Raw genomic sequence first — 56,621 nt, 5'->3', positions numbered from 1 at the left:
GGGCGCCCATCCGGCGATTCATCGGGAGATTCCCGCGTTTGGTCGGCCGCCCGCCGCCAGCGCGCCCGACATGCGGCAGCATGCGCGCCATGCTGAACATCCGCGACCTCACCCACGTCTACCCCAACGGCACACGCGCGCTCGATGGGGTCTCGCTCGACATCCCGGCCGGCATGTTCGGCCTGCTCGGGCCCAACGGCGCCGGCAAGAGCAGCCTGATGCGCTGCCTGGCCACGCTGCAGATTCCCAGCCAGGGTCAGATCCGCTTCGGCGACATCGATGTGCTGGCCCGGCCCGAGGCGCTGCGCGCCACGCTGGGCTACCTGCCGCAGGATTTCGGCGTCTACCCGCGCGTGTCGGCCGAGGACCTGCTGGACCACCTGGCGGTGCTCAAGGGCGTGGCCGGCCGCGGTGAGCGGCGCGACACGGTCGAGTCGCTGCTGCGCCAGGTCAACCTGTGGGAGGCGCGCAAGAAGGCCGTGGCCGGCTACTCAGGGGGCATGCGCCAGCGCTTCGGCATTGCGCAGGCGCTGATCGGCCAGCCGCGGCTGATCATCGTCGACGAGCCCACCGCCGGCCTCGACCCCGAGGAGCGCAACCGCTTCAACAACCTGCTGGCCGAGATCGGCGAGCAGGTGGTGGTGATCCTGTCCACCCACATCGTTGACGACGTCACCGACCTGTGCCCGCGCACCGCCATCCTGGTGGGCGGGCGCATCGTCGAGAGCGGCACGCCGTCGGCGCTGATCGCGTCGCTGGCCGGCCGCATCTGGCAGGCCGACATCGACAAGGCCGAGCTGCCGGCGGCGCGTGAGCGCCACGCGGTGATCGCCACCCGGCTGCGCGCCGGGCGCACCGTGATCCGCGCGCTGGCCGAGCCGGGCGCGGGCGCGCCGGGCCCCGGCTTCGCGCCCGCCGAGCCCACGCTGGAAGACGTCTACTTCGCCACGCTGCACCGCCACCGCGCCAGCGTTGCCGCTGCCGCCGCGCAAGGAGCCTGAGATGGGCGGCTCCTTCTTCAGCGCGGTGGCGCGCTTCGAGTGGCGCTACCAGCTGCGCAGCCCGGTGCTCTGGGTCGGCTTCGCGCTGTTCTTCCTGCTGGCCTTCGGCGCCACCACGGTGGACCAGATCCAGATCGGCAGCAAGGGCAACGTCAACCTGAACTCGCCCTTCGCGATCGTGCAGACGCTGGCGGTGATGAGCCTGTTCGCGATCTTCGTTGTCGTGGCCATGGTGGCCGGCACGGTGCTGCGCGACGACGAGACCGGCTTCGCCCCCATCCTGCGCAGCACCCGCCTGGGCAAGGGCGCCTACCTCGGTGGGCGCTTCAGCGGCGCGCTGGCCGCGGCGCTGCTGGTGCTGGCCGCGGTGCCGCTGGGCATCGGCGTGGGCGCGCTGATGCCCTGGCTCGACCCCGAGAAGGTCGGCCCCTTCCGCCCGGGCGACTACCTCTGGGCGCTGTTCGTCTTCGCGCTGCCCACGCTGGTGATCATCGGCAGCGCCTTCTTCGCGCTGGCCACCAGCACCCGCTCGATGATGTGGTCCTATGTGGGGGCGGTGGCGCTGCTGGTGCTGTACTTCGTCTCGCGTGGGCTGCTGCGCAACATGGAGCGCGATGTGGTCTCGGCGCTGTCCGATCCCTTCGGCCTGTCGGCGCTCGGCATCGCCACCAAGTACTGGACCGCGGCCGACCGCAACACGCGCCTGCCCGAGCTGTCGGGCCTGTTCCTGGCCAACCGGCTGCTCTGGCTGGGCCTGGGCAGCGCGCTGTTCGCCTGGACGGCCTGGCGCTTCCGCTTCGAGCAGCGCGCCGCCAAGGTCGCAGCGGCGGCCCCTGAGGCGCCCACCGCCACACCGGCGGCCGCGCCGCGGGCCCTGCCACAGCCGCACGATGACGCCGCCACCCGCCGCGCCCAGTTCCTGGCGCTGGCGCGCTTCGACATGGCCTTCGTGTTCCGCAGCCCGGCCTTCTTCGTGCTGCTGTTCATCGGCGTGCTCAACGCCGGTGGCGGCGCCTGGTTCAGCAACGAGTGGTACGGCAGCGGCAGCTACCCGGTGACGCGGCTGATGGTGGAAGCGCTGCAGGGGGCGTTCACGCTGATGCCCATCATCATCGCCATCTACTACGGTGGCGAGCTGGTCTGGCGCGACCGCGAGCGCCGCATGCACGAGATCGTCGACGCCACCGCCGCGCCCGGCTGGGCCCACCTGGTGCCCAAGATCGCCGCGATCGCGCTGGTGCTGCTGGCCACCTCGCTGGTGGCCGCGCTGACCGGCATGGCGGTGCAGCTGGCCAAGGGCTTCACGCAGCTGCAGCCGCTGTCCTACCTGTGGTGGTTCGTGCTGCCCACGGTGCTGCTGTCGCTGCAGCTGGCGGTGCTGTCGGTGTTCGTGCAGGTGCTGGTGCCACAGAAATACATCGGCTGGGGGCTGATGCTGCTGCAGGTGGTGGCGGCCATCGCGCTGGCCTCAGCCGGCTTCGAGCACAACCTCTACAACTACAGCAGCACCTCGCCGGTGCCGCTGTCGGACATGGGCGGCATGTCGCGCTTCTGGATCGGCATGCTCTGGTACCAGCTGTACTGGAGCGCCTGCGCGCTGCTGCTGGCGGTGGGGGCCTACGCCTTCTGGCAGCGCGGCGCCGGCAGCACGCTGCGCCAGCGCTGGCCGCAGGCGCGCGCCCGGCTGCGCGGGCCGGCCGGCTGGCTGGGCGCGGCCGCTGCACTGGCCTGGGTGGGCCTGGGCGGCTGGATCTTCTGGAACACCAACCTCCTCAACCGCTACCAGCCGGTCCCTGAGCAGGAGCGGATCCTGGCCGAGGCCGAGCGCGCGATGCTGCCGCTGGAGAAGCTGCCCCAGCCGCGCATCACCGCGGTCACGCTGGATGTGCAGCTCTACCCGCGCGAGGCGCGCGCGGTCACCACCGGCCGCTACCGCCTCGAGAACCGCAGCGGCGGCCCGATCGCCGAGCTGATCGTCGCCTGGGCGCCCCGGCTGGTGATCGACCGCCTGGACATCCCCGGCGCCACCGTCGGCGCCGACTACCCGGAATGGGGCTTCCGGCGCTACCGCCTGGACACGCCGATGCAGCCGGGCGAGGTGCGCGAGCTGGGCTTTGCCACCACGCTGCAGGAGCGCGGCTTCGTCAACAGCGCGCCGCTGACGCGCATCGTCGAAAACGGCAGCTTCGTCGACAACGGCGACATCGCGCCGGGCCTGGGCGTCTCGCGCGAGGGCTTCCTGAAGGACCGCGCCAAGCGCCGCAAGCAGGGCCTGCCGGCCGACCTGCGGCCCCCCACGCTGGAGGACGACTCGGCCCGCGCCTTCAACGGCCTGCGCGGCGACAGCGACTGGGTGCAGGCCGAGATCACGGTGGGCACCGACGCCGACCAGACCCCGATCGCCCCCGGCTACACCGTCAGCGATGTGACGAAGGACGGCCGCCGCACCGTGCGCTTCAGGACCGACGCGCCGATCAACCATTTCTTCAGCATCCAGTCGGCGCGCTACGCGGTGAAGACCGACCGGCTGGGCCCGATCGAGCTGGCCGTCTACCACCACCCGGGGCACGACTACAACGTGCCGCGCATGCTGGCGGCGATGAAGGCCTCGCTGCAGCTGTTCGGCCAGCAGTTCTCGCCCTACCAGTTCCGCCAGGCGCGGATCCTGGAGTTCCCCAGCTACGCCAACTTCGCGCAGAGCTTTGCCAACACCATTCCCTACAGCGAGAACATCGGCTTCCTGACCAAGCTGGATGACCCCGAGAAGATCGACGTGGTGACCTACGTCACCGCGCACGAGATCGCCCACCAGTGGTGGGGCCACCAGCTGGCCCCCAGCCCGCAGCAGGGCAGCACGCTGCTGGTGGAGAGCTTCGCGCAGTACTCGGCGCTGCTGGTGATGGAGCAGCTCTACGGCCCCGAGCAGATGCGCCGCTTCCTGAAGTACGAGCTCGACCGCTACCTGCGCTCGCGCGGCGGCGAGGTGGTCGAGGAGATGCCGCTGGCCCGGGTGGAGAACCAGCCCTACATCCACTACCAGAAGGGCTCGCTGGCGATGTGGTGGGCCAAGGAGGCGCTGGGCGTGGAGGTGGTCAACCGCACGCTGGCCAAGCTGCTGCAGCAGTTCGCCCTGAAGCCCGCGCCCTACGCCAACAGCACCGATTTCCTGCGCCTGCTGCGCGCCGAGGCCGGCCCCGACAACGCCGCCCACCAGGCCCTGATCACCGACCTCTTCGAGAAGATCACGCTGCTCGACCTGAAGGCCCGCGACGCCAGCGCCACGCGCCGCCCCGACGGCCGATGGGACGTGCGCTTCACGGTGGACGCGCGCAAGCTGTATGCCGACGGCAAGGGTGTCGAGACCGAAGCGCCGCTGGACGAGGCCTGCGACATCGGCGCTTTCACCGCCGAGCCCGGCAAGAAAGGCTACACCGCCCAGTCGGTGCTGGCGATGCAGCGCCAGCGCCTGACCAGCGGCAGCCAGCAGATCACGCTGACGGTGGCCGAGAAGCCGGCCTACGTGGGGGTCGATCCGTACAACAAGCGCATCGACCGCAACTCGGAGGACAACCTCAGCGCGGTGAAGGAGTAAGGCGCAAGGACACCGGCGTGCCGGCGGCCGCCGACGGCGCCAGCCAGAGGTCGAACCAGCCAGGCTCCACGCGCTCGCGACCCTGGGCATCGCGGTGCGCCAGGTCGTGGCGGCTCAGCGTGAAGGCCACACTGGCCGCCTCACCGGCGGCCAGCTCCACCGCCTGCACGCCGCGCAGCTCGCGCACCGGCCGCACCGGGCTGGCCACGCGCTGGTGGATGTAGAGCTGCACCACCTCGCGCATCGCGCGCGGCCCCACATTGCGCACGCGCACACGCACCTGGCAACGGCCGTCCCAGGCCAGGGTGTCGGTGTCCAGGCTCACCGCCTCGTAGACGATCTCGCCGTAGCCCAGGCCGTGGCCGAAGGGGTAGAGCGCCTCGTTCGTCACCTCCAGGTAGCGCGACCTGAAGCGCGTCTCGTCGGCACGTTCCTGCGGCCGGCCGGTGTTGCGGTGGTTGTAGAAGAAGGGTTGCTGGCCCGAGGCCTGCGGAAAGCTCACCGGCAGTCGGCCTGAGGGCGCGTGCCGGCCCAACAGCAGGTCGGCCAGCGCATGGCCGGACTGCTGGCCCAGGTACCAGCCGGCCAGGATCGCGGGGGCCGCGCGCACCGCGCCGCTCAGGGCCAGCGCACGGCCGTGCTGCAGCACCACCACCATCGGCGTGCCGGTGGCGGCCACCGCCTCGGCCAGCGCCTGCTGCACCGGCGGCAGACCAATGTCGGTGCGCGAGGCCGACTCACCCGACAGCGCGTCGCTCTCGCCCACCGACAGGATCACCACGTCGGCCGCACGCGCCGCGGCCACGGCGGCCGCGATGCCACCGTCCAGCGCTGTCTCGATGCCGCAGCCTGGCACCACCTGCAGCGTGGCCGGGTCGGCCAGGGCGGCGCGCAGGCCGTCTTCCAGGCTCACGCCCTGCGCCGGCTCGTTCCACAGCGCCCAGGGCCCCATCAGGTGCACACGGTCCTGCGCGAAGGGCCCGATCAGCGCGATGCGCTGTCCCTGCGCCGGCAGCGGCAGCAGGCGGCCCTCGTTCTTCAGCAGCACCACCGAGCGGCGCGCCGCTTCGCGCGCCAGCGCCACCGTCTGCGGGCGGCGCAGCGCGCCGCGTTCACGCGCCGGGTCGAGCGAGCGGTAGGGTCGCTCGAACAGGCCCAGCGCCTGCTTCACCCGCAGCACGCGCCGCACCGAGCGGTCCAGCACCGCCATCGGCACCGCACCCTCGCGCACCAGCGCCGGCAGGTGGCGGTTGTAGAGCGCGCTGGCCATCGACATGTCGCAGCCGGCCAGAATCGCGCGCCGCGCCGCATCCTTGTCGTCGGCCGCCAGGCCATGGGTCACCAGTTCGACATCGGACGCGAAGTCCGACACCACCAGGCCCTCGAAGCCCCATTGCCGGCGCAGCACGCCGGTCAGCAGCCCGTGGTGGGCGGTGGCGGGGATGCCGTTCAGGTCGTGGAAGGCCGTCATCACCGCTAGCGCGCCCGCCTCCAGGCCGGCGCGAAACGGCGGCAGGTGCACGTCGTGCAGCGTGGCGTCGGACAGCTCCACGCTGTTGTAGTCCATGCCGCCGGCCACGGCGCCGTAGCCGGCGAAGTGCTTGACGGTGGCCAGCAGGCTGTCGTCGTCGCGCAGCGAGCGCCCCTGGAAGCCGCGCACCCGCGCCGCAGCCAGCTGCTGTCCCCACCAGGTGTCCTCGCCGGCGCCCTCGACGACCCGGCCCCAGCGCTGGTCGCGGGCCACGTCCACCATCGGCGCGAAGGTCCAGTGGATGCCCACGGCCGTGGCCTCTTCGGCGGCGGCGCGGGCGGTGCGCTCGGCCAGGTCGGCATCAAAGGCGGCGGCCTCGCCCAGCGGCACCGGGAAGACGGTGCGCAGGCCATGGATCACATCCGCCGCGAACAGCAGCGGGATGCCCAGCCGCGAGCGTTCCACCGCGATGCGCTGCAGCGCCCGCCCGCTGGCCACGCCGATGCCGTTGAACAGACCACCGACGCGCCCGGCGGCGATCTCGGCGCCGATGTCGGCCATGGCCCGCTCGACCTGCGCCGGGTTCGCGTTGACCGCATCCTCGCGCGCGTCGTCGAAGAACAGGCTCAGCTGGCCGGCCTTCTCCTCCAGCGTCATGCGGCGCAGCAGGCGCTCGATCGCGGCGTCGTCCTTCGCGGTGGGGCGCGCCGCGGCACTGCGCGCCGTCAGCAGCGCGGCCGCGGCCTGCAGAAAGCGGCGGCGCAGCGGCAGACGGGGTGGGCTCATGGGGACGCGGCAGGCAGCAAAGGGGCGCGCCGACTGTAGCCCGCGCCCCCGCGGGCCCGGACCCGGGTCTGCCCCGACAATCCAGCCCGATGGATCAACGACTTCCCCTGGATGGCCGCGCCAGCGGCCTGATGCTGCTGCTGTGCCTGACCTGGGGCCTGCAGCAGATCTCGCTGAAGGCCGCGGCGCCGCTGGTCAGCCCGGCCACGATGATCGGCCTGCGCTCGGGCATCGCGCTCGTGCTGATCATGGCGCTGGGCGGCGGCTGGGCCGCGTGGCGGCAATCGGGCCTGACGCGCTGGCGCCCCGGGGTGCTGGCCGGCGCGCTGTTCGCCATCGAGTACCTGATGGTGGCGCAGGCACTGAAGCTCACGCACGCCTCGCACGTGGTGGTGCTGCTCTACACCTCGCCGATCTTCGCCGCCGTGGGCCTGCACTGGCGGCTGCCGGCCGAGCGCCTGGTGCGCCGCCAGTGGCTGGGCATCGGCCTGGCCTTCGTGGGCATCGCGCTGGCCTTCCTGGGCCGCGCGCCGCAGGGCGCGATGCCCGAGGCGCCGGCGGTGCTGCTGGGCGACCTGCTGGCCCTGCTGGCGGGGGCCTCGTGGGGCGCGACGACGGTGTGCATCCGTTGCTCCAGCCTGTCCTCCGCCCCGCCGGCCGAGACCCTGATGTGGCAGCTGGGCCTGGCCTGCGCGCTGCTGCTGCCGGCGGCGCTGCTGCTGGGCGAGGCGCGCTTCACGCCGGTGCCGCTGGCCTGGGCCCACCTGGCCTTCCAGAGCCTGGTGGTGTCTAGCGCCAGCTTCCTGGTCTGGTTCTGGCTGCTGCGCCACTACCAGGCCGCGCCGCTGGGGGCATTCAGCTTCCTGACGCCGGTATTCGGCGTGGTGCTGGGCCTGTTCCTGCTGGGCGAGCCCATCGAGGCGCGCTTCCTGGCCGGCAGCGTGCTGGTGCTGGGTGGCGTGTGGCTGGCCAGCCGGCGCTGATCGGCAGGACGCTCAGATCCGCGGCGTGATGCGGATCTGCGCCAGCGGCTTGAGCGCGCCGCTTTCCAGCGACAGGCCGCTGTCCGGCCCCAGCTGGGCCAGCTGGTTCAGCACGGCCATGAACTCGCCGGCCAGCGCGCGTTGCGGCGCGTCGTAGCGCAGGTCCTTCAGCAGCGGGGTCCACTCGCCCGAGGCCAGTGACGGCGCCAGCGCTGCGCTGCCCGGCTGCACCGTGCCCAGGAAGGTGCCCAGGCGCACCTGCTCGTGGTTGTGCCAGCCGGCGCCACCCTCGGCACCGGCCGGGTGGAAGCGGTCGATCAGGCGGGCCGCGGCCATCGCGCCGGCGCGCGACAGCGCCTCAATGTTCTTCGGCGGCATGTCCAGGTTCAGGCCGCCCTCGTCGGGGCGCTGGCTGATCTGCACGATGCGGTCGCGAAAGCCCGGGTAGGGGAACTGGATCTCGTCGCGCCAGTTCTGCATGGTGTCGACGATCGAGGCCAGGAAGCCGACCAGCCCGCCCAGCGGCGCGGCATCGTCCGGTGCGTTCCAGAAGCGCTGGCTGCCGCCGCGGTTGTCCACCGGCAGGTAGACCCGCCCGCCCTCGTTGCCCGGCACCTGGTCATGGATCGGGTAGTCGGGGTGGGCGGTCTTGAGGTTGACCGCAAAGGTGGGGTGGCCGGGCAGCAGCGCGTCGAACAGGTGCAGCGGCATGTTGCTGCCGATGCCGCCGTCCGAGAACCAGATGCGCTTGGCCTGCAGCGGGTGGGCGGCGCGCTGCTCGGGCGTGGCGGCGGCGTCGATCGCCTGGCGGCACTGCGCATTGGTCTTCAGGCTCCAGTCGATCGCGTACAGCGGCACCGCCGACAGCAGCACCGGAAAGCTCAGGCTCATGCGCACCGCCACCACCACCGGCCAGTCGGCGCGCCGTGGCAGCGGGCGCAGCGGCCGGCCCTCGGGGCCCAGCACGCGGCTGCCTTCGCGCAGCGGCTCGCTGCCATCGCCTTCGGGGTGGGCGCGCAGCGCCTCGTCCAGCGCCTGCATCACCGACGGCGGAAACAGCCGCGCCCACTCCACCGGGTCGTAGAAGAAGCGCGGTGTGCCGGGGCGCAGCGGAATGCCATAGACCATCTGCTGGCTCACCGCGCTGGTCATCACCTCGAGGTTGATGTCGCGCGGCAGCTCGGGGTCGTCATGGCCCCAGAGTTCACCGAAGCGCAGCGGCGGCCCGTCGGGCGCCTTGCCGGCCAGGGTGTTGAAGTAGCCGGTGAGCCAGTCGGTCAGCGCCGGCTGGTCCGGCGGCGTGTGTGCGTCGCCCTGGCCGCTGCACAGGCCGTAGCCATTGGCATGCAGCCCGGCCAGCAGGCCGCGGCCGAAGCGCCAGGTCACCAGCGCCACCACCGGCAGCATCCACAGCAGCGCCACCACCCACACGGCCAGGCCGTGGCCCAGCGCGGTCGGCCAGTCGGTGGCAGGCGCCAGCAAGCGCAGGAAGACCGCCAGCGCGCCCACCGCCAGCGCGGCCACGCCGGCCGCGCGCAGTGCATGACCGTGCAGCAGCGCGCGACTGGCCAGCGCGGCCGCCAGAGCGCAGAGGGCCATGGCCGTGGCACCGCCGGTGGCCATCGCGGCGGTGGGCAGGGCCGGCGCCACCGCCTGCAGCAGCGGCCACAGCAGCACGCTGCCCAGGGCCAGCGCCAGCAGCGCCAGACCCGCCTGCATCTTCACCAGACCCCACAGCACCGCGCGGGCGGCGTCGCGCGGGCCGGCGTTGAGCGCACCCACCATCACCGCGAAATGCCGGCGCAGCGCCGGCGTCGGCCGGAACAGCGTGAACAGCCGCGTGCGGCCCTCGGGCGTGATGGGCTCGCCCAGCTGCTGCGGCAGCTCGCCCAGGCGCTCGAAGGCCTGCGCATGGCCGTGGCGGCGGCCGTACTCCGCGGCGGCGCAGGCGCCGGCGGCAATCGCCCCGGCCGAGGTGCCGCCGATGTTCTTGAAGCGGTAGCGCGTGGCCAGCTCGGCCACCAGCCGCGGGTAGACCACGCCGCTGGTGATGCCGCCCTTCATCACGAGGTCGCAGTGCTCGTCCATCGCCGTCTCCCTGTGCTTGTGTGGGCGGATTCTGCGCGCCGCACGCGGCGTTCACATCCCCAGGCTGTCAGGTTGGCATCGCTGGACCGGGAACGCGCCGCCACTCGGGCAGACGTGCGGCGGGCAGCAGCTCCTGCACCGCGCGCGTGGCCTGGTCGATCGCGCTGTGTGCATAGGCGTAGGCGCCGGCATCGCTGTTGGCAATCGCCACCCGGCCCCAGCCGCGGCGCGCGGTCTCGCAGGGCAGCGGGCCGCGCGGCCAGTAGGCGTCCCAGGGCCGCATGTACTCGTAGGCGTAGCCGTGCGCCCAGCGGTTGACGGTAATGGCCTCGATGTCGCGCCCACTGTCAAAGCCATGCGCGCCCAGCGCCTCGTCCAGCAGCGTGCGTACCTGGCCTTCAATGAAGCCGAAGTCCCAGCCCAGCAGCTGCGCACGGCCCGCGGCGGCCTGTGCCCGCGCCGAGGCGCCACCACCGGGCACCACCACCTTGCCCAGGTGCAGCAGGATCGGCTCGTCGGGTGAGGCGGGCGGGCGCTGACGGCCCAGCGCCACCGGAAAGTCCAGCGCCACATCGCCCCAGAAGCCGTCGACCACGCGCAGGCCCGACACCCCCGCAGCCTGGAAGGCGCGCCAGTTGGACAGCAGCACGTTGGTGTAGAGCAGCGGCACCTTGACCTGGTCGTCCAGCGCGCGGCGCTGGGCGGCGGGCAACTCGTCGGTCAGGCGCGCGATCACGCGGTGCCAGCAGGCCAGCAGTACCTGGCGTGCGCGCACGCTGCGCAGCCGGCCCTGCGGGTCCAGGTAGCGCAGCTCCACCCGCTGCGCCGCGCCCGGCGGGCCCAGGTGGCGCAGGCCCACCACCGTGTGGCGCAGGCCGATGCGCACCGGCTGGCCAGGCTCGTCCAGGCGATCGTGCAGCAGCGGCGCATCGACCAGGCCATCCATGCCCTCGGCGCCGGGCAGCGCGGCGGGCAGCAGCGCGCGCAGCAGTGCCCGCACCACACCGGCATTGCCGTCGGGGAAGTGGTGGATGTAGTCGTCGGTGCTGAGCTTCAGCTGCCGGCCGCTGGGCGAGTTGGCGGCAAAGGGCCGCTCGCCCAGGTCCAGCGCCTGGAAGCCGGGCAGGCCGGCGGCCCAGGCGTCCAGCGCGGTGGTGGCGTCGATGCCCACACCGAAGTAGCCCTGGGTCGAGACCTGGAACCAGCGCAGGGCCTCGTCGTCGGCGCCCCAGCCGCGGCGCAGGAACTGCGCGTAGGTCTGCGCCGCCAGCACGCCGGCACGTGCGGCCCGGGTGCGCAGGCCGGGCAGCGGATCATGGGTCGAGGCCTCGTCCAGCAGGCGCGCCAGCACCCGCTGCGCGGTGGCGCCCAGCGGCGTGCGCGCCAGCCAGGCGGCCGGCGCCTCGTTCGCGGCACGCAGCACGGTGCGCGCCTGGCCCCAGTCGGCGCGGCCGAAGTGCAGCGCATGACTGGTCAGGCCGTGGCGCTGGTGCCAGCCCTGGTCGAAGGCGGTATCAAAGCGCTGCAGGTCAATGCCCACGCCACGCAGCAGCGCATGCACCGCGGGCGAGAACAGCGAGGGCGAATCCAGCGACTGCGAGCCGCCATAGCCGATCAGCGTGGCGCCGCTGCGGCTGGTGAAGCTGTTGCGGCGCGCATGACCGCCCAGTTCGCCAGCGGCCTCCAGCACGCGGATCGTCACCGGCCGCCCGGCGTGCTCGCGAAACCACCAGGCCCCCGCCAGGCCGCTGATGCCCGCGCCCACCACCAGCAGGTCGGGCTCGTCCTCGTCGCGCAGCGCGGCCTGGTCGTTCCAGCGGCCGGGCTGATCGCGCCAGGTGTGGGCGGTGGCGTTGTCGGCGTCGGTCTGGCCGGCCAGACCCTGGGCCTGGGCAGCACCGCCCAGCGCCGCCAGGGCAGCACCATGAACCAGATCGCGGCGGGTGATGGGGTGGGCGCCGTCCATGACAATGCACAGTCCGTGTTGGAAACCAGCGTGCATGCTGCCCGAGACCGTGCCACCGACCCATCCCTTGTCCGAGTCGTCGCCATTGCTGGCGCGGTTGGACCAGGCGCTGGCCGATCGCGCCGCCTCGCCGTCGGCACCGGGCTTCGCACTGTCCTGGCTGCAGCACGGCCGAGTGCTGCGCCGCCACGTTCAGGGCTGCGCGCACCTGGAGTGGGACGCCCCGCTGACCGAACACACCCGCTGCTACCTGGCGTCCGAGGCCAAGCCCTGGGTTTCGGCGCTGGTCCTGCAGGCCGTGGTTGACGGCCAGTTGGACCTGATGGACGACTTGCGCGCGCACCTGCCGGCCCTGGCCGAGGTGGAGCACCCCATCCGCATCGGCCATGCGCTGCGCCATACCAGTGGCCTGCCCGACTACCTGTCGCTGTGGCATGCGCAGCTGGCGCACCACGAGAACGACCTGGTCGATCAGGCCCAGGCGCTGGCGCTGATCGCCCGCAGCGGCGGCCTGCGCTTCGTGCCCGGTGAGCGCTACGAGTACAGCAACAGCAACTACGTGCTGCTGGCCGAGCGCCTGCAGCAGATCAGCGGGCTGGGCCTGGCCGAGCTGGCGCAGCAACGCTTGTTCGGCCCCTGGGGCCTGCGCGACACCGGCTTCGAGCGCGACCCCTGGCGCGTGTTGCCGCGGCGCGCGCGCAGCTACGCCCGCGATCCGTCGGGCGCCTGGCGCGACCAGCCGGTGCCACTGGCCAGCTGGGGCGACGGCGGCCTGTGGTCCACGCTGGCCGACCTGGAACGCGCCGAGGCCGCCTGGCTGGCCGACTGGCAGGCCCGCGGCCTGCACAGCCTGCTGGCACGGGCCATGGCCGACGATGGCCGCTTTGCCCCGCCCGGCCAGAGCTACCGCTTCGGCGTGGAGGTGCTGTCGCGGGGCGGGCACGACGTGGTCTTCCACGGCGGCGCCTATGCCGGCTTTCGCGCGCTGTGCCTGCGCCGCCCCGCCACCGGCGAGGCCCTGCTGGTGCTGAGCAACCGCGACGAGGACGCCGATACCTCGGCGCCCGACTGGATGAACCTGCTCTGGCCCTGAGCGCCGGAGCCCCGACAACATCACCTTGGAGCCGCGCATGCTGCCCTGTCCCACCGCCGCCCGCGTCGACGCCATCGACCCCTTCCACGCGATGGCGCTGTTTCGCCGCGCCGACGCGCTGGCCGCCGAAGGCCGGCCGATCATCCAGATGAGCGTGGGCGAGCCCGACTTCACCGCGCCGCCCGCGGTGGTCGAGGCGCTGAACCGTGCGGTGGCCGAGGGCCGCACGCGCTACACCTCGTACAGCGGCATCACGCCGCTGCGCGAGGCGATCTCGGCGCACTACCGCCGCGTGCACGGCCTGGACGTGCCCCCCAGCCGGATCCTGGTCACCGCTGGCGCCTCGGGCGCGCTGCAGCTGGCCTGCGCGCTGCTGGTGGGTGTGGGCGACGAGGTGCTGATGCCCGACCCCACCTACCCCTGCAACCGCCACTTCGTCAGCGCCTTTGATGGCACGACGCGGCTGATCCCCGCCGGCTCCGACAAGCGCTTCCAGCTGGACGGCGACGACGTGCGCGCCCACTGGGGCCCGCGCACCCGCGGCGTGATGCTGGCCTCGCCGTCCAACCCCACCGGCACCACGATCGCGCCTGAGGCGCTGCAGCGCGTGCTGGACGCGGTGCGCGAGCGCCGCGGCTTCCTGGTGTTCGACGAGATCTACAACCAGCTCACCTACGGCGGCCCCACGCCCAGGAGCGCGCTGGCGCTGGGCGATGACGTCATCGTCATCAACAGCTTCAGCAAGTACTTCTGCATGACCGGCTGGCGTCTGGGCTGGCTGGTGCTGCCCGAGGCGCTGGTGCCGCTGGCCGAGAAGCTGGCGATGAACCTGTTCATCTGCCCGCCGGCCACCGCGCAGTACGCGGCGCTGGGCTGCTTCGAGCCCGAGAGCCTGGCGATCTACGAGCAGCGGCGGCAGGCCTTTGCGCAGCGGCGCGACTACGTGGTGCCGGCGTTGCGCGCGATGGGCTTCGACATCCCCACCGAGCCCGACGGCGCCTTCTACGTCTACGCCGATGTCTCGCGCTGGGGCCTGAGCGGCGAGGTCTTCGCCAACCGCCTGCTCGACGAGGCCGGCGTCTGCGTCGTGCCCGGTATGGACTTCGGCGTGCACGAGCGCGACCGCTGGGTGCGCTTCACCTACGCCACCGGCATGGAGCGGCTGCAGGAGGCGATGCAGCGCATCGCCTCCTTCACCGCGGCCCTGCGCTGATCAGAACGCGAGGCGCACGCCCGCCGCCAGACTGCGCCCCGGCAACGGCGACAGCGCGCGCACCGTGGGGATCGCGCTGGCCGAGGTGGCCAGCGTGTTGCCCAGGTTGTTGACGCGCGCGAACAGCACCGTGTCGTGGCCGGCCAGGCGGGTGGTCCAGCTGGCGCGCAGGTGGGCCAGGGTCCAGCCGGGGGTGGGCGTGTCGTTGGCGTCCACGCGGTCCTGGCGGGCGGCGTGCTGCACGTCCAGGCGCAGGCCCCAGGGGCCGCTTTGCCAGTCGGCCGCCAGCGACACGCGCCAGGGCGCCAGGCGCGGCAGCGGCTCGCCGGTGTCGCTGCGCTCGCCGCGCACCAGGTCGGCCTGGGCTTCCAGTGTCAGCGTCTGACCGGCCTGGGACCAGGCCTGCCAGCGGCCTTCCGCCTCCAGGCCATGCAGGCGCGCGGGCACGCCGGTGAAGGCGTAGACCGGCACCACCTCGCCCTCGTCGGTGGTGAAGTCGGTGCCAGTGGCGGCCAGCGCGATGTAGTTGGCAAAGCGGCTGTGGAACACGCTCAGCCGGGCGCTGTCGGGGCCCTGCTGCCAGGCCAGGCCCAGGTCGAACTGGCGGCTGCTTTCCAGCGCCTGATTCACGCTGCCGCGCTCGTAGGCGGCGGTGGCCGCGTGCACGCCGTCGGCGTACAGCTCGTACGAGGTGGGCGCGCGCTGCGAGCGCGCCAGGCTGGCGGTGGCTTGCCAGCCGGCGCCCAGGCCCCAGCCCGCGGCCAGTGAGGCGCTGAAGGGGTGAAAGCGGCGCTGCTGCGGCGCGCCGAAGCGCGGCGTGCCGCCGTCGGCATCGCCATCGGAATCGACCTGCACCTGCTCGGCACGCAGACCCACGCTGAGGTGCAGGTCCTTGCCCAGGCTCCAGCGCTGCAGGCCGAACAGCGCCAGCTGCTGCGTGCGGGTCGTGGGCACGAAGGCCTCGTCACCCAGCGCCGAGAAGCGCGCGCGCTCCCACTGCAGGCCCCAGGCGCCGTCCAGCCGACCGGCGCCCAGTGCGGTGCTGGCCTGCACAGCCTCCAGGCGCGCATCGCCGCCCTTCGTCGCGAAGGTGGTGCCCACGGCACCGCTGCCTTCCACCTCCTGGTGCTGGTAGTCGGTGAAGGCAGCCTGCGCGCGCACGGTGCTGATCGGGCCGGGCAGCGCGCGCCACTCGCCGGCCAGCGCCAGCTTGTCGCGCTTCATGTGGATCGTCACATCAGGCTCGACGACCACGCCGTAGTCGTTGCGGTAGGTGTCGATGCTGGCGCCGGCGTAGCCGTCGGCCCAGACCCTGGACAGGCCCAGCGCACCGCCTTGGGCATCACTGGCCGAGTTGAGCACGCGGGTGCGGCTGTCGCCGTCCACCATGAAGCGCGGCACCGCCAGGTCGCTGGTGCGGCGGGCAAAGGCATCGGCATGCCAGGCCAGGCCGTCGGCGCCGCCTTCGGCCAGGCCTGAGAGCGCGCGCTCGCGGGCCGCGCCACCGCCGCGCAGCTCCAGCGCACCGGACAGCGGCTCCAGCGGCGACTTCGGGATGCGGTTGTCGATCGCATTGACCACGCCGCCCAGCGCGCTGCCGCCGTACAGCAGCGCGGCCGGACCGCGCAGCACCTCGATGCGCTCGATCACCAGCGGGTCCAGCGGCACCGCGTGGTCAAAGCTCAGGCTGGAGGCGTCCAGCGACGCCCCGGCGTTGCTGAGGATGCGGATGCGGTCGCCGTCCTGGCCGCGGATCACCGGCCGGCTGGCGTTGGGGCCGAAACCGGTGGCGGCCACGCCGGGCAGGCCGTCCAGGGTCTCGCCCAGCGTACTGCTGCGGCGCACGGCCAGGGCCTCGTCGCTGAGCACCGAGGCGGGTGCGGCCGGGTCGGCCTGGCGCAGCGGGTTGCCGGTGACGACGATTTGTTGGGAGGGGGTGGCGACGGTGGCGTCTTGGGCCCAGGCGGGCCCGGCCGCGACGCAGGCGGCGGCAATCAGGGTGAGGCGCATGAAGGACTCGAACGTTCGGCCGGCCCGGGAGCGGGCACGGCCACAGCAACGGCGCCGCCGGAGCCTTGGCGGCCCGGGCAGCGGATGACGGTGGGAACGTTCAGCCCCGCGGCGGGGCGCGGGCGAGGAAGGCCGACGGGGTGTCGGCCGCGCGGCCCGTGGGTGCGGCCACCACCGGGGCCGCTGCGAGCAGCGTTGGCGGCGCCACGACCATGGCCGCGGTGGCCAGCGGCGTGGCCTGGGCCAGGTGGTCCAGCAGTTCGCAGGCCAGATCGCCAGCGCTGTGGCCCCAGTGGCCCGATTGGCCCCAATGACCCTTCGCGCCGTGGGCCGCGAAGTGAGCGGCCGAGGAGGCCGCTGTGCCAGCGGTCTGCTGCGCTCCCGGCAGCGCATGCGCAATGCCGTGCCACAGCCCGATGCCCTGCAGGCCCAGCAGCGCGCCCAGCGCCAGCGCCACCAGGCGCTGGTGCCACACACGGGTCAGGGACAGAGGGGTCATCGACCGGGAGTGTGCCTGATCCGCGCTGGGCGTGCTGCGCTCAGCGCGCCGCGATCACGCCGCAGGCGATGCGCGCACCCGAGTTGCCGGTGGGCTGGGTGGAGTAGTCGTCGGGCATCGCGTGGACGATCACGCTGCGGCCGATGATGCTGGCGGGCCCGGCGGCGATGGTCGGGCCGTCCAGGTGGAAGTGCACGTCGGCCACGCCATTGGCATCGGCCTTCAGCGCCGGCATGTCACCGGCGTGGTGGGCCGCACCCTGCGGGCCGTGCGGCTGGCCGGTGGGGTTGAAGTGGCCGCCGGCGCTGGTGCCATCGGGCGCCGAGCAGTCACCCTTCTCATGCAGGTGGAAGCCATGCTCGGCATTGGGCTTCAGGCCGGTGATGCGGGCATGGGCCATCAGGTGGCCGCCCATCTCGTGGAACATCACCTGGCCGGCGGTGGCGTTGCCGGCGGTGGGGGCCAGCGTGGCCACGGCGGCCGGGCCGCCATGACCATGCTGACCATGCATCGCACAGCCACCCAGGCCGAGCAGCAGAAGGGTCGCGACACCGGCGGACAGGCGAAGAGGGGCGCGCATGGAAGTCTCCTTGGGGGTGGTGGGATGGACCGACTATAGGCAGGCGACCGCGGTGGATCACTCCCCACCCTGACGCTGCCCGGGGTATCAGCCGTTACTCAGCGGCCGTTCATCAACAGGCGCTAGAGGACAAGGCGCTGATGGGCCGTCGTGGCTCAGGCGTCGTGGCTCAGCAGCCACTGCGCCGCAGCCTGCCACGCGGCCGCATCACCCTGCACCGCGCCCGGCGCGCCGCCGGCGCCCCACAGCGGCGGCATCCAGCGCATGCCCATGAACTCGGCGCACAGCGCCAGGCTGTCGAACTGCGGCTGGGCCTTGGCGCGGTTCCCGCTGGTGGACACCGCCCAGAAGCGCTTGCCCGCCATGCGGGCCTTGAAGTCCAGCCCGGGCACGCGCAGCAGACCACTCCAGTGGTCCAGCGCCAGCTTCAGCGGCGCGGGGATGCTGAACCAATAGACCGGGCTGACGGCGACCAGGTCGGTGCAGTCCAGCAGCGCATCAGCCAACGTCTTCAGGCCACCCTCCGGCGGCGGGTACTGGCCCACGGTGTGGCGAACATCCACAAAGGGCGGCAGGGCCAGGTCGGCCAGGCGCAGCCAGGTCTGGCGGGTGCTGGCGGGCAGCGCTTGGGCGGCGTGGCGCGCCAGCGCCTCGGTGTTGCCCATGTGGCCGGCCGCGCGGCTGCTGGCGACCAGGAACAGAAGGTGTCGATCCATCATGCGACGTGGGTGGCGAGGGTGACAGGACCGCGCGGCGTGGCCAGCGTGGCTTCCAGCGCCGGGCCGGGCAGCGCGGCGCGGGTCAGCGGGCGCAGGCGCAGCACCTGGTGCGCCAGGTCGGGCAGGCCGCGCACCGTCAGCGCTGTCAGGTCCAGCCCGCTGGGCGCGATGCGCGTGGCCGGGTGCGGCCCGGTCCACTGAATCAGCGTGGGCACCGCGCCGCCGGCCAGCGGGCGGCCGTCGTCGGCCACCACGATCTTCCAGCTGAGCGCGCCGGCGGGCGTCTCGCGGCTGGCCGACAGGATCGGGCCGGGCTGGAAGCGCGCATTGATCAGGCCCCAGCGGTGCATGTCGACCATGCCGGAGCGGGCGACGAAGCCGACCAGCTCGGGGCCCTGCGCGGCCAGCCGCGCCTGCAGCGCGGCGTCGTCCAGACCGAACCAGCGCGCGCGGCCGGGCGCCGGGGCTTCGGGGTCGATCGCGATCAGCTCCAGGTAGGTCTGCGGGTACACGCTGCCGGTCAGGCCGAGCAGCAGGTTGTGCGTGCTCATCAGCGCATGGCGGCCGCCGGGCTGCGGCGTCACGCCCAGCGTGGCGTCGGCCCAGGCGGCGGCCTGCGCCAGCGAGGCGGCGGCGACCACCAGATGGTCGACTTCGGTGTGCTGCATGCGGCGATTGTGCCGCCGCGTCTCACCAGCGCCGGGTGAGTGCCGCGATCTGCGCCGGCCCGGTGCGGCAGCAGCCGCCGATCAGGCGCGCGCCGGCGGCGGCCCAGTCCATCGCCATCTCGTCAAAGGGCCGGTGCGCGCACTCGGCCGAGGGCAGCCATTGCTTGGCCTGGGCGTCCCAGGTCTCGCCGGCGTTCGGGTAGGCCAGCAGCGGCTTGGTCGTGCGGGTGCGGGCGCGCGCCAGCAGCTCGGCCACGTGCTGCGGCGCGGTGCAGTTGATGCCCACGGCCACCACGCTGTCAAAGCCCTGCACCGCGTCCACCGCGTCCTCGATCATGTCGCCCTCGCAGATGTGGCCGCCATCGCGCGCGCTGAAGCTGATCCAGCCGCGCGCGCCCACCTCGTCCATCAGTTGCGCCAGCGCACGCGCCTCGGCGACGCAAGGGATCGTCTCGCCCGCCAGCAGATCGGCGCCGCTGGCGGCCAGCAGCTGCAGGCGCGGGCGGTGGAAGGCGATGAGCGCGGCCTCGTCCAGGCCGTAGTGGCCGCGGTACTCGGAGCCGTCGGCCAGCACCGCGCCATAGGGGCCGATGGAGGCGGCCACCAGCGGCGCGGGCCGGGCGTCGTCGGCGGGGCGCTCGGCCATCGCCTGGTCACGCGCCTCGGTGGCCAGGCGCACCGACAGGCGCATCAGCGCGGCCGCGTCCTCGTGCGACAGACCGCGCCGCGCGAAGCCCTCGAAGCTGGCCTGGTAGCTGGCGGTGGTGGCCACGTCGGCCCCGGCGCGGAAATAGTCCAGGTGCACCGCGCGGATCAGCTCGGGCTGCTCGATCAGCAGGCGCGCCGACCACAGTGCATCACGCAGGTCGGCGCCGCGGCGCTCCAGTTCGGTGGCCAGTGCGCCGTCCAGCACCAGGTGGGGCCGGCGTGCCAGCCAGGCGGCGATGGGGTCGGGGCGCGGGATCATCACTTCGGGCCGAACCAGCGGGTGTGGATCGCATCGTAGCGGCCATCGGCGCGGATGGCCTTCAGGCCGGCGTCCAGGCGTTCGCGCAGCGCGCTGTCGGCCGGGCGCAGCGCAAAGCCGTACTGCTCGGGCACGAAGGCCGGGTCGCTGACCGCGCGGAAGCGCGTGCCGCCGTTGTTGGCCACATAGTGGGCGATGACGCCGTTGTCGGCCACCACCGCGTCCAGGCCGCCGGACTCCAGCTCCTTGAGCGCCAGCGGCGTCGATTCAAAGCGGCGCAGCCGGGCGTTGGTCTTGCCCATCAGCCGGGATGCGGCCTCGTCGCCGGTGGTGCCGGTCTGCACGCCCACGCGCAGGGTCTTCAGGTCGGCGAAGTGCGCCACCTTCGAGGCGCTGGGCACGGCGATCAGCTGCACCGCGTCGAAGTAGGGCGCGCTGAAGGCCATGGTCTGGCGGCGCTCGTCGGTGATCGTGATGGCCGAGACCAGCACGTCGCGGTCGCCCTGCAGCAGGGTGTTGAACATGCCCTCCCAGGGCGTGTTGACGAAGCGCACGCGCAGGCCGGCGGCCTCGGCGGTGGCGCGCAGCACGTCGATGTCGAAGCCGACGATCTGGCCCTTCTCGTCCTGGTACTCGAAGGGCGCGTAGACCGCGTCGGTGCCCACCACCAGCTCGCGCTCGGGCGCCGAGGCGGCCGAGGCGGGGGCTGCTGCGGCGGCGGTGGTGGCGGCCTCGCGCTGGCCGCAGGCGCCCAGCAGGGCGGCCAGGGCCAGGGCGGTTGTGGCGTGCAGCCAGGTGCGGCGCGTGGCAGGGATCGGCAGGGTCATGGGGGTCCTTGGGGTGAACGTTCAATCGGTGGTGCGCAGCGCCTGGTCCAGGTCGGCGATCAGGTCGGCCGGGTCCTCCAGGCCCACGCTCAGGCGGAACACGCCGTCGCCGGCAAAGCGGCGGTAGTCGGCCAGCGCGGCGCCCTGCAGCGGGTAGCTGGTGGCCAGCATCTCGTCGGTGCCCAGCCAGACCACCAGGCTGCGCTGGTGACCCAGCGAGAAGGCGTAGTGCGCCACGCGCAGGTGGCGCGCCAGGCGCTGGGCCACCTGCGGGCCGGGCGCGTGGACCTGGAAGGTGAGCACCGCGCCGAAGCCCGGCATCTGGCGCTGCGCCAGCGCATGCTGCGGGTGGTCGGGCAGGCCGGGCCAGGTGACGGCGCGCACGGCGGGGTGCTGCTGCAGGAAGCGGGCGATCTGGCCGGCCGACTCGGCGGCGCGGCGCAGGCGCACGTCCAGCGTGTCGATGCCGCGCAGGATCAGCCAGGCGTTGTGCGCCGACAGCGTGGCGCCCAGGTACACGCCGGCCCGCGCCCGCAGCCGGGCGATCAGCGCGCGCGGCCCGATCACGGCACCACCCAGCGCATCGCCATGGCCGTTGATGAACTTGGTCAGCGAGTGCAGCACCAGGTCGGCGCCGTGGTCCAGCGGACGGCTGAACACCGGCGTGGCGAGGGTGGAGTCCACCGACAGCAGCGCCCCGTGCGCATGCGCGATGTCGGCCAGCGCGCGCAGGTCGGTCAGGCGCAGCAGCGGGTTGCAGGGCGTCTCGGCATGGACCAGCCGCGTCGTGGGCCGCATCGCGGCGCGCACGGCGTCCAGGTCCGACAGGTTGACCGCGCTGACCGCCACGCCAAAGTCGGGCAGCAGCGTGCGCACCAGCTCCTGCGCGCCGGCATAGCAGACGTCGCTGAGCAGCACATGGTTGCCCGCGCGCAGCAGGCCGAAACAGACGGCGGCCACCGCAGCCACGCCGGTGGCGGTGGCCAGCGCGTCCTCGGCGCCTTCCAGCGCGGCCAGGCGCTGCTCCAGCTGGCGCACCGTGGGGTTGCCCCAGCGGGCGTACAGGTAGGGCAGCTGGGCCAGGTCGTCCACGCCCTGGGCCGAGAAGGCGGCCTCGCCCGGCGTGAACAGGTGGTTGACCGACATCGCGATGCCCGGCTGAATCGCGCCGGTGGCGGCGTCGGGTTGCAGGTGGGCGTGCAGCGCGGTGGTGGCGAGGCCCCAGTCGGGGCTGGCGGCGGGTCGGTCGGACATCGCGGCAGTGTCGGCGGCGTGTGCGCGGCGCGGCCGCGAAGCGAGGCCCGTCAATGCGGTCTGGCCGCAGCGGCCCACCGGCGGACGCCGCTAGACTGCGCGCCGATGAGCCTGCCCGAGCTGGACGACTTCGACCGCCACCTGCTGACCCGCGTGCAGGCCGATGCGCACTGCAAGGCCGAGACACTGGCGGCCGAGATTGGCCTGTCCGCCTCGGCGGTGCAGCGGCGCCTGAAGCGCCTGCGCGAGCGCGGCGTGATCCAGGCCGAGGTGGCGGTGCTCGACCCCGCGGTGATGGGCCGCGGCCTGACGCTGATCGCCGGCCTGATGATCGGCCGCGACAACTACGCCGCGCTGCCGCGTCTGAAGGCCTGGCTGGCCGCCGAGCCGGCAGTGCAGCAGGCCTGGTACGTGACCGGCGAGGCCGACCTGGTGGCCGTGGTGCTGGCCCCCGACATGCCCGCCTACGACGCGCTGTGCGCCCGCCTGATGGCCGAGGTGCCGCAGATCAGCCGCATCACCACCCAGGTGGTGATCGAGCCGCTCAAGCGCAGCCTGGCGTTGCCGATCTCTTGATGGGGCTCAGAGGCTGACCGTGCCGCTGATGCACGGCGCCACATCGCCGCCGATCCACACCGTGTCGCCGTCCTGCGCCACGTGCACCCGGCCGGCCCGGCCCAGCGCCAGGCCTTGCGAGGCCACGTACTGCGCCGGCGCGCGGCCGCTGCCGATCAGCCACTGCGCCAGGCCGGCGTTCAGGCTGCCGGTGACCGGGTCCTCGGGCACGCCCAGGCCGGGCACGAAGGCACGCACCTCGAAGGCGCACTCGGCGCCCGCCGGGTAGGCGCCCACCACGCCCAGCTTCAGGCCACGCATCGCGGCGAAGTCGGGCTGCAGGCGCAGCACGGCGTCCGCGTCGGCCAGTTGCGCAGCGAGCCAGCCGGGGCCGTTGTCGACCCACTCGACGGCGAGCAACTCGTCCATCCGCACGCGCAGGGCATCGGCCACCTGGGCGCAGGTGTCGACATCGGCCGGGCCGCTGCGCCGCAGCGGCGGCGCCGCAAACGCCAGCCGCGCGCCGTCGCGCCGCACGCGCACCAGGCCCACGCCGCATTCCTGCACCACCATCCCCGGGCGCTTGGCATCGCCACCGGCGGCCAGCCAGGCGTGGGCGCTGCCCAGCGTGGGGTGGCCGGCAAAGGGCAGCTCGCCGCCGGGGGTGAAGATGCGCACGCGGTAGTCGGCCTCGGCCTGGGTGGGCGCGAGCAGAAAGGTGGTTTCGCTCAGGTTGGTCCAGCGCGCGAAGGCGGCCATCTGCGCGTCGCTCAGGCCGTCGGCGTCGTGCACCACGGCCAGCGGGTTGCCGCGCAGCGGAACCGCGGTGAACACATCCAGCTGCGTGAAGCGGTGGATCACGGCGTGTCCTCCTGCAGTTCCTCGTTCAGGTGGCGGCGGATCACGCCGCCCAGCAGGGCCACCGCCTGGCGGATCTCCTCAGGCCCCAGCGTGACGAAGGACAGGCGGATCGTGCGGCGGTCGGGCGCATGGGCGTAGAAGGCCTCGCCCGGCACATAGGCCACACCGGCCTTGACCGCGCTGTCGAGCATGGCCATCGCGTGACAGCCGGCGGGCAGGCGCACCCAGAAGAACATGCCGCCCTGCGGCGCGCTCCACTCGCTGCCGGCGGGCAGGTGCTCGGTGAGCGCGGCGGCCATGGCGTCGCGCTGGGCGCGGTAGCGGGCGCGGATGGTGGGGATGTGCTGGTCCAGGAAGCCGTCCTTGATCACCTGGTGCACCACGCGCTGGTTGAAGCCCGGCGTGTGCAGGTCGGCCGCCTGCTTGGCCTGCAGCAGCTTGGGGTGCAGCGCGGGCGGCGCCACCACATAGCCCAGGCGCAGACCCGGCGCCAGCACCTTGGAGAACGAGCCCAGGTAGACCGTGCCCTCGGCCCAGCGCGCGGCCAGCGGGCGCGCGGGCGGCGCGTCGAACCACAGGTCGCCGTAGGGGTTGTCTTCCACCAGCGGCACGCGCGCGGCCTGCGCCGCGGCCACCACCGCCTGACGGCGCGCCTCGGGCATCACCCGGCCCGAGGGGTTCTGGAAGTTGGGCAGCACGTAGAGGAAGCGGCAGCCGGGTGCGTCGTGGCGCAGCGCCTCGATCGCGCCGGGCAGCGGGCCCTCGTGGTCGCTGGCCACGCTGGCGAAGATCGGCTCGAAAGGCGCAAAGGCCTGCAGCGCGCCCAGGTAGGTGGGCGTTTCCACCGCCACCGGCGCGCCGGCATCGACCAGCACCTTGGCCACCAGGTCCAGGCCCTGCTGCGAGCCGGTGGTGATCAGCACCTGCGCCGCGTTCACCTGCTGGCCCTGCGCGTTCAGCGTGGCCGCCACCCATTCGCGCAGCGGGCCGTAGCCCTCGCTGGCGGCGTACTGCAGCGCTTCCTTGGGCGTGTCGGTCAGCACCTGGGCGCAGGCCTCGCGCATCGCCTCGATCGGGAAGGTCTCGGCCGAGGGCAGGCCGCCGGCCAGCGACAGCACGCCGGGCTGCTCGGTGACCTTGAGGATCTCGCGGATGATCGACGGGTTCAGGCGGTCGGCGCGGCGCGCCAGGGTCCAGATCGAGTTCATGCGGTCTCCTCTTGCAGCATCCAGTCCACCGCGGCCTGCGCGTGCAGCGCGGTGGTGTCGAACAGGGGCACGGGCCAGCCCGGCACCGCCGGGTCCACCAGCAGCGAGATCTCGGTGCAGCCCAGGATCACGGCGTCGCAGCCGGACTCGGCCAGCGCACCGATGATGCGCGCGAACGTGGCGCGTGACGAGTCGTGCTGCACGCCGCGGCACAGCTCGTCGAAGATGATGCGGTGCACCTCGGCGCGGTCAGCTTCGGCGGGCACGGCCACGTCGATGCCGTAGCCCTCATTCAGGTGGCGCGCCAGGAAGCCGTCTTCCATCGTGAAGCGCGTGCCCAGCAGACCGGCGCGGCGCACGCCCGCGGCGCGCAGTGCCTGGCCGGTGGCATCGCCAATGTGCAGCAGCGGCAGGCCGCTTTCGCGCACCACGGTGTCGGCCACCTTGTGCATGGTGTTGGTGGCGATCAGCAGCGCCTGCGCGCCCGCCGCGCGCAGCCCGGCGCCGGTGCGGCCCAGCAGCTCGCCCGCCTGCTGCCAGGCGCCGGCGCGCTGCAGCGCGGCCACCTCGGCAAAGTCCACGCTGGCCAGGCGCAGCGGCGCGCTGTGCAGACCGCCGCGGCGCGCGGCCACGCCCTGGTTCATCAGGCGGTAGTACACCGCGGTCGATTCCCAGCTCATGCCGCCCAGCAGCCCCATCGTCCTCATCTCATCTCCCCACGGGCATGCGCTTGCCCACGAACACCACGGCGATCACCGCCACTGAAAACCCCAGCGTCGAGGGCTTGAGCGCCTCGCCCAGCACCGGCACCGCCAGCAGCAGCGACAGGAAGGGCTGGATCAGCTGCACCTGGCTCACCCGCAGCGCGCCACCCAGCGCCAGCCCGCGGTACCAGGCGAAGAAGCCCAGCCACATCGAGAACAGCGTGACATAGGCGAAGGCGCCCCAGGACGCCGCCTGCACGCTGGCGAAGCTGGCCGGCGCGCTCCAGGCTGCGGCCGGCAGCGTCAGCGGCAGGCTCATCACCAGCACCCAGCTGATCACCTGCTCGGCCGGCATCTGCGCGGTCAGGCGTGCGCCCGCCACATAGCCGCCCGAGGCGCACAGCATCGCCATCAGCAGCCAGCCGTCGGCCGCCACCAGCGCGCCGCCGCCCTCAAAGGCGGCAAAGGCCAGCACCAGCGCGCAGCCCAGCACCGCACAGACCCAGAAGCCCAGCGACGCGCGCTGGCGCAGCGCCAGCGCGGCGATGGCCGCGGTGGCCAGCGGCAGCAGACCGGTGATGACGGCCGCATGCATCGACGGCACCTGACGCAGCGCCAGCGCCAGCCCCAGCGGAAAGCCCAGCACCGTGCCCAGCGCGCTCACGCCCAGCAGGCCCCACTGTGCGCCGCGCGGCCGCGCCGCGCCCACCGCCCACAGGTAGACCACGCTCAGCAGCCCAGCGCCCGCCGCGCGGCCCGCGGTGACAAAGGCCGGCGGCAGCTGCGGCGCCTCCAGCGGGCCCACGGCCAGCCGCGTCATCGGCAGCGTCATCGCAAAGATCAGCACGCCCAGCGCGCCGATCATCAACCCCTTGTTGGCCGAGTTCATGCCGACCTCGCCATCCACACCGCCGTGGCCAGCAGCAGCAGCGCCATCGTGCGGTTGAACCACAGCAGCCGCGCGCCGCGGGCCAGCCAGCCGCGCAGCAGGCCGCCCAGCAGCGCGTAGCTGGCGTTGCTGGCGAAGGCATAGGCCGCCATCACCGGCAGCACCACCGCCAGTCGGGCCCAGAAGCCTTCGGCCGCGCCGGGCGCCACCCAGCCGGCCACCACCATCAGCGCCGCCATCCAGGCCTTGATGTTGACGAACTGCAGCGCCACGCCCTGCCAGAAACCCACCTGCAGCCGCGCCGCGTCGGCCTCGCCCAGCTCTCCGCTGCGCCACAGCTTCCCCGCCAGCCACAGCAGATAGCCCAGCCCGGCCACGGTGATGGCGCCGCGCAGCGCCGGCCAGGCCTGGATCAGCGCGCCCAGGCCCAGCGCGCAGGCCAGCAGCATCAGGCACCAGCCCACCGGCACCGCCAGGCAGAAGCGCAGCGCCGCCGGCAGCCCGCGGTTCACCGCCAGCGCGGCCGACAGCATGGTGTTGGGCCCCGGCGTGAAGGCCATGGCCGTGACCACGCCCAGCAGGGCGATGAAGTCGGTCCAGGGCAGCGCGTCCATGCTGGACAGTGTAGGCAGCCTACCGATACAGTACCAGTACAGTTGTCCAGCGCACCCGCATGATCTGTATTGGTCGGCCGATCGCTACAGCGCGGGTTCTCCCTGATTCATCATGGCCGCCCGCGAGTTCGATCCCACCACCGCCCCGCCGCCCGCCAGCCCCGGCACCCTGGCCCGCCACGCCGGCCAGACCCTGGCCGAGCAGCTGGCCGCGCAGTTCACCGAGCGCATCCGCCAGCGCCTGCTGGCGCCTGGCGCGCGCCTGCCGTCGGTGCGTGAATGCGCGCGCCGCCACGGCGTCAGCCCGCACACCGTGGTGGCCGCCTATGACCAGCTGCTGGCCCAGGGCCTGGTGGAAGCGCGCCGCCAGCGCGGCTTCTTCGTGCGCGACGCCCAGCACCGCCCCGCCACACCCAGCAGCGCCCCCGCGCTGACGCCGCCGGTGGATGCCACCGCACTGATCCGCGGCATGTTCGCGGGTGCGGGCGACCGCCCTGCGCCCGGCCTGGGCACGCTGCCGCCCGACTGGCTCGACCTGCCGCTGCTGACCAGCACGCTGCGCCGCGTGCTGACCCAGGCCGACCCGGTGGCCGCGCTGCAGTACGGCCACCCGTCCGGTGATCCGCGACTGCGCAACGCGCTGGCCGTGCGCCTGGCCGACTTCGGCGTGCGCGCCGAGCCGCGCCAGATCATCACCGCGACCGGCGCCACGCATGCGCTGGACCTGATCTCGCGCACCCTGCTGCGCCCGGGCGACGCGGTGCTGGTGGACGAGCCCGCCTGGGCGGTGGAATACGCCCGCCTGACGCAGCTGGGCGTGCGCCTGCTGCCGGTGCCGCGCACGCCCGACGGCCCCGACCTGGCGGTGATGGCCGCGCTGGTGCAGGCCCACCAGCCGCGCCTGTACGTGACCGTGTCGGTGCTGCACAACCCCACCGGCGGCTCGCTCAGCCTGGGCACCGCCCACCAGGTGCTGAAGCTGGCCGAGGCGCACGACTTCTGGGTGGTGGAAGACGACACCTACGCCCACCTGGCGCCGCCGCACCTGCCGCGCATGGCCGCGCTGGACGGCCTGCAGCGCACGCTCTATGTCTCAGGCTTCTCGAAGATCCTGTCGCCCGGCTGGCGCGTGGGTTTCCTGGCCGCACCGCAGACGCTGGTGGAGCGCCTGGTCGACACCAAGCTGCTGTCCACCCTCACCACGCCCGCGCTGCTGGAGCAGGCCATGGCGCTGTGCCTGGAGCAGGGCGCGCTGCGCCGCCATGCCGAGCGCGTGGTGCAGCGCCTGGACGGCGCCCGCCAGCGCACCGTGCAACTGGCCGAAGCCCACGGCTGCCGCTTCGTCACGCCACCCGCCGGCCTCTTCGGCTGGGTGGACACCGGCACCGACACCGAAGCCCTCGCCCAGGCCATGCACGACGACGGCTGGCTGCTGGCGCCGGGGCACCTGTTCCATGCGCGGCGGCAGCCGACCACGCTGATGCGCATCAACTTTGCGACCAGCCAGGATGCGGGGTTCTGGCGGGCGTATGCGAGGGTGCGGCAGCGGCGCTGATCAGCCGCCGCGGCGCAGGCGGTAGGCGAGCTGGGCGCGGCTCAGGCCCAGCTGGCGCGCGGCGGCGCTGAGGTTGCCCTCGCAGCGCGCCACCGCCTCTGCCAAAAGCTGCCGCTCCACCGCCGCCAGGTCGATCGCGTCGGCCTGCGGTCCGGCGACGCGCTCGAACAGGCTGGCGGCCGGCTCGGCCGGCGCGGCCTCGGCCAGCGCGCCATGGGCGCCCAGCGACAGCAGCGTGCCCTCGCCCAGCTGCTCCTTGCGCAGCAGGTGCGGCAGGTCGATGACGCCGCCCTCGTCGGCACTGATCACGCCGCGCTCCACCATGTTCTGCAGCTCGCGGATGTTGCCCGGGAAGGCGTAACCCATCAGCGCGCGCACGGCGCGCGGCGCATAGCCGGCCAGCTGCCGGCCGTGCCGCTGCGCGTAGACATGCAGGAAATGGCTCAGCAGCAGCGGGATGTCCTCGCGCCGCTCGCGCAGCGGCGGCAGGTGGATCGGGTAGACCTCCAGCCGGTAGAACAGGTCCTCGCGGAAACGCCCGGCCTGCACCTCGGCGCGCAGGTCCACGTTGGTGGCCGCGACCACCCGCACATCCACCGGGATCGCGCGGGTGCCGCCCACGCGCTCGATCTCGCCCTGCTGCAGCGCCCGCAGCAGCTTGCCCTGGCTGACCAGGCTGAGCGTGCCGATCTCGTCGAGGAACAGCGTGCCGCCATCGGCGCGCTCGAAGCGCCCGGGGCGCGAGGCGCTGGCACCGGTGAACGCACCGCGGTCGACCCCGAACAGCTCCGACTCCACCAGCGCCTCGGGGATGGCGGCGCAGTTGATCGCCACGAAGGGCCGCTCGCGCCGCGGGCTGATGCGGTGCAGCGTCGAGGCGAACATCTCCTTGCCCACGCCGGACTCGCCGGTGAACAGCACCGTGGCCCGGGTGGGTGCCACGCGGCTGAGCATGTGGCAGGCGGCCTTGAAGGCCGAGGACACGCCCACCATCCCGTCGCCGCTGCCATCGGCCAGCGCGGTCGAGCCCAGCACCGCGCGCGGCGCGCTGCCGTGCGAGCGGGTGGCCAGGAAGTCCTGCGCATTCAGGTAGCGCAGGTCCTCGCTCACATCGCCCCAGGCCTGCGCGGTCTTGCCGATCACGCGGCACAGCGAGGCGCCCATCGAGCGGCACTCGACCTCGCGGAACACCACCAGGCAGCCCATCATGCCGGTGACATAGCCCATTGCGTAGCCCAGCTGCATCCAGCAGGCCGGCTCGGTGCCCACGCCGTAGGCGCTGATGTGCTCGTCGTCCTCGGTCGAGTGGTGCCAGATGAACTCGCCGTGGTAGTGGCCGCGTTCGGGGTCGATCTCGAACTCCACGGGCTCGACCTTCACCACACCCTCCAGCGCGTGCAGGCGCGTGCCGGCCATGAACACGCTGGTCAGGTCGCCGTCGGGCCAGCGCTCGCGCACCAGCTGCGCGTCGCGCTCGCCCGACTGGTAGCCGGTGCGCGTGAGCAGCCCGCGCGCGCGCTCCAACCCCAGGGTGTCGATCAGCTCGCGCCGCAGCGTGCCCAGCGAGCGGGTGTGCATCAGCACCATGCGCTGGTCGTTCAGCCAGATCCGGCCGTCGCCGGGCGAGAAGAACAGGCACTCGGTGATGTCCGACAGCTGCGGCCGGTCCTGCACGGCGGCCGCGTCGCCGCGCCGCATCAGGGCGCCGGTGCGGCGCGAGACCTCGGCCAGGGACACGCGGGACGACGGGGGCTTGGGCATGCGGATTTCAGCAGGCAAAGGGCGCCAGTGTGGGCTTGACCTGATCAATACATCAAGCCCTGATCGGGGTTAATCCTGATCGCCGGGGGTGCCGCGGAGCCCCGCCTGGGGGGCCGGGAAAGTCCGGAGTTCACCTCGGAAGCGCCGACACCCTGGCGCCCCCGCGCGGCGGCCAGGCATGCCGCAGGGCCTGCGGTTTGCAAAGCAGCACGGGCCGGTTGCCCGGCTGCATCCCCTTCCACCATCCAGGAGACCCGACCATGGGAGCCCCCGAGACCCTCAGCCTGTTCGACGCTGCCCCGGCCAGAGGCCACGTTTTCGACCGCGGCCAATGGCGCCCCGCGCGCGGCGGTGCACGCGCCGTGCACGAGCCCGCCACCGGCGCGGTCCTGACGCACGCCGGCATCGCCAATGCCGAGGACATGAACGAGGCGATCGGCCATGCCCACGCCGCCCAGCGCGACTGGGTCGCCACCGGGGCGCGTGAACGCGCCGCGGTGCTGCTGCGCGCGGCGCAGTGGCTGCAGGCGCACTTCGACGAGCTGGCCCTGCTGATCGCCCGCGAGACCGGCGGCATCGTGCCCAAGGGCCAGCACGAGGTGAAAGAGGCGATCCAGATCTGCCAGATCGCCGCCGGCCTGCCGATGCAGGCCCAGGGCCAGGTGCTGCCCTCGGTGCCGGGGCGGCTGTCGATCGCCCGGCGCGTGCCGCACGGCGTGGTGGGCGTGATCTCGCCGTTCAACTTCCCGCTGATCCTGGGCATCCGCTCGGTGGCGCCGGCGCTGGCGCTGGGCAACGCGGTGGTGCTCAAGCCTGATCCGCGCACCCCGCTGTCCGGCGGCGTGATCATGGCCGAGGCCTTCAAACACGCCGGCCTGCCGGCGGGCCTGCTGCAGGTGCTGCCGGGCGACGCCGAGGCCGGCGAGGCCCTGGTGACGGACCCGCGCGTGCCGATGATCGCCTTCACGGGCTCGCCGGCGGTGGGGCGGCGCATCGGCGAGCTGGCCGGCCGGCACCTGAAGAAGGTCTCGCTGGAGCTGGGCGGGGCCAACAACCTGATCATCCTGGACGACGCCGACCTGGACGCCGCGGCCAGCGCCGCCGCCTTCGGGGCCTGGTTCCACCAGGGCCAGATCTGCATGGCCAGCAACCGCGTGCTGGTGCACGAGGCGGTGGCCGCCGGCATCCGCGAGCGCCTGGTGGGCAAGGCCCGGCACCTGCCGGTGGGCGACGGCGCCAGCGGCCAGGTGGCCCTGGGCCCGATGATCGACGCCCGCCAGCTGCAGCGCTTCGACAGCGTGGTGAAGGACAGCGTGGCGCAGGGCGCGACGCTGGAGGCCGGCGGCACCCACGAGGGCCTGTGCTACCGCCCGACCGTGCTGTCGGGCGTCCAGCCGGGCATGCGCGCCTTCGACGAGGAGCCCTTCGGCCCGGTGGTCAACCTGGTCAGCTTCGCCAGCGACGAGGAGGCCGTGGCCCTGGCCAACACCAGCCAGGGCGGCCTGGCGGCCGCGGTGATCGGCCGCGACGTGGCGCGGGCCATGGCGATTGGCGAGCAGCTCAACGCCGGCATGGTCCACATCAACGACCAGACGGTCAACGACGAGTGCACCAACCCCTTCGGCGGTCCAGGCCTGGGCGGCAACGGCAGCGCCGTGGGCGGCCCGGCGGACATCGACGAGTACACGCGCTGGCAGTGGCTCACCCTCAAGGCCGCACCGCCGGCCTTCCCCTTCTGACGATCAACCAGGAACACCCCATGAATCTGCAAGGCAAGACCCTCGTGGTCACCGGCTGCTGCTCGGGCATCGGCGCCGATGTCGCGAAACTGGCCCGCCAGGGCGGCGCGCGCGTCATCGGCCTGGACCGCCACGACCCGACGCTGACGCTGGACGGCTTCGTCAAGGTGGATCTGGGCGATCCGGCGGCCATCGACGCCGCCGTGGCCCAGCTGCCCGCGCACATCGACGCGCTGGCCAACATCGCCGGCGTGCCGGGCACCGCGCCGGCCGAGCTGGTCGCCCGCGTCAACTACCTGGGCCTGCGCCACCTGACGCAGGCGGTGCTGCCGCGCATGGGCGAGGGCGGCTCGGTGGTCAACATCTCGTCCATCCTGGGCGCGGAGTGGCCGGCGCGGCTGGAACTGCACCGCGCGCTGGGCGCCACCCAGAGCTTCGCCGAAGGCGCGCACTGGCTGCGCGACCACCCGGTGGCGCAGGAGAGCTGCTACCAGTACTTCAAGGAGGCGCTGATCGTCTGGACCATCACGCAGTCGCAGAAGCTCTTCCTCGAGCGCGGCGTGCGCATGAACTGCGTGGCGCCCGGCCCGGTGTTCACGCCCATCCTGGGCGACTTCGTGCAGATGCTGGGCCAGGAGCGCGTGCAGCAGGACGCCCACCGCATGAAGCGGCCGGCCTTCAGCGACGAGGTGGCGCCGGTGATCGCCTTTCTGTGCAGCGATGCCTCGCGCTGGGTCAGCGGCATCAACCTGCCGGTCGACGGCGGCCTCGCGTCGACCTACCTCTGATCCCACCCTGAGGATTCCGCCCGCCGCAGAGTGCGGCGCGGCGGAGCCATGACCACGGAGACACACATGTTCAATGACATCCGACGCCTGGGCGTCGCCGCGCTGCTGTTCGCCACCGCGATCACCGCCCACGCCGAGCTGACCGTCGGCGTCAGCCTGTCGCTCACCGGCCCGCTGTCCTCGCTGGGCCTGCCGCAGAAGGCCTCGCTGGCGCTGTGGCCCGAGCGTATCGCCGGCGAGCCGGTCAGGCTGATCGTGCTCGACGACGCCTCCGATCCGGCGGCAGCGGTGCGCAACGCCCGCCGCTTCGTCACCGAGAACAAGGCCGACGTGATCCTGGGCTCCTCGGGCGTGCCGGGGGTGTTCTCGATCGCCACCGTGGCCGCCGAGTCGAAGACCGTGCAACTGGCCTTCGCCCCGGCGCCGCGGCCCGGCGGTGCCGACGACTGGACCTTTCCGCTGCCGCAGCCAGTGCCGCTGATGTCGCAGGCGCTGGCCGCCCGCATGGTGGCCGACAAGGTCAGGCGCGTGGCCTTCCTGGGCTGGGGCGAGGGCTATGGCGAGATGTGGCTGCAGGCCTTCACCGCCTCGGCCCGCCAGGCCGGGCTGGAGATCGTGGCCACCGAGCGCTTCGCGCCCACCGACACGGCGATCACCGCGCAGGCCCTGAAGGTGGTGGCCGCCCAGCCCGACGCCGTGCTGCTGGTGGCGGCGGGCTCGGCCGGTGCGATGCCGCAGATCAACCTGAAGGAGCGCGGCTGGCGCGGGCCTATCTACCACACGCACGGCTCGGGATCGCTCGACCTGGTGCGCGTGGGCGGCCAGGCCATGGACGGCGCGGTGCTGCCCGCCGGCCCGGTGCTGGTGGCCGAGCAGCTCGACCCGGCCAGCCCGGTCCGCCCGGTGGCGATGGACTACGTGACCCGCTTCGAGAAGCTGCACGGCCCCGGCTCGCGCACGCAGTTCGGCGCCCATGCCTTCGACGCGCTGAAGGTGCTCGAACGCATCGTGCCGGTGGCCGCGCGGCGCGCTCAACCCGGCACGCCCGCGTTTCGCCAGGCACTGCGCGACGCGCTGGAGAGCGAGAAGGAGATCGCCGTCTCGCACGGCGTCCTGAACTACACGCCCAGCGACCACCTCGGCTTCGACCGGCGCGGCGTGGTGATGCTGCGCATCGAGCAGGGCCGCTTCAAGCTGGAGGCCGGTGCACCGGCGAAGCCCTGAGCGGCCACCGGCCCGTCCGGCGAACCCAGTGAAAGAACGCCATGAACGATTTCCATGTGAACCTGGATGGCCTGAAGATCCGCTGCCGCGATGCCGGCGGCACCGGGCCCGCCGTGCTGCTGCTGCACGGCGTGGGCGGCTCGTTGGAGCTGTGGTCGGCGCAGTTCGCGGCGGCCCACCAGGATCTGCGCCTGCTGGCGGTGGACCTGCCCGGCCACGGCCTGTCCGACTTCAGCGCGCAGGCCGACTCGCCGCCGCGTTTCGCGCAGACCCTGTGGGCGCTGCTGGACGCGCTGGCCATCCACCAGGTCCACCTGGTGGGCAACTCCCTGGGCGGCGCCATCTGTCTGCAGATGCACCTGAGCCAGCCGGCACGCGTGCGCAGCATGCTGCTGGCGGCCAGCGCCAACCTGGGAACGGCCGCGCCGCTGCCGTTCAGGCTGATGACGCTGACCGGCCTGGGCGAGCTGATGGCGCGACCCGGTGAGACGGCGGTGACCCAGCAGGTCCAGGCCATCTTCGGGCCGGACTTCGTGGTCACGCCGGAACTGCGCGCACTCATCCGCCGCAACGTGATGCGCCCCGGCGCCCAGCGCGCCTTTCTGGGCTGCGTGCGGCAGATGACCGGCCTGCGTGGCCAGCGTGTCGCCCTGATCGAGCAGGCCCAGGCCTCGCTGGCCATGAGCCGCGTGCCGACGCTGCTGCTGCACGGGCGCCAGGACGCCGTCATCCCGGTGGCGCATTCGCAGGACAGCTGCGCGCGCCATGCCCACCTGCAGCTGGACGTGATCGACCGCTGCGGTCACACGCCGCAGCTGGAGCAGCCCGAGCACTTCAACGCGCAGATGGGCGCGCTCATCCGACGTGGCCGCCTGGGCGGAGGGGCCTGAGCATCAGGCGCGCCCCGGGGGCCGGGCCCGGCGCGCCGCCACGCCGAGCGTTCGCTGGACTCCGGCGCTGGTGGTGCGGGCTTGCAGCTGCTTCGGGCCGAGGCCCGCATAGGGAGCGCCCCACAGCGGCCTGCGGCCGCTGTGGGGCGATCACTGCCAACCGGAATCGCACTGCGTACGACCCGAGTCCGCCTGAAGCAGCCAACGGCGGATCAGGCGATCCGCCGTCGACCTGGGCCCCAGGCGCTCACGCCGCCGCGCTGGCCTTGCGCAGGACCGAGTACAGCTGGTCTTTCAGGTGCAGCTTCTCCTTCTTCAGCGCCTCGATCTCCTCATGCGTGCCCGGCTCGATGTGGGCTTCCATGTTCTTGATCTTCTGGTCCAGCGCGTTGTGCTGGTCGAACAGGTGCTGGAAGTGGTGGTCGGTGGTCTTGAGCTGGCTGATCAGGTCGCGGTACTCGGGAAACATACAGGGCTCTCCTGGGTGTTCGAAGGGGGTCTGTCTTTGGCCCACCGCTGAAGGGGGCCGCCTGAAAACCACTCTACGCCGATGCCCGCGCGCGGCAAACCGCAGCGCTTAACCCAGATCAAGCGCCCGCTGCTTTGGCGGCCAGCGCGGCGCGCAGTTTCTTCAGACGTTCCTTGGGGTCCTCGCCGCTGCCGGCCTCGGAGAGCTTCATCTCGGCGATGAAGCGGCTGGGCACGCCTTGCACGGTGTCGCGGCCCTTCTTGCGCCGGCGCAGGGTACTGACCACCAGCGTGCGCTGGGCGCGGGTGATGCCCACGTACATCAGGCGGCGCTCTTCTTCCAGGCGCTCGGGCGTCATGTCCTCGCCGTCGCTCTTGAAGGGCAGGATGCCTTCGTTCACGCCGGCCAGCATCACGTGCGGCCACTCCAGGCCCTTGCTGGCGTGCAGCGTGGTGAGGGTGACCTGGTCGGTCTCCTCGCCGCGTTCGGCCAGGCTGAGGATCACGCTGATCGTCTGCGCCACGTCCAGCACGCTCTGCTTCTCGGTTTCCTCGACGATGCCGCCCTCGTTGCGGATCTCGCCGCCGCAGCGCCGCGACACCCAGTCGACAAAGTCGATCACGTTGTTCCAGCGCGCCGCGGCCACCTTCTCGGAGTCCTCGTTGTCGTAGAGGTGCTGCTCGTAGCCGATGTCGGTCAGCCAGCCCATCAGCAGCGCGCGGGCATCGTCATGGCCCACGGTGGTGCGGGCCTTGTATTCCAGCTCGTTCACGGCGCGGCCGAACTCGTGCAGCGTGGCAATCGCCTTGGCGCCCAGCGCAGCGGCCAGGCTCTCGGCAAACAGGGCCTCGAACATGCTGACCTTCCACTGCGCCGAGAACTCGCCCAGCTTGCCCAGCGTGGTGTGGCCGATGCCGCGCTTGGGCGTGGTGGCGGCACGCAGGAAGGCGGGGTCGTCGTCCTGGTTCACCAGCAGGCGCAGCCAGGCGCACAGGTCCTTGATCTCGGCCTTGTCAAAGAAGCTCTGGCCGCCACTCACCTTGTACGGGATCTGCGCGGCGCGCAGCTTGTGCTCCAGCACCTTGGACTGGAAGTTGGTGCGGTAGAGGATGGCGAAGTGGGCGAAGTCGGTGCCGCCGCTGGCGCCCTGCGCGCGCAGGCCCTGGATGAAGGCCACGGCGCGCTCGGCCTCGTGCTCCTCGCCGTCGCACTCGATCACGCGCACCGGCTCGCCGTCGCCCAGGTCGGACCACAGCTTCTTCTCGAACAGCTTGGGGTTGCCGGCGATCACCGCGTTGGCGGCGCGCAGGATGGCGCCGGTGGAGCGGTAGTTCTGCTCCAGCGGGATGACCTTCAGGTCGGGGAAGTCCTCGGGCAGGCGCTTGAGGTTTTCGATGGTGGCGCCGCGCCAGCCGTAGATGCTCTGGTCATCGTCGCCCACCGCGGTGAAGGGGACGCGGGCCGGGCTGTCGGCCGGGCCCACCAGGGCCTTGAGCAGCTCGTACTGCACGGCGTTGGTGTCCTGGTACTCGTCCACCAGCACATGGCCGAAGGCCTTCTGCCATTTGCTGCGGGCCTCCTCGCGCGTGGTCAGCAGCTTCAGCGGCAGGCCGATCAGGTCGTCGAAGTCCACCGCCTGGTAGGCGATCAGGCGCTCTTCGTACAGGCGCATCACCTTGGCGGCCAGCAGCTCTTCGTCATTACTGGCGGCGGCGAGTGCGGTGGTGCTGTTCAGGCCCTGGTTCTTCCACAGGCTGATGGTCCACTGCCACTGCCGGGCGATCTTGTTGTCGCTGCAGCTGCCGGCGTCGCGCAGCACGCCCAGCACGTCGTCGGCATCGAGGATGCTGAACTGCGGCTTCAGGCCCAGCAGGCCGCCGTCCTCGCGCAGCAGGCGCACGCCCAGCGAGTGGAAGGTGCTGATCACCAGGTCCTTGGCGGCGCGCGGGCCCACCAGCGCGCGGGCGCGCTCGCGCATTTCCAGCGCGGCCTTGTTGGTGAAGGTGATGGCGGCGATGCGCCGCGCCGGCACATCGGCCTGCAAAAGGCGAGCGATCTTGTGGGTGATCACCCGGGTTTTCCCTGAGCCTGCGCCGGCCAGCACCAGGCACGGCCCGGCCAGGTGATGCACCGCGGCCATCTGGGCGGCGTTCAGCGTGGCGGCGGGTGACGGGGGGGCGGACATGCAGGCCTGTACGAGGGAAAAAGCGGGCCGCGGATCATAGCCAAGCCCACCCCGGACGGCGCGTCGAAGCTTGTCGCAACGCAACATTCAACACTGTCACCGCTGTGTCCGAGGTGTTTCGCGGTGCAACAAGCAGGTCAGTCGGCGGTCAGCATCGGCTCCCACACTGCGGCCCGAACAGGAGCCCCTGCGCCCCTGCCGATTCACCAACATAAGGAGTGAGACCCATGACGGATCCTGTCGTGGCCCGCATCCAGGCCAACCCGAAATACCGGGAACTCAAGAGCAAGCGCAACAGCTTCGGCTGGCTGCTCGCCATCCTGATGCTGGTCGTGTACTACGGCTACATCGCGCTGATCGCATTCAACAAGCCTTTCCTGGCCACCCCGCTGGGCGCGGGCGTGACCACGCTGGGCGTGCCGCTGGGCATGGGCGTGATCATCTTCACCATCGTGATCACCGGCATCTATGTGCGCCGGGCCAACAGCGAGTTTGACGCGCTGACCAAACAGATCCTCGAAGAGGAGGTGAAGTGATGCGCGCCCTCAAGCAACTCGCCGCTGTCGGCGCGCTGGCCGCTGTGGCCGGCACCGCGATGGCCGCCGGTGGTGACCTGGGTCAGACGACCAAGCAGGCCACCAACTGGACCGCCATCGTGATGTTCGGCATCTTCGTGGCCGCCACGCTGTGGATCACCAAGTGGGCCGCCGCCAAGACCCGCTCCGCCGCCGACTTCTACACCGCCGGCGGTGGCATCACCGGCTTCCAGAACGGCCTGGCGATCGCCGGCGACTACATGTCGGCCGCGTCCTTCCTGGGCATTTCCGCCGCGGTGATGGCCTCGGGCTATGACGGTCTGATCTACTCCATCGGCTTCCTGGTCGGCTGGCCGGTCATCACCTTCCTGATGGCCGAGCGCCTGCGCAACCTGGGCAAGTTCACCTTCGCCGACGTGGCCGGCTACCGCTTCAAGCAGACCCCGATCCGCGCCTTCGCGGCCTCGGGCACGCTGGTCGTCGTGGCCTTCTACCTGATCGCGCAGATGGTGGGCGCGGGCTCGCTGATCAAGCTGCTGTTCGGCCTGGACTACTGGGTCGCGGTGGTGCTGGTCGGTGGCCTGATGATGATCTACGTGCTCTTCGGTGGCATGACCGCCACCACCTGGGTGCAGATCATCAAGGCCATCATGCTGCTGTGCGGCGTGACCTTCATGGCCTTCATGGTGATGTCGCAGTTCGGCTTCTCGCCGGAAGCGCTGTTCGCCAAGGGCGTGGAAGTGAAGACCGCGATCGCCGCCGCCGGCAAGAGCGCCGACATCGCCAAGTTCGCTGCGGCGGCCTCGGCGGCGTCGTCGCCAGAAGCGGCTGCCAGCGCGGCTGCCGCGCTGGCCAAGGCCGAAGCCATCGACCCCGCCAAGGTGGGCCTGTCGATCATGGGCCCGGGCGGCTTCATCAAGGACCCGATCTCGGCCATCAGCTTCGGCATGGCGCTGATGTTCGGTACCGCCGGTCTGCCGCACATCCTGATGCGCTTCTTCACGGTGCCCGATGCCAAGGAAGCCCGCAAGAGCGTGTTCTGGGCGACCACCTGGATCGGCTACTTCTACGTGCTGATCTTCATCATCGGCTTCGGCGCGATCACCCTGGTGCTGACCAATCCCGAGTACGCGGATGTGGCCAAGGGCACGATCAAGGCCGGCGGCGCCAACATGGCGGCCGTGCTGGTGGCCAAGGTGGTGGGCGGCGACGTGTTCTTCGGCTTCATCTCGGCGGTGGCCTTCGCGACCATCCTGGCGGTGGTGGCCGGCCTGACGCTGTCGGGTGCCTCGGCGGTCTCGCACGACCTGTACGCCACGGTGTTCAAGGCCGGCAAGGCCGACAGCGCGGCCGAGCTGCGTGTGTCGCGCATCACCACGCTGGCGCTGGGCGTCGTCGCGGTGGTCCTGGGCATCGCCTTCGAGAAGCAGAACATCGCCTTCATGGTGGCGCTGGCCTTCGCAATCGCCGCGTCGGCCAACTTCCCGGTGCTCTTCCTGAGCATGCTGTGGAAGGGCTGCACCACCAAGGGCGCGGTGATCGGTGGCTTCCTGGGCCTGATCTCGTCGGTCGGCCTGACGGTCGTCTCGCCCGCGGTGTGGGAAGCCACGCTGGGCTACCCGAAGGGCTCGGCCTGGTTCCAGTACAGCTCGCCCGCGCTGTTCTCGATGACCATCGGCTTCGTCGGCGTCTGGCTGTTCTCCATCCTGGACAACAGCGACCAGGCCAAGAAGGAGCGTGCCGACTTCGAAGCGCAGCAGGTGCGCTCGGAAACCGGCCTGGGTGCTTCCGGCGCCTCGGGCCACTGACCGACCCGGCAGGGGCGGGCTGCGGCCCGCTCCCCGACACGACAAGCCGGGCCCTTGCCCGGCTTCTTTCATGGAGCCGACTGTGATGAACGAGCCGTCGTCTGACACTGTCGCCGCGCCCACCACTGCGCCGGCCTTGTGGAACCCGCAGGCCGCCGCGTTGTGGAGCCTGCTGTTCTCGCCGGTCTTCGGCGCCTGGCTGCATGCGCTGAACTGGCGCGCGCTGGGCGATGCCGGCCGGCAGCGGCGCTCGGCCCGCTGGATGCTGGTGGGCCTGGCGATCGGCGTGTTCTACGTGGTGGTGCAGCTGGCCTGGCAGGACGAGGTGATCGCCGGGCGCGTGAGCTCGGCCACCGGCCTGGCCTACCTGCTGGCTTGGTACCTGGGGCCGGGCCTGGAGCAGATCCGCCTGGTGCGCCAGCGCCACGGCGACGCCTATGTGCGGCGCGCCTGGGGCCGGGTGCTGCTGATCGCGGTGGGCGTGTCCTTCGCCTACTTCGTGCTGGCCGGCGTGGTCGGGCTGCTGGCGGGCGTGGCCGGCGGCTGAGCCGGGCCGTACAGCCGCGAGGGGGTCAGCGTGTCCAGGTGCACCAGCAGGTCGGTGCCCCAGGCCAGCGGCCAGCCCACGTCGGCGGCGGCCAGCTGCTCGGGCGCGACGCCGTCGCCGAAGGCCAGGCGCCGCCAGGGCTCCTGACGGAAGGCCAGCGCCCAGCGCTCGCCGGGCAGCTCGCGCAGGTCGACCCAGAAGCTGTGCAGGCCGGTGCTGGCCAGCGCATGGCCCAGCGCTCCGGGGCCGGCGGTGATGCGCCAGACCTTGAACGCGCCGCGCAGGTCCACGCTGCCGTCGGCGGCCACGCCGTGCGCATGGAAGCTGGCGTGGCGGAAGCTGAAGTTCAGCGCCACATAGCCGTCGGCGCCCAGCCGGTCGCGCAGCACCCGGCCCACGGTGGGCGCGGCGGGCGAGAACATGTCGTAGCCGTTGGCGGCCACATGGGTGTCATGGGCCCACAGCGCGGCGCGCTCGTTGCTGCGGCGCGCGCGCAGCAGGCGCTCGGCCATCGCGCTGTCGCGCCGCGAAAAGGCCTCGGGCGGCAGGTCCACCGGCGCGCCGGCGGTGCCCACGTCGAACTCGAAGGTCTGCAGCGCCATGCGCAGCGACCAGGCGGCCTCCTGCGCTTCCTGGGCATCGGGCTGGCCGCGCAGCGCGTCTTCCAGCGCGGCGGCGGCGGCGCTCCAGCGCTGCCATTGCGAGCGCCGCGCCTGGGGGAACAGCACCGACACATGGGGCACGCGCTCGACCAGCAGCTCGGCCAGCGGCGCCTCCAGCGTGGCGGCGCGGGCCGCGTCCAGGCGGCGCAGCGCCTGCATCGCCGCCTGGGCGTCGCGGCCCGGGTCCTGCACGTCGATGCCCACCAGGCGCACGCCGGGCGCGTGCTCGCGGTTCCAGTCGCGCAGCCACAGCAGCAGCGCGCCCAGGGCCTCGCAGCGGTAGACGCTGAAGATGCCCGAGTCGCGCAGCGCGGCGGCCACGTCGGTCTCGGTGCTGTCGGGGTCGATGAAGCGCTGCAGGCGCAGGCCGACCGCGCGGTTGGCTTCCAGCGCAATCAGCCGCAGGCCGTGGCGCTCGACCAGCAGGCGCAGCAGCTGCGCCTTGAGCGCCATGTCCTCCTGGCTGCCATGGGTGATCTCGCCCAGGCCGATGACCTCGGCCTCGGCCAGGCGGGCGGCCAGCGGCGCCAGGTCGGGGGCCGCGCCGGCGATCGGGTGGGCGGCGCGGCGGATCCAGGCCACGGCCTGGCGGCCGTCGTCCAGCCGGCGTTCGTCGATCGGCGCCAGGTAGCGGTCCAGCACCACCGCCTGGGCCGGCGCCAGACCGGGCCGGGCGGCCAGCAGCACGCCCAGCAGCAGGGCGCAGGAATGGCGACGTGCGCTCATGGCGCGCACTGTAGCCCGCGCCCGGTCCCTCCCCGATCCTGATGATTTCCTGATGTGCGCCGGCGCAACATCGGCCCGTCCTCCCACCGAAAGACCGCCGAATGATTGCCCGCTCCTTCCTGCCGCTGCCGCTGGGCAGCCTGACCACCACGCCCCGGCTGGTGCGGCCGCTGCGCCAGGCCCGCGTTGACGACCCCGCCCGCGCCTTCATGTCCGATCTGCTGACCGGCCCCTGCCTCACCGCCGACCACCTGGACGGCATCGACGCCACGCTGGCGCTGCTGCACGCCGCCCGGGTGCAGATGGCCTGGGTCAGCGGCATCGACGGCGAGCTGGTTGGCTACGTCACCCGCGACGATCTGCTGGGCGAGCGCCCGCTGCAGGCGGCGATGGCCGACGGCGTGCCGCACCAGGACCTGCGCCTGGAGCGGCTGATGACGCCGCTGTCGCAGTGGCAGGTCATTGATGCCCGGCAACTGGACAGCGCGCGCGTGGGCGACATCGTCGCCACGATGCACGCGCAGAGCCTGCGCTACCTGCCGGTGGTGCGCCGCAACGGCGCCGGCGAGGTGCTGGTCGGCCTGTTCTCGGCGCGCCTGCTGGAGCAGGCCCTGGGCACGACGATCGCGCCCGACCTGCACGCCCGCAACGTGGCCGAGCTGGGCCGGCAGCTGGCCGCCTGAGGCCCGACGCCCCCGGCGCGTGCTCAGGGCGCCTGCAGCAGTGCCTTGAGCTTCAGGAAGGCCAGTGCCGCCATGATCGCGTCGTTCACCGCGTCGTGCGCGTGGCGCGTGGGCAGGTCCAGGTCGGCCATCATCGTCGCCAGGCGCAGGTCGATGCTGGCGCCGTGCTGGTAGGGCGGCAGCGTGCGCTGCTTCCAGTCGTAGTAGAGCGCCGAGATCTCGACCTGCGGCTGCGGCAGCCGCACGCCCAGCATCGGGAACAGCGCGCGGTTGATCAGCGCCGCGTCGAACTCCAGGTAATAGCCCACCAGCGGCCGCGGTCCGATGAAGCGCAGCAGCCGGTGCATGGCTTCGTCGATGTCCAGGCCGCCGGCCACGTCCTGTTCGCGCAGGCCGTGCACCTTGATCGCCTCGGCCGATACCGCCTTGCTGGGCTTGACCAGCAGCTGCAGCTTCTCGCTGGTCATCACCCGGTTGCCGACGATGCGCACCGCACCGATCGAGATGATCTCGTCCTTGTTCGGGTTCAGCCCGGTGGTCTCGCAGTCCACCGACACCCACTCGTCGGGCGGCGGCTCGTCATACAGGAAGCGAAAGCGCTGGTCGCCCAGGTGGTAGAGCATCCACTCGCGCTTGAGCTTCAGCCACGGCAAATTCCAGATCGTCGGCGTTTGCGGAAGCGCCTTGCTTGGTGCAGAACTCATGGAACCAGAGTGGCAATGCAGAGATGACCAAGCCGCTGGCGCGGATCCGGCTTCGCCGGTCCGCTGCCAGAGCCCCCTTGGGGGGCAGCGACCGGCAGGGAGCGTGGGGGCACCATGTCTGTCAGACCATATCGAGGCGGAAGCGCTGGTGCAGCATGGTGCGGAAGCGCTTGACCACGCCCAGCGCGTCCTTCAGCAGGTCGCGGTCCAGGCTGCTGAGCTGGTTCAGCGGGATGCCGCCGGCGCGCTCGCCGCGCTCCAGCGCGTCCAGCCCGGTCTTGAGCTTCAGGCCCATGAAGAAGTGCAGGCTGTCGACCAGGCTGGTGGCCAGGTCGGGCGGCAGGCGGCTGTCGGCGGCCAGCGCCTCGATGCGCGCCACGGTGCCGGTGGCCGGTATGCGGTGGGCCAGCGCCAGCGCCCGCACGCCGTGCACCAGCGGGAAGGTGCCAGCCTTCTTCAGGTCGAGCTGCTGGCCCTCGTCGCCCAGCGCCAGCAGACGGTTCCACCAGCCCTGGCCGGACTCGAAGGCGTTGATCGCGGCGGCGAAGCGGGCCATCAGCGCGTCGTTGTCGGTGACCAGCTTGAAGACCTCGGCGCGCACGTCCTCCAGCAGGTGGGCGTCGCCGCAGACCGCGTGGGCGTCGATGAAGATGGCCAGCGCCATCAGGCTCTCGGGCGTGGGCATCACCAGCCAGCGGCGCACCGCCTGCGCGAACTCGGCGGCCGGGTGGCGCCACTCAGGGTTGCTGAGCATGATGCGGCCCGGGCACTCGGGGTAGCCGAAGTCGGTCAGCGCGTCAGAGAAGCGCTGGCAGATGTCCGCCAGGTCCGCCGGCGGCGTGTAGCCGTCGCGCAGGATCAGCGCGTTGTCCTGGTCGGTCTTCAGCAGCTGCTCGCCGCGGCCCTCGGAGCCCATCACGAACAGGCAGCTGTTGTCGACCAGCTCAGGCGGCGCGATCAGGCGCCAGGCGCGCTCGAACAGCTGGGCATTGAGCTCCTGCACCACGCGGGCCACCAGCGCCACCGGCGTACCACCGCGGTAGAGCAGGCTGATCAGGCCGTTGATCTGGCCGGCAGCGGTCTTCAGGCCGTCCAGGTCGGTGGCTTCCAGGATCTGCCGGGTGATCAGGTAGCTGTGGTTGGACAGGAAGCTCAGCAGGTCGAGCTGGTCCAGCGTGCCCAGGATGGTCTCGCCGCCGGCCTCGTCGCCGGACTCTTGGCGATGGGCCACCACCACCCGGCGCACCTTGTGGCGGATCATCACCGCCTGGGCGTCGAACAGGTAGTCGTCGGGCGAGACGCTGACCAGCGTGAAGGTGGCCAGCTCGCGCACCGGCAGCTGCTCCAGCGGCGTGCCGTGCAGGATGGCACGCTGCAGGCCGGTGGTGGTGAAGATGCCCAGGCGCGGCGGGTCGCTCAGCGTGTCGCGCACCAGCACGTGGTCGGTGCGGCTGTCGCTGAAGACGCGCACCACCGAGACGATGTCGGTGCCCGCGTCCACCGTCTGCACCGGCCGCACGCTGGCCTGGCCGACGCGGGCCATGCTGAGCGACTGCATCTCGTGCTGGCTGCCGCGCGCCGACAGCGCCGAGAGCTTCTTCGACAGGTCGGCGAACAGCAGCGCCCCGAAGGTGGCGTTGCGCGAGATCAGCTCGGCCACCGCCTGGCGCGCCAGCTGGTAGGCCAGCACCTCTTCCGCAGCGACGAAGCGGCTGGAGACCTTGCCAGCCACCAGCGCGCGGCCGTCGAAGCTGTCCTCGGGGCCGTAGCGGCCGACCAGCTCGTCGCCGTCGCGCTGCTCGACCGTGCCCTTGATCACGATGAACAGGTGGGTGGGCGCGGTGGCCGGGTCCAGCACCGTGTCGCCGGCGCGGAAGTAGGCGATGTCCAGGTGGTCACGCACCAGCTGCCGCTCGTCGTTGCCGAGGCAGTCGAAAGGCGAGATGCCGAAGTTGAAGGCGTTGGGCACAGGCGGCGGCGCGGCGGTGGCGGAGCCTTGATTGTGGTCAGCCCTGGCTGACACCAGCCTGTTGCAGCGCAAGGCGGCGTGCCGCCAGGCCGCTTGCTGCGGTCAGTGACAGATGCACGGCCGCCTCCACCCAATGGCCGATGCGGCGCGCCGCCCGGCTTGGTAGGCTGCCTGCACCTCAACCCACCCCTGTTGTTCCATGTCCCTGCGCCACTGGCTGTCTGCCGCCGCCCTCGTCCTGTCTGCCCTGCCGGCGTCGGCAGCGGTCAACTGCCCCTCGCTGGCCACGGGCGACTACCGGGTGATCAATTTCCGCGAGACCGACCCCAACTGGCGCCACCACGTGCTGCACCTGGACGGTGACACGCTGACGGTGACGCTGTGGAACGGCGAAACCGCGACGCTCACCCCGCAGGCCGAGAGCTGTGCCTACATGACGCCCGACATGGAGCCGATGATGGTGTCGCGCAGCGGCGTGTTCATCATCCGCAGCCCGCTGGGCATGGCGATCGGTCTGCCGGAGATGACCTTGCCGCGCAAGGCCCTGGTCGGCACCTACAACATGATCGGCGCCAGCATGGGCGACGACGGCCTGTTCCACACCGACAGCGGTCAGGTGCAGGTCGACAGCAAGGGCCAGCTGCGCCTGTCCACCTGCGGCGACGGCGGCATCGGTGCCTGCGGCGCCCCGGGCAGCGTGTTCGGCCAGCTGGTGGCCAACACTGGCGGTGGCTACGACCTGCAGTTCACCGACGGCGGTGTCGACCGCGTCTTCACCTTCAAGAACAAGAACGGCGCGGTGCACGTGGTGGTCAGCCTGAACCAGCTGCATGTGCTGACGCCCGCGGTGGCGCGCTCGCTGCCGGCGGTGGGCAGCCGCGATGCCAACTGGAGCTTCTCGCAGTCGGCCAACGGCCAGCTCAGCGGGGTCAATTTCGAGCACCGCCGCGTGCTGTCGGCCGACGCCGCCACGCAGAGCTTCGTGCGCCGCGCCAACGAGAACTGCGTCAAGCAGACCATGCTCGTCAACCTGGGCCACGACGGCGTGGTCGGGCGCGCTGCAGGCAGTGGCAAGAACTGCTCGGGCCAGACCGTGAACTTCAATGCGGTCGCCGGCCTGCCCACCGGCCTGGGCCTGACGGTCTTCGGCTGGGAAAGCAGCGACCCGACGATGCCGCGCTACTTCGGCCTGGCGGTCGAGCAGCCCTGACGTCCCCCAGCGCTCACAGCCGCCGGTGCGCCAGCGCCGGCAGCTGCTGACGCACACGCGCCTGCACAGCCGGGTCGGCCTCGGCGGCCACCACGGCCTCGCCCTCGTCCTGGCAGGCCAGCACCTGGCCCCAGGGGTCGATGACCTGGCTGTGGCCCCAGGTGCGGCGGCCGTTCTCGTGCCGGCCGCCCTGGGCGGGGGCCAGCACGAAGCACTGGTTCTCGACCGCGCGGGCGCGCAGCAGCAGGTCCCAGTGCGCCTGGCCGGTGGTGTGGGTGAAGGCCGCCGGCACCACCAGCAGGTCGCAGGGCGGGGTCATCAGCGCCCGGTACAGCTCCGGAAAGCGCAGGTCGTAGCAGACCGACAGGCCGATGCGCCAGCCCTCGGCCTCGAAGGCCACCGGGGTGTCGCCGGCCTCCAGCACGCGGGCTTCGTCATAGCGCTCGCCGCCGTTGTCGAAGGCGAACAGGTGGATCTTGTCGTAGCGCGCCACGCGCTCGCCGGCCGGGTTCCAGGCGCAACAGGCGTTGCGCACGCGGCCCGGCGTGGCCGCCTTGATCGGCAGCGTGCCGCCGATGATCCACAGCCCCAGACGGCGCGCCTGCGCGGCCAGGAAGTCCTGGATCGGACCGGCGCCGTCGTCCTCGGCGATGGCCAGCTTGTCCTCGTCGCGCCGGCCCATCAGGCAGAAGTACTCGGGCAACGCAGCCAGGCGCACGCCCTGGGCGGCGGCCTGGGCCAGCAGCCGCCCGGCGGTGTCGAGGTTGCGGTCCACGTCGGGCGTGGAGACGGTCTGCAGCGCGGCGATCTTCATGACCGCAAGCATAGTCCTCAGCGCTGGGCGGTCTGGCCCGGGGCGGAGGCGGCGGCCGCGGCGCGCTCGATGGCCTCGACCTGCGGCTGGTCCCAGCTGCCGCGCACCCGGAACTCGCGCGTGCCGGCCTGCTGCAGCGGCTCGCGCAGCAGGTACTGGGCGATGAAGGTGCCCAGCGCAATCGCGGGGTTCACCGCCGCATAGGCCAGCGACGCGGCGCCGGCGTTGAGTTCGGGCACCACCAGCATGTGCAGGTCCTGGGTCTCGCGCCGCATGTCGGCGCTGCCCTCCACCAGCACCGCGGCCTGCAGGCCGCGCAGGCGCAGGTTGCTGGTGCGCGCCACGCCGTCGGCCAGGCGGATGTCGCCGCTGATGTCGTCGAAGGAGAAGCCCTCCTGGAAGATGTCGCGGAAGTCCAGCGTCAGCCGGCGCGGCAGCGACTGCAGGCTGAGGATGCCCAGCAGCCGGCCGGCGCCGGGTTCCACCTTCAGGATCTGGCCCTCGCCCAGCGCCAGCTTCAGCTCGCCGCTGAGCAGCGCGCCGGGCGGCTCCATCGGGCCGCCGGGCCAGCCCAGGCGGCCGCTGATCTCGCCCTTGCCGCCCTTGAGCACGCGGCCCAGTCCCCATTGCTCGAGCAGTGCGCCGCTGTCGGCCAGCTGCAGCGTCAGGTCCAGCCGGGTGCCGGGCTGGGGCTGGGCGCTCCAGCGGCCCTGGGCCTGCAGCCGGGCCTCGGGCCGCTGGATCAGCAGGCGGTTGATCGGCCACTCGCGCGCGTCGGCGGCGGTGGCGGGACTGTCGAGCTCCAGGCGGCCCAGGCGCTTGCCCTTCCAGTCGAGTTCGTTCACCACCACGTCCAGGGCCGGCAGGCCACCGGCGCTGCGCGCAGGCTCGGGGGTGGGGCCGGGTCGGGCCTCGGCCACGGGGCTGTCGGGCACCGACAGGCGTGTCAGCCGGGCGACGATCTGGCCACCCGGCAGCGCGGCCGTGCCGGCCCGCCATTCCAGCTGGCCCTGGGCCTGGTCGGACTGCAGGCGCGCCTGCCACAGGCCGTCGGCCGGGCGGCGGCTGCCCGACAGCTGCACCTGGCTGAGCGGCAGCGCCGCGTTGTGCAGCGCCTGGGCGCTGGCGCGCAGCTCGGTGGGCAGCAGCGCGGCGGCGGACCCGCCCACGCCCGCATCGCTCCCCTGGCCGCGGGCCCAGGCCCACCATTCGTCCAGGTCCACCCGGCCCAGCTTCAGGCTGGCCAGCACGCCGGCGGCGGGCAGGGCTGGCGCCGCTTCGCCGATGCCCAGGCTGCCGCGCAGCACGCGCGGGCTGTCGCCCACCCCCTCGCGCTGGTACTCGGCGTGCAGCACCGGGCCCAGGTCGACGCGCAGGGTCTCGCGCGGCGGGCCGCCGCGGTTGTCCAGCGGGCTCAGCTGCACGCGCAGCGGCCAGCTCTCGGCGGCCGACTTGCGCAGCGGCGCCGGCAGCTCGATCGCCAGGCCGCTGAGCGGGCTGGTGAACAGGGCCTCGGTGCGCTCGCCGACGAAGCCCAGCTGCAGCTGGTAGGGCGTGCTGCCGCTGGCCAGCTGGCCCAGGCGGGCCAGCGCACCCAGCTCGCTGGCCTGGCGCAGGCCCTCGGCGCTGGCCTGGCCCTGCACCTTTACCTGCACGCGGCCGTCGGGCTGGCTGCTGGCCTCGAAGCGGGCCTCGCCGCCCAGCGCCTGGGCCTGGCCGCCGCTGACCGAGAAGCCGCTGTCGCTGAACTCGATGCGCGCGCGCGCCTGGCGCAGCAGCGGCAGGTCGCGCCGCAAGCGCACATCGTTGCCGCCCAGCACCACGCTGCCCTGGACGGTGGCGCGGCTGGCGTCGTCCAGCGGGATGTCCAGCGCCAGCTTCAGGTCGGCGGCGCCGCTGCCCACCGCCTGGCCCAGCGCGCCGCGGGTCCAGCCGGCCACGGGCGAGGCGTCGACGAAGCGCAGCGCATCGGTCAGCGGCCCGCGGCCGGCGCCTTCGATGCGCAGGCGCGGGTGCTCGATCAGGTCGTCGATGCGGCCATTGACATCGTGCAGCGCCACGCCCCACAGCCGGGCCTTGGCGCGGCGGATGGCCATCGAGCCGCGGTCGAAGACCAGCTCGCCCGCGACATCGGTGAAGGCCGGCCAGCCGGGGCCCGGGCCGACCAGCGCGGCCGGCGCGTAGTCCAGCACCGCCCGCTCGACCTGGGCGGCGACGTGGAAATCGCCGTCGCTGCGGCCGGCGAAGGGGAAGTCCCACAGGTCGCCGCGCACGCGGAAGCTGGCGCGCGGCACCACGCCCTCGCGCACCGCCGCCTCGACATAGCGCCGCGCCGACGCCGCCACGCCCAGCGGCAGGTAGCGCGCCACCGCGGCGGCGCGCGCCTGCATCAGCTGGCCGCTCAGCTCCAGCGTGCCCGGGTAGCGCTGGCCGCGGCCGGGCGCGCCGGCGGCACCGTCGCCGGTGCGCCAGCGCAGCTGCAGGTCGCCGCGCGCGTCGGCATTGGCGAAGCGGCCGTCCTGGACGCGCAGCTCGATCTGCGGCGGACCGCCCTGGCGCCGCGGCTGCACGCTCCAGACCAGCCGGGCGTCGAACTCGTCCAGCGCCAGCACCGGGTCCTCGAAGACGCCGGGCAGCAGCAGCGCGCCCTGGCGCAGGCTCAGCTGGGCCTGGCCGCCGCGCTCGTCGGCGTCCAGCTCCAGGCCCACACCGCGCCAGCCGGGGCGGCCGACGCCACCGGCCTCGGGCGAGGCGCGCGAGGCGATCGCCAGGTCCTGCAGCCGGGCCTTGACGCGGTAGTGCTCGGGCTGCTGCAGCGGGCCGCTCCAGCGCGCCTGCAGGCCCAGCACCTGGCCGCGCGGCTCCAGCTCGGCCAGGGTCTGCCGCCAGGCGGGGGCCAGCGGCAGGTGCTCGGCCAGCGTGGCCAGCGCGCCCAGGTCGAGCCGGTCGCCCTCGATCTCGCCGGCGCCGGGGGTGTCCAGGTCCAGGCTGGACAGCTCGGGCTGACCGACCTGGGGCCGCCAGTGCACGGCCAGGCGGCTGCGCGGCCAGTGCAGGCCGTCGGCGGTGTCGAAGCGCAGGCCGTCGACCGCCAGGCGCCAGCCGTCGTCGCGGCGGTCGAGCTGCAGCCGGGTCTCCAGCCGGGCCAGCGCCAGCGGCGCCCGGGCGGACTGCAGCGGGAACGAGGTGGCGCCCAGCGCCACGTCCAGCGTGGTGTGCTGCCACTGGCCCTGGCGCGCCTCCAGCCAGACGCGCCAGTGGCCCGAGCCGCCCTGCAGCGCCAGCGGCACGCGCAGGTCGGCCAGCACCACCGCGCCCTCGATCCGCGGCCCCTGGGCGTAGAGCGTGCCGCTCCAGCGCTTCCAGTCGCCGGCGCGGGCCAGCAGCGGCTGCTGGAAGCGCCCGCGCAGGCTGATCTGCTCGCCCCAGTGCGCCGGGGGCAGGGCGTCGATGCGCCACTGGTGCTCGCGCAGGCCATTGCGCAGCACCGCGCTGAGCTGCTCCAGCGCCAGCGGCGGCGTGCCGCGCTGCTCGTCGATCAGCAGCAGGCGGCCGCGCTGGATGACCACCTCGGGCTGCTCGAACAGCCAGTCGGCGGCCGCCTCGCCCTGCAGCGAGGGGGCGTCGTCCAGACCCTGGCCGGCCACGTGCCAGCGGCCCTGGGCGTCGCGCCGCACCACGGCCTCCGGCCCGTCCAGGTGCAGCTGGCTCAGGCGCAGCTGCCAGGTCAGCAGCGAGCCGGGCGACACCGCGGCCACCACCCGCGGCAGGCGCAGCGCCCGCTGGCCGCGCTCGTCCTGCAGCTCCACCTCGCGCAGCTCCAGCACCGGCACCCAGCTGTTGGACACCACCTGCAGCGCGCCGATGCGCACCGGCAGCCCCAGCGCCCGGCTGGCGGCCTGCTCGATCTGCGGCCGCCAGTCGCCGATGCGCGGCAATATCCCCCAGTGCAGAGTCAGCCACGCCAGCAGCAGCACGCTCCACAGCGCCAGCACGGCGTACAGTAGGACGCGCAGGCCACGGCCAAGCCACCGCTTCCAGGCGGGGGCGCTGACATGCACACCAGAAGGCGACGGGACGGAGGGGGACGCTGACATCAACTCACCAGACCACTTCCAACCGCCCGGCGTACGCTGCCCAGACGCCCGGCGGACGCGCTGGCCTGCTCGTTTCAATCTAGCACAGACCCCATGACCGCCCGATGGGTTCCTTACAAGCTGTGACCCCCTTGCCGACGGCCGCCGCCGACCACAGCCGCTTCGTCCAGCGGGTGCGCCGCCGCTACGACACCGAACGGGCGCTGCTGCCGCCCGGCGTGCCCGATGTCGCCACCATCACCGCGCTGGTGCGGCGCCTGCAGGCCGATGGCCGGCCGCTGGCCTCGGCGCTGCGCGTGGCGCGCCAGCTGGTGATCGAGCGGCTGGTGGTGCTGGATGTGGAGCAGGCCGTGCCGCTGGACGACGTGGTGCTGCCGATGACCCATCTGGCCGAGGCCACGCTGGAGCTGGCCCTGGCCCAGGCACGGCTGGAGATGGACGAGCGCCACGGCGCGCCACTGGACGAGCAGGGCCGGGTGATCGACTTCTGGATCATCGGCATGGGCAAGCTGGGCGCGCGCGAGCTGAATGTCTCGTCCGACATCGACCTGATCTACGTGTATGAGGACGAAGGCGAGACCACCGGCCCGCTGAAGATCACCGCCCACGAGTACTTCGCGGGCGTCGCCAAGAAGCTCTACGCGCTGATCGGCGACGTCACCGAGGACGGCTTCGTCTTCCGCGTGGACCTGGCGCTGCGCCCCAATGGCAACTCCGGCCCGCCGGTGGTCAGCCTGGCGATGCTGGAGGAGTACTTCCTGGTGCAAGGGCGCGAGTGGGAGCGCTTTGCCTGGCTCAAGAGCCGCGTGGTGGCGCCGCGCGCCAGCGTGGCCAGCGGCCGCGCGCTGCCGCTGCGCCAGCTGGTCACGCCCTTCGTCTACCGGCGCTACCTGGACTACGGCGTCTTCGAGGGCCTGCGCCAGCTGCACCGCAAGATCCGCGACGAGGCCCAGCGCCGCGCCGCCGGCCGGCCCGAACGGGCCAACGACGTGAAGCTCTCGCGCGGCGGCATCCGCGAGATCGAGTTCATCGTCCAGCTGCTGCAGGTGGCGCGCGGCGGCCAGTTCCCCGAGATCCGCACCCGCTCCACCCGCAGCGCGCTGGCCCGGCTGGTGGCCGGTGGCCTGATGAAGGCCGACACCGCCGCCGCGCTGACCGAGGCCTACGTCTTCCTTCGCCGCGTCGAGCACCGCATCCAGTACCTCGACGACCAGCAGACCCACCTGCTGCCCACCGCCGACGCCGACCTGGGCTGGATCGCCGCCGGCATGCAGCTGCAGTGCAACGCCGACGCCTGCGAGCTGCTGGACCAGCTGGGCCAGGTGCGCGAGCTGGTGGCCACCGAGTTCGACGCGCTGCTCCACGATGGCCGCTCGCCCGATGCGCCGCGCCCCGGCGGCGGCGGCTGCCGCAGCTGCGGCGCGCCGCTGCCGATCGACAGCGAGCAGCTGCTGGAGAAACTGCCGCCGGCGCTGGCCGAGCGCGTGCAGGGCTTCGCCCGTGGTCCCAAGGTGCAGGCGATGCGCGACGAAGGCCGGCTGCGCCTGGGCGTGCTGGTGCGCCGCGCCGCGCAGTACGTGGCCGACGAGGGCTGCAGCCTGGACGCGGCGCTGCGCTTCGTCGACTGGCTCGAGCCACTGCTGCGCCGCGAAAGCTACCTGGCGCTGCTGCAGGAGCGCACCGAGGTGCACAAGCGCCTGCTGCGCCTGCTGGGCCTGGCGCGCTGGCCGATGCGCTTCCTGATGCGCCACCCGGGCGTGATCGACGAGCTGGCCGACGAGCGGCAGATCGCCGAGCGCTTCGAGCGCGACAGCTTCGTCGCCGACCTGGACGCCCGCCACGCCGCCTGGGTGCGCGCCGGCGAGGCCGACGAGGGCGAACTGCTGGATACGCTGCGCCGCGCCCACCACGCCGAGGTCTTCCGCACGCTGGTGCGCGACGTCGAGCAACGCATCACGGTGGAGCAGGTGGCCGATGACCTGTCGGCGCTGGCCGACGCGGTGCTCGACACCTCGGCCCGCTGGGCCTGGGCCCACCTGCGCCAGCGCCACCGCGAGACGCCGCAGTTCGCGGTCATCGCCTACGGCAAGCTCGGCGGGCTGGAGCTGGGCTATGGCAGCGACCTGGACCTGGTCTTCCTGTACGACGACGCCGACGAGGCCGACCCTGATCAGGCGCAGATGGTCTACGCCGCCTTCGTGCGCAAGCTGATCACCTGGCTCACACTGCAGACCGCGGCCGGCGAGCTGTTCGACATCGACACCGCGCTGCGCCCCAACGGCAACTCGGGCCTGCTGGTGACCTCGATCACCTCGTTCGAGAACTACCAGATCGGCCGCGGCAGCAATGCTGCCTGGACCTGGGAGCACCAGGCCATCACGCGGGCGCGCTTCGTCACCGGCCCGGCGGCGCTGGCCGAGCGCTTCGAGGCCACGCGGCGCGCGGTGATCGCCTCCGAGCGCGACAACAGCGCGCTGCGCCAGGAGGTGGTGACGATGCGCGAGAAGGTGCGCTCGGCCCACCCGGTGGCCGAGGGCCGCTTCGACGTCAAGCACAGCGACGGCGGCATGATGGACGCCGAGTTCGCGGTGCAGTACCTGGTGCTGCACCACGGCGCGGGCCAGCCCAGCCTGCTGGACAACGCCGGCAACATCGCGCTGCTGCAGCGCGCCGAGGCCGCCGGCCTGCTGCCCGCCGGCGTGGGCGTGGCGGCCGCCGATGCCTACCGCGAGCTGCGCCGCGCCCAGCACCGCGCCCGCCTGGACGAGCGGCCCACGCACTTCGATCCCACCGAACTGGCGCCGCAGCGCGCCGCGATCCAGGCGCTGTGGCAGGCCGTGTTCGGCGGGCCGGCGTGAACCGCTGGGCCTGGCCCGGCGTGGCCCTGGCGCTGGCCCTGCTGGCCGGCGCGCTGTGGGGGGCCGACCGTGCCCGCTGGGACTGGCAGCCGGCGCTGGCCGCGGCCCAGCCCTGGCGCGCCTTCACGGCGGCGGGCGTGCACTGGAGCCCGATGCACCTGGCGATGAACCTGGGCGCCACCGCGCTGCTGGCCTGGCTGGGCTGGCGCGCCGGGGCCGGCCCGCGCGAAGCCCTGGCCTGGGCGCTGGCCTGGCCGCTGACCCAGCTGGGGCTGCTGATGCAACCCACGCTGCTGCATTTCGGCGGCCTGTCGGGGGTGCTGCATGCCGGCGTGGCGGTGCTGATCTGGCGCCTGGTGCGCCGCAGCGACCCGCGCGATCGCGCGATCGGCCTGGCGCTGGCCGCCGGCCTGCTGCTCAAGCTGGCGCTGGAAGCGCCCTGGCGCGGCGCGACGCGGGCGGTCGAGGGTTGGGATTTTGCGCTGGCGCCCGGCGCGCATGCCAGTGGCGCACTGGCCGGCGCCGTGGCGGCGCTGCTGATCTGTGGATGGACACGACATGACTGACCGGCGCACCCAGCTGGACGCGTTCGCGGTGGTCTGCCTGGTGGGCTGCGCAGCGCTGTGGGGCTTGAACCAGGTGGCCAGCAAGGTGGCGGTGCGCGACATCCCGCCGCTGCTGCAGGCCGGTCTGCGCTCGGCCGGCGCGGCGCTGCTGCTGTGGGCCTGGGCGCGGCGCCAGCGCATCAGCCTGAACCCCTTCGACGGCACGCTGCGCGGCGGTCTGCTGGCCGGGGTGTTGTTCGCCGCCGAGTTCGGCTGCATCTTCGTCGGGCTGCAGTACACCACCGCGTCGCGCATGGCGGTGTTCATCTACCTCTCGCCCTTCGTCGTGGCGCTGGGCATGCCGCTGGTGGCGCCGGCCGAACGCCTGCGCGGCGCGCAGCTGGCGGGGCTGGTGGCCGCCTTTGCCGGCGTGGTGTGGGCCTTTGCCGAGGGCTTCAGCGCCCCGGCCGCCGGGCCGCAGCAGTGGTGGGGCGACGCGCTGGGCGTGCTGGCCGCGCTGCTGTGGGGCAGCACCACGCTGGCCATCCGCGCCAGCCGGCTGTCCACCGCGCCGCCCGAGAAGACGCTGATGTACCAGCTGGCCGTCTCGGCCGTGCTGCTGCTGGCCGCCAGCACGGTGGCCGGCGAGGCCTGGCCGCGCGCCGCGGCGCCCACCGCCTGGGGCCTGCTGGCCTTCCAGATCGTCATCGTCACCTTCGCCAGCTACCTGCTGTGGTTCTGGCTGGTGCGCCACTACCAGGCCACCCAGGTCACCGCCTTCACGCTGCTGACGCCGATCTTCGGCCTGCTCTTCGGCGCCTGGCTGCTGGCCGAGCCCTTGACCGCGCGGCTGCTGGTGGCGGTGGCGGCGGTGTCCACCGGCATCTGGCTGGTCAGCCGGCCGCGTCGCTGAGCTGAGCCGGCGCCGGGTTTGCCCTGTCACGCGGGCGGCAGGCGTGGGCCGGACAGCGCCCTAGACTGCGCGCTTCACTGCAAGGAGACCCCGATGATCACGCTGTGCGGCATGGCCCTGTCCAACTACTACAACAAGGTCAAGCTGGTGCTGCTGGAAAAGCGCATCGCCTTCGACGAGGAGTTCGTCGGCACCGGCTCGCGCGAGGCGGCGGTGCTGGCGGCCTCGCCGCTGGCCAAGATCCCCTACATCCGCACCGAGCACGGCACGCTGTGCGAGAGCGAGGTCATCGTCCAGTACCTGGAGGACAGCTACCCGCAGTTGCCGCTGCTGCCGCGCGATGCCTGGGAGCGCGCCAAGGTGCGTGAGCTGACCACCTTCGTCGACCTGCACCTGGAGCTGGTGGTGCGCGAGCTGTACCCGCAGGCCTTCTTCGGCGGCACCGTCAGCGAGGAGGTGCAGGCCAGCGTGCGCAAGCGCCTGACGCGCCACATCGCCGGTTTCGCCCAGCTGGCGAAGTTCAGCCCCTTCGTGGCCGGCGAGCAGTTCACCACCGCCGACTGTGCGGCCTACGTCAGCCTGCCGCTGGTGGGCATGGCCACCAAGGCGGTGCTGGGTGAGGACCTGCTGGTGGCCGCTGGGATCGATTGGAAGGGCTACGTGAAGTCGCTGGCCGACCGGCCCAGCGTGCAGCGCGTCAACGCCGACCGCAAGGCCTGCCAGGACGCACAGCTGGCGGCGATGCGCGCGCGCTGAGCGCGGACGCAGCTTTACACGCCATCACACACGGGCGCGGAACTTTTTTCAGCGCCCCTTGTCAGACACCGCGTGGGTTGGGTTGTGGCGCTCCCCGGAGCGCCCTCCCCGGTCTCGGGTCGTGGGGCCCGGGACCGTCTTCTTGGAGCCGCGCGGCCTCTCCCTCCGGGGAGATGAACGCCTGGGGTGCACTCTCCTCCTCCCTCTCGTTGGTGCCCCGGGTCGCTGCGCGGCTCATTTCTTTTTCAGGCCGCCGCCCACCGGCCCTCAACGTCCGAAGCGCTGACCCTCGCTGAGCGAGTCGGCCTGGAAGCGACCTGAGCGGTCGACCAGCCAGACCTCGGTCCAGGTGTGACCATGCACCTGGCCGGGCACCGGCAGGCGCTCCAGCCGCCGGATCAGCCCCACCACCCACGGCCCCACCTCCTTGGCAGCCGCCGGCTCGCGCACCAGGCGCACCGCGCGGATCCGGCCATCGTCGTCGATGTCGGTCTCGGTGATCGCGATCGCGTGCATCAGCGCCGGCAACTGGCCCTTGAAGACATGCGTCGGGAAGGCCTCGTAGACCATCCGCGCGGCGTCGCGCCGGTAACTGCGCTCGTCCGAGGCCCCGGACACCGGGGCGTCGGCGCGC

45 protein-coding genes (1 of these 45 only partly in view) are annotated in these 56,621 nt (G+C 72.6%); 20 read left to right on the top strand and 25 right to left on the bottom strand.

Translation table 11 applies throughout. The features are described from left to right. The first annotated feature begins 89 nt into the window (after positions 1 to 89). Positions 90 to 1,001, top strand: coding sequence for an ABC transporter ATP-binding protein (locus KAK03_RS07070; RefSeq protein ID WP_210852803.1), 912 nt, complete (start codon positions 90 to 92; stop codon positions 999 to 1,001). Between the two features lies 1 nt (position 1,002). Beyond that, positions 1,003 to 4,593 (top strand): ABC transporter permease/M1 family aminopeptidase, encoded by a 3,591-nt coding sequence (locus tag KAK03_RS07065; RefSeq protein WP_210852801.1) that lies wholly within the window; start codon positions 1,003 to 1,005, stop codon positions 4,591 to 4,593. Here KAK03_RS07065 and KAK03_RS07060 read toward each other — a convergent pair. Further along, positions 4,574 to 6,850, bottom strand: a complete 2,277-nt coding sequence (locus tag KAK03_RS07060; protein ID WP_210852799.1) for a glycoside hydrolase family 3 N-terminal domain-containing protein — start codon at positions 6,848 to 6,850, stop codon at positions 4,574 to 4,576. The genes KAK03_RS07065 and KAK03_RS07060 overlap by 20 nt on opposite strands. A gap of 89 nt (positions 6,851 to 6,939) precedes the next feature. Between KAK03_RS07060 and KAK03_RS07055 the strand changes: the two genes are divergently transcribed. Then, positions 6,940 to 7,833 carry a DMT family transporter gene (locus KAK03_RS07055; RefSeq protein WP_210852797.1) on the top strand — a complete coding sequence of 298 codons (894 nt, stop codon included), beginning with the start codon at positions 6,940 to 6,942 and terminating at the stop codon, positions 7,831 to 7,833. 12 nt (positions 7,834 to 7,845) lie between these two features. Here the strand turns inward: KAK03_RS07055 and KAK03_RS07050 are convergent, their stop codons facing one another. Continuing rightward, the gene (locus tag KAK03_RS07050) at positions 7,846 to 9,921 is read right to left on the bottom strand and encodes a patatin-like phospholipase family protein (RefSeq protein WP_210852795.1); all 2,076 of its coding nucleotides are present in this window, start codon (positions 9,919 to 9,921) and stop codon (positions 7,846 to 7,848) included. A gap of 67 nt (positions 9,922 to 9,988) precedes the next feature. Further along, positions 9,989 to 11,887, bottom strand: coding sequence for an NAD(P)-binding protein (locus tag KAK03_RS07045; RefSeq protein ID WP_210852793.1), 1,899 nt, complete (start codon positions 11,885 to 11,887; stop codon positions 9,989 to 9,991). Between the two features lie 34 nt (positions 11,888 to 11,921). Between KAK03_RS07045 and KAK03_RS07040 the strand changes: the two genes are divergently transcribed. Next, on the top strand, positions 11,922 to 12,980 hold the full coding sequence (locus tag KAK03_RS07040) for a serine hydrolase domain-containing protein (protein WP_210852790.1): 1,059 nt from the start codon (positions 11,922 to 11,924) through the stop codon (positions 12,978 to 12,980). A 37-nt stretch (positions 12,981 to 13,017) separates the two neighbouring features. Next, entirely contained in the window at positions 13,018 to 14,193 is a 1,176-nt protein-coding gene (locus tag KAK03_RS07035) for a pyridoxal phosphate-dependent aminotransferase (protein WP_210852788.1), read from the top strand. Here KAK03_RS07035 and KAK03_RS07030 read toward each other — a convergent pair whose 3' ends face one another. The 8 genes from KAK03_RS07030 to KAK03_RS06995 form a co-directional block, all read right to left on the bottom strand. Further along, complete coding sequence (locus KAK03_RS07030) at positions 14,194 to 16,203, bottom strand: TonB-dependent receptor (protein ID WP_247660974.1); 2,010 nt, start codon at positions 16,201 to 16,203, stop codon at positions 14,194 to 14,196. 100 nt (positions 16,204 to 16,303) lie between these two features. Beyond that, positions 16,304 to 16,702, bottom strand: coding sequence for a hypothetical protein (locus KAK03_RS07025; RefSeq protein ID WP_210852786.1), 399 nt, complete (start codon positions 16,700 to 16,702; stop codon positions 16,304 to 16,306). A 40-nt stretch (positions 16,703 to 16,742) separates the two neighbouring features. Beyond that, a complete protein-coding gene (locus tag KAK03_RS07020; protein ID WP_210852784.1) occupies positions 16,743 to 17,282 on the bottom strand; it encodes a superoxide dismutase family protein in 540 nt (179 codons plus the stop codon). A gap of 155 nt (positions 17,283 to 17,437) precedes the next feature. Then, the gene (locus tag KAK03_RS07015) at positions 17,438 to 17,998 is read right to left on the bottom strand and encodes a flavodoxin family protein (protein WP_247660973.1); all 561 of its coding nucleotides are present in this window, start codon (positions 17,996 to 17,998) and stop codon (positions 17,438 to 17,440) included. After that, positions 17,998 to 18,669 (bottom strand): VOC family protein, encoded by a 672-nt coding sequence (locus KAK03_RS07010; RefSeq protein ID WP_210852780.1) that lies wholly within the window; start codon positions 18,667 to 18,669, stop codon positions 17,998 to 18,000. The genes KAK03_RS07015 and KAK03_RS07010 overlap by 1 nt, the downstream gene beginning before the upstream one ends. A 22-nt stretch (positions 18,670 to 18,691) precedes the next feature. Then, positions 18,692 to 19,636 (bottom strand): homocysteine S-methyltransferase, encoded by a 945-nt coding sequence (gene mmuM / locus KAK03_RS07005; protein WP_210852779.1) that lies wholly within the window; start codon positions 19,634 to 19,636, stop codon positions 18,692 to 18,694. Further along, entirely contained in the window at positions 19,636 to 20,463 is an 828-nt protein-coding gene (locus KAK03_RS07000) for a basic amino acid ABC transporter substrate-binding protein (RefSeq protein WP_210852777.1), read from the bottom strand. The genes mmuM and KAK03_RS07000 overlap by 1 nt, the downstream gene beginning before the upstream one ends. A 21-nt stretch (positions 20,464 to 20,484) precedes the next feature. Further along, positions 20,485 to 21,717 carry a trans-sulfuration enzyme family protein gene (locus tag KAK03_RS06995; protein WP_210852775.1) on the bottom strand — a complete coding sequence of 411 codons (1,233 nt, stop codon included), beginning with the start codon at positions 21,715 to 21,717 and terminating at the stop codon, positions 20,485 to 20,487. Between the two features lie 105 nt (positions 21,718 to 21,822). Here KAK03_RS06995 and KAK03_RS06990 point away from each other — a divergent pair, with 105 nt between their 5' ends. Then, positions 21,823 to 22,293, top strand: a complete 471-nt coding sequence (locus KAK03_RS06990) for an Lrp/AsnC family transcriptional regulator (protein WP_210852773.1) — start codon at positions 21,823 to 21,825, stop codon at positions 22,291 to 22,293. A 6-nt stretch (positions 22,294 to 22,299) separates the two neighbouring features. Here the strand turns inward: KAK03_RS06990 and KAK03_RS06985 are convergent, their stop codons facing one another. From KAK03_RS06985 to KAK03_RS06965, 5 genes are read right to left on the bottom strand one after another with little or no spacing between them, the layout of a single operon-like run. Continuing rightward, positions 22,300 to 23,133, bottom strand: a complete 834-nt coding sequence (locus KAK03_RS06985; protein WP_210852771.1) for a PhzF family protein — start codon at positions 23,131 to 23,133, stop codon at positions 22,300 to 22,302. Further along, positions 23,130 to 24,341: an aminotransferase-like domain-containing protein gene (locus KAK03_RS06980; RefSeq protein WP_210852769.1), complete on the bottom strand. Its 1,212-nt coding sequence runs from the start codon at positions 24,339 to 24,341 to the stop codon at positions 23,130 to 23,132. The genes KAK03_RS06985 and KAK03_RS06980 overlap by 4 nt, the downstream gene beginning before the upstream one ends. Beyond that, complete coding sequence (locus tag KAK03_RS06975; RefSeq protein ID WP_210852767.1) at positions 24,338 to 25,048, bottom strand: aspartate/glutamate racemase family protein; 711 nt, start codon at positions 25,046 to 25,048, stop codon at positions 24,338 to 24,340. The genes KAK03_RS06980 and KAK03_RS06975 overlap by 4 nt, the downstream gene beginning before the upstream one ends. A 1-nt stretch (position 25,049) precedes the next feature. Continuing rightward, on the bottom strand, positions 25,050 to 25,934 hold the full coding sequence (locus KAK03_RS06970) for a DMT family transporter (RefSeq protein ID WP_210852765.1): 885 nt from the start codon (positions 25,932 to 25,934) through the stop codon (positions 25,050 to 25,052). Next, positions 25,931 to 26,548 carry a LysE family translocator gene (locus tag KAK03_RS06965; RefSeq protein WP_375140970.1) on the bottom strand — a complete coding sequence of 206 codons (618 nt, stop codon included), beginning with the start codon at positions 26,546 to 26,548 and terminating at the stop codon, positions 25,931 to 25,933. The genes KAK03_RS06970 and KAK03_RS06965 overlap by 4 nt, the downstream gene beginning before the upstream one ends. 112 nt (positions 26,549 to 26,660) lie before the next feature. On the opposite strand from KAK03_RS06965, the gene KAK03_RS06960 reads away from it, so the two are divergent. Continuing rightward, positions 26,661 to 28,103, top strand: coding sequence for an aminotransferase-like domain-containing protein (locus tag KAK03_RS06960; RefSeq protein ID WP_210852763.1), 1,443 nt, complete (start codon positions 26,661 to 26,663; stop codon positions 28,101 to 28,103). Here KAK03_RS06960 and KAK03_RS06955 read toward each other — a convergent pair whose 3' ends face one another. Continuing rightward, positions 28,104 to 29,864, bottom strand: a complete 1,761-nt coding sequence (locus KAK03_RS06955; RefSeq protein WP_210852761.1) for a sigma-54-dependent Fis family transcriptional regulator — start codon at positions 29,862 to 29,864, stop codon at positions 28,104 to 28,106. Positions 29,865 to 30,124: 260 nt separating this feature from the next. On the opposite strand from KAK03_RS06955, the gene KAK03_RS06950 reads away from it, so the two are divergent. From KAK03_RS06950 to KAK03_RS06935, 4 genes are all read left to right on the top strand, one after another. After that, entirely contained in the window at positions 30,125 to 31,603 is a 1,479-nt protein-coding gene (locus tag KAK03_RS06950) for a benzaldehyde dehydrogenase (RefSeq protein ID WP_210852760.1), read from the top strand. Positions 31,604 to 31,623: 20 nt separating this feature from the next. Beyond that, entirely contained in the window at positions 31,624 to 32,391 is a 768-nt protein-coding gene (locus KAK03_RS06945; protein ID WP_210852757.1) for a coniferyl-alcohol dehydrogenase, read from the top strand. Positions 32,392 to 32,457: 66 nt separating this feature from the next. Then, complete coding sequence (locus tag KAK03_RS06940; protein WP_247660972.1) at positions 32,458 to 33,615, top strand: ABC transporter substrate-binding protein; 1,158 nt, start codon at positions 32,458 to 32,460, stop codon at positions 33,613 to 33,615. A gap of 41 nt (positions 33,616 to 33,656) precedes the next feature. Beyond that, the gene (locus KAK03_RS06935) at positions 33,657 to 34,505 is read left to right on the top strand and encodes an alpha/beta fold hydrolase (RefSeq protein WP_210852752.1); all 849 of its coding nucleotides are present in this window, start codon (positions 33,657 to 33,659) and stop codon (positions 34,503 to 34,505) included. 247 nt (positions 34,506 to 34,752) lie between these two features. Here the strand turns inward: KAK03_RS06935 and KAK03_RS06930 are convergent, their stop codons facing one another. Continuing rightward, positions 34,753 to 34,974, bottom strand: a complete 222-nt coding sequence (locus tag KAK03_RS06930; protein ID WP_210852751.1) for an HP1242/YdcH family protein — start codon at positions 34,972 to 34,974, stop codon at positions 34,753 to 34,755. Positions 34,975 to 35,092: 118 nt separating this feature from the next. Next, positions 35,093 to 37,159: a UvrD-helicase domain-containing protein gene (locus tag KAK03_RS06925; RefSeq protein WP_210852749.1), complete on the bottom strand. Its 2,067-nt coding sequence runs from the start codon at positions 37,157 to 37,159 to the stop codon at positions 35,093 to 35,095. Positions 37,160 to 37,386: 227 nt separating this feature from the next. On the opposite strand from KAK03_RS06925, the gene KAK03_RS06920 reads away from it, so the two are divergent. From KAK03_RS06920 to KAK03_RS06910, 3 genes are all read left to right on the top strand, one after another. Further along, a complete protein-coding gene (locus KAK03_RS06920) occupies positions 37,387 to 37,695 on the top strand; it encodes a DUF485 domain-containing protein (protein ID WP_210801637.1) in 309 nt (102 codons plus the stop codon). Next, positions 37,695 to 39,503, top strand: a complete 1,809-nt coding sequence (locus tag KAK03_RS06915; protein ID WP_210852747.1) for a cation acetate symporter — start codon at positions 37,695 to 37,697, stop codon at positions 39,501 to 39,503. The genes KAK03_RS06920 and KAK03_RS06915 overlap by 1 nt, the downstream gene beginning before the upstream one ends. Positions 39,504 to 39,588: 85 nt before the next feature. Next, positions 39,589 to 40,050 carry a hypothetical protein gene (locus KAK03_RS06910; protein WP_210852745.1) on the top strand — a complete coding sequence of 154 codons (462 nt, stop codon included), beginning with the start codon at positions 39,589 to 39,591 and terminating at the stop codon, positions 40,048 to 40,050. Here KAK03_RS06910 and KAK03_RS06905 read toward each other — a convergent pair. Then, positions 39,996 to 41,438: an erythromycin esterase family protein gene (locus tag KAK03_RS06905; RefSeq protein WP_210852744.1), complete on the bottom strand. Its 1,443-nt coding sequence runs from the start codon at positions 41,436 to 41,438 to the stop codon at positions 39,996 to 39,998. The genes KAK03_RS06910 and KAK03_RS06905 overlap by 55 nt on opposite strands. Positions 41,439 to 41,539: 101 nt before the next feature. Between KAK03_RS06905 and KAK03_RS06900 the strand changes: the two genes are divergently transcribed. Beyond that, a complete protein-coding gene (locus KAK03_RS06900) occupies positions 41,540 to 42,121 on the top strand; it encodes a CBS domain-containing protein (protein WP_210852742.1) in 582 nt (193 codons plus the stop codon). A gap of 23 nt (positions 42,122 to 42,144) precedes the next feature. Here the strand turns inward: KAK03_RS06900 and KAK03_RS06895 are convergent, their stop codons facing one another. Together KAK03_RS06895 and KAK03_RS06890 are read right to left on the bottom strand one after the other, a co-directional pair. Next, positions 42,145 to 42,825: a 3'-5' exonuclease gene (locus KAK03_RS06895; protein WP_210852740.1), complete on the bottom strand. Its 681-nt coding sequence runs from the start codon at positions 42,823 to 42,825 to the stop codon at positions 42,145 to 42,147. 121 nt (positions 42,826 to 42,946) lie between these two features. Beyond that, positions 42,947 to 44,794: a DUF294 nucleotidyltransferase-like domain-containing protein gene (locus tag KAK03_RS06890; protein WP_210852738.1), complete on the bottom strand. Its 1,848-nt coding sequence runs from the start codon at positions 44,792 to 44,794 to the stop codon at positions 42,947 to 42,949. 199 nt (positions 44,795 to 44,993) lie between these two features. On the opposite strand from KAK03_RS06890, the gene KAK03_RS06885 reads away from it, so the two are divergent. Next, complete coding sequence (locus KAK03_RS06885) at positions 44,994 to 46,004, top strand: hypothetical protein (RefSeq protein ID WP_210852736.1); 1,011 nt, start codon at positions 44,994 to 44,996, stop codon at positions 46,002 to 46,004. A gap of 13 nt (positions 46,005 to 46,017) precedes the next feature. Here KAK03_RS06885 and KAK03_RS06880 read toward each other — a convergent pair whose 3' ends face one another. Next, the gene (locus KAK03_RS06880) at positions 46,018 to 46,818 is read right to left on the bottom strand and encodes a carbon-nitrogen hydrolase family protein (protein ID WP_210852734.1); all 801 of its coding nucleotides are present in this window, start codon (positions 46,816 to 46,818) and stop codon (positions 46,018 to 46,020) included. 17 nt (positions 46,819 to 46,835) lie between these two features. Further along, positions 46,836 to 50,915: a YhdP family protein gene (locus tag KAK03_RS06875; RefSeq protein ID WP_259375470.1), complete on the bottom strand. Its 4,080-nt coding sequence runs from the start codon at positions 50,913 to 50,915 to the stop codon at positions 46,836 to 46,838. 104 nt (positions 50,916 to 51,019) lie between these two features. Between KAK03_RS06875 and glnE the strand changes: the two genes are divergently transcribed. The 4 genes from glnE to KAK03_RS06855 all read left to right on the top strand — a co-directional run bounded on the left by glnE (position 51,020) and on the right by KAK03_RS06855 (position 55,987). Continuing rightward, positions 51,020 to 53,773 (top strand): bifunctional [glutamate--ammonia ligase]-adenylyl-L-tyrosine phosphorylase/[glutamate--ammonia-ligase] adenylyltransferase, encoded by a 2,754-nt coding sequence (glnE, locus tag KAK03_RS06870; RefSeq protein WP_210852730.1) that lies wholly within the window; start codon positions 51,020 to 51,022, stop codon positions 53,771 to 53,773. Then, complete coding sequence (gene rrtA / locus KAK03_RS06865; RefSeq protein WP_210852728.1) at positions 53,770 to 54,339, top strand: rhombosortase; 570 nt, start codon at positions 53,770 to 53,772, stop codon at positions 54,337 to 54,339. Before glnE ends, rrtA begins: the two co-directional genes overlap by 4 nt. Then, positions 54,332 to 55,231 carry a DMT family transporter gene (locus tag KAK03_RS06860; protein WP_210852726.1) on the top strand — a complete coding sequence of 300 codons (900 nt, stop codon included), beginning with the start codon at positions 54,332 to 54,334 and terminating at the stop codon, positions 55,229 to 55,231. Before rrtA ends, KAK03_RS06860 begins: the two co-directional genes overlap by 8 nt. Positions 55,232 to 55,324: 93 nt before the next feature. Beyond that, entirely contained in the window at positions 55,325 to 55,987 is a 663-nt protein-coding gene (locus KAK03_RS06855; RefSeq protein WP_210852725.1) for a glutathione S-transferase, read from the top strand. A 267-nt stretch (positions 55,988 to 56,254) separates the two neighbouring features. On the opposite strand, the gene KAK03_RS06850 is transcribed toward KAK03_RS06855, so the two are convergent. After that, a protein-coding gene (locus tag KAK03_RS06850) for a hypothetical protein (protein ID WP_210852723.1) crosses the window boundary here: on the bottom strand, positions 56,255 to 56,621 show its 3' portion. 122 nt of this gene lie beyond the right edge of the window; the window shows 367 of its 489 coding nt (coding positions 123-489); its start codon lies beyond the right edge, outside the window; its stop codon occupies positions 56,255 to 56,257.

It is taken from the genome of Ideonella alba, assembly GCF_018069845.1.
GTDB classification, from domain to species: domain Bacteria; phylum Pseudomonadota; class Gammaproteobacteria; order Burkholderiales; family Burkholderiaceae_C; genus Ideonella; species Ideonella alba.
The sequence above is the reverse complement of the archived record's forward strand: the minus strand, read 5'-3'. Positions and strand labels throughout refer to the sequence as shown.

Coding starts and splice junctions, on each gene's coding strand:
- KAK03_RS06940 (WP_247660972.1), top strand. CDS start 32,458: ATGTTCAATGACATCCGACGCCTGGGCGTCGCCGCGCTGCTGTTCGCC.
- KAK03_RS06980 (WP_210852769.1), bottom strand. CDS start 24,341: ATGAACTCGATCTGGACCCTGGCGCGCCGCGCCGACCGCCTGAACCCG.
- KAK03_RS06990 (WP_210852773.1), top strand. CDS start 21,823: ATGAGCCTGCCCGAGCTGGACGACTTCGACCGCCACCTGCTGACCCGC.
- KAK03_RS06955 (WP_210852761.1), bottom strand. CDS start 29,864: ATGCCCAAGCCCCCGTCGTCCCGCGTGTCCCTGGCCGAGGTCTCGCGC.
- KAK03_RS06965 (WP_375140970.1), bottom strand. CDS start 26,548: ATGGACGCGCTGCCCTGGACCGACTTCATCGCCCTGCTGGGCGTGGTC.
- KAK03_RS06945 (WP_210852757.1), top strand. CDS start 31,624: ATGAATCTGCAAGGCAAGACCCTCGTGGTCACCGGCTGCTGCTCGGGC.
- KAK03_RS06895 (WP_210852740.1), bottom strand. CDS start 42,825: ATGAGTTCTGCACCAAGCAAGGCGCTTCCGCAAACGCCGACGATCTGG.
- KAK03_RS07070 (WP_210852803.1), top strand. CDS start 90: ATGCTGAACATCCGCGACCTCACCCACGTCTACCCCAACGGCACACGC.
- KAK03_RS07055 (WP_210852797.1), top strand. CDS start 6,940: ATGGATCAACGACTTCCCCTGGATGGCCGCGCCAGCGGCCTGATGCTG.
- glnE (WP_210852730.1), top strand. CDS start 51,020: ATGGGTTCCTTACAAGCTGTGACCCCCTTGCCGACGGCCGCCGCCGAC.
- KAK03_RS06975 (WP_210852767.1), bottom strand. CDS start 25,048: ATGAGGACGATGGGGCTGCTGGGCGGCATGAGCTGGGAATCGACCGCG.
- KAK03_RS07020 (WP_210852784.1), bottom strand. CDS start 17,282: ATGCGCGCCCCTCTTCGCCTGTCCGCCGGTGTCGCGACCCTTCTGCTG.
- KAK03_RS07045 (WP_210852793.1), bottom strand. CDS start 11,887: ATGGACGGCGCCCACCCCATCACCCGCCGCGATCTGGTTCATGGTGCT.
- KAK03_RS07025 (WP_210852786.1), bottom strand. CDS start 16,702: ATGACCCCTCTGTCCCTGACCCGTGTGTGGCACCAGCGCCTGGTGGCG.
- KAK03_RS06930 (WP_210852751.1), bottom strand. CDS start 34,974: ATGTTTCCCGAGTACCGCGACCTGATCAGCCAGCTCAAGACCACCGAC.
- KAK03_RS06995 (WP_210852775.1), bottom strand. CDS start 21,717: ATGTCCGACCGACCCGCCGCCAGCCCCGACTGGGGCCTCGCCACCACC.
- KAK03_RS06915 (WP_210852747.1), top strand. CDS start 37,695: ATGCGCGCCCTCAAGCAACTCGCCGCTGTCGGCGCGCTGGCCGCTGTG.
- KAK03_RS07065 (WP_210852801.1), top strand. CDS start 1,003: ATGGGCGGCTCCTTCTTCAGCGCGGTGGCGCGCTTCGAGTGGCGCTAC.
- KAK03_RS06900 (WP_210852742.1), top strand. CDS start 41,540: ATGATTGCCCGCTCCTTCCTGCCGCTGCCGCTGGGCAGCCTGACCACC.
- mmuM (WP_210852779.1), bottom strand. CDS start 19,636: ATGATCCCGCGCCCCGACCCCATCGCCGCCTGGCTGGCACGCCGGCCC.
- KAK03_RS07035 (WP_210852788.1), top strand. CDS start 13,018: ATGCTGCCCTGTCCCACCGCCGCCCGCGTCGACGCCATCGACCCCTTC.
- KAK03_RS07015 (WP_247660973.1), bottom strand. CDS start 17,998: ATGGATCGACACCTTCTGTTCCTGGTCGCCAGCAGCCGCGCGGCCGGC.
- KAK03_RS06970 (WP_210852765.1), bottom strand. CDS start 25,934: ATGAACTCGGCCAACAAGGGGTTGATGATCGGCGCGCTGGGCGTGCTG.
- KAK03_RS07040 (WP_210852790.1), top strand. CDS start 11,922: ATGCTGCCCGAGACCGTGCCACCGACCCATCCCTTGTCCGAGTCGTCG.
- KAK03_RS06920 (WP_210801637.1), top strand. CDS start 37,387: ATGACGGATCCTGTCGTGGCCCGCATCCAGGCCAACCCGAAATACCGG.
- KAK03_RS07030 (WP_247660974.1), bottom strand. CDS start 16,203: ATGCGCCTCACCCTGATTGCCGCCGCCTGCGTCGCGGCCGGGCCCGCC.
- KAK03_RS06935 (WP_210852752.1), top strand. CDS start 33,657: ATGAACGATTTCCATGTGAACCTGGATGGCCTGAAGATCCGCTGCCGC.
- KAK03_RS06860 (WP_210852726.1), top strand. CDS start 54,332: ATGACTGACCGGCGCACCCAGCTGGACGCGTTCGCGGTGGTCTGCCTG.
- KAK03_RS06950 (WP_210852760.1), top strand. CDS start 30,125: ATGGGAGCCCCCGAGACCCTCAGCCTGTTCGACGCTGCCCCGGCCAGA.
- KAK03_RS06880 (WP_210852734.1), bottom strand. CDS start 46,818: ATGAAGATCGCCGCGCTGCAGACCGTCTCCACGCCCGACGTGGACCGC.
- KAK03_RS06905 (WP_210852744.1), bottom strand. CDS start 41,438: ATGAGCGCACGTCGCCATTCCTGCGCCCTGCTGCTGGGCGTGCTGCTG.
- KAK03_RS06910 (WP_210852745.1), top strand. CDS start 39,589: ATGAACGAGCCGTCGTCTGACACTGTCGCCGCGCCCACCACTGCGCCG.
- KAK03_RS07010 (WP_210852780.1), bottom strand. CDS start 18,669: ATGCAGCACACCGAAGTCGACCATCTGGTGGTCGCCGCCGCCTCGCTG.
- KAK03_RS07060 (WP_210852799.1), bottom strand. CDS start 6,850: ATGAGCCCACCCCGTCTGCCGCTGCGCCGCCGCTTTCTGCAGGCCGCG.
- KAK03_RS07050 (WP_210852795.1), bottom strand. CDS start 9,921: ATGGACGAGCACTGCGACCTCGTGATGAAGGGCGGCATCACCAGCGGC.
- KAK03_RS06855 (WP_210852725.1), top strand. CDS start 55,325: ATGATCACGCTGTGCGGCATGGCCCTGTCCAACTACTACAACAAGGTC.
- KAK03_RS07000 (WP_210852777.1), bottom strand. CDS start 20,463: ATGACCCTGCCGATCCCTGCCACGCGCCGCACCTGGCTGCACGCCACA.
- KAK03_RS06885 (WP_210852736.1), top strand. CDS start 44,994: ATGTCCCTGCGCCACTGGCTGTCTGCCGCCGCCCTCGTCCTGTCTGCC.
- KAK03_RS06875 (WP_259375470.1), bottom strand. CDS start 50,915: ATGTCAGCGTCCCCCTCCGTCCCGTCGCCTTCTGGTGTGCATGTCAGC.
- KAK03_RS06925 (WP_210852749.1), bottom strand. CDS start 37,159: ATGTCCGCCCCCCCGTCACCCGCCGCCACGCTGAACGCCGCCCAGATG.
- KAK03_RS06960 (WP_210852763.1), top strand. CDS start 26,661: ATGGCCGCCCGCGAGTTCGATCCCACCACCGCCCCGCCGCCCGCCAGC.